Origin of the sequence: Phytohabitans rumicis (genome assembly GCF_011764445.1) — a bacterium.
GTDB classification, from domain to species: Bacteria; Actinomycetota; Actinomycetes; order Mycobacteriales; family Micromonosporaceae; genus Phytohabitans; species Phytohabitans rumicis.
Genome location: NZ_BLPG01000001.1, coordinates 2,234,164 through 2,290,642, shown reverse-complemented (window position 1 = coordinate 2,290,642; position 56,479 = coordinate 2,234,164). Strand labels below are relative to the sequence as shown.

At 72.4% G+C, this 56,479-nt stretch carries 55 protein-coding genes and 4 pseudogenes (2 of these 59 running past the window's edge); 36 read left to right on the top strand and 23 right to left on the bottom strand.

The genetic code is table 11. The features are described from left to right. The 4 genes in view from Prum_RS09820 to Prum_RS09805 are tightly spaced (at most 10 nt apart) and all read left to right on the top strand, a layout consistent with a single transcriptional unit that may run on beyond the window. Positions 1-648: the 3' portion of a BUD32 family EKC/KEOPS complex subunit gene (locus Prum_RS09820; protein WP_173075788.1), read on the top strand. 423 nt of this gene lie to the left of the window's left edge; the window shows 648 of its 1,071 coding nt (coding positions 424-1,071); its start codon lies off the left edge, out of view; it ends in the stop codon at positions 646-648. A gap of 10 nt (positions 649-658) precedes the next feature. Then, positions 659-1,714 carry a hypothetical protein gene (locus Prum_RS09815; RefSeq protein WP_173075786.1) on the top strand — a complete coding sequence of 352 codons (1,056 nt, stop codon included), beginning with the start codon at positions 659-661 and terminating at the stop codon, positions 1,712-1,714. Further along, positions 1,711-2,502 carry a vWA domain-containing protein gene (locus tag Prum_RS09810; RefSeq protein WP_173075784.1) on the top strand — a complete coding sequence of 264 codons (792 nt, stop codon included), beginning with the start codon at positions 1,711-1,713 and terminating at the stop codon, positions 2,500-2,502. Before Prum_RS09815 ends, Prum_RS09810 begins: the two co-directional genes overlap by 4 nt. After that, positions 2,489-3,259 (top strand): protein phosphatase 2C domain-containing protein, encoded by a 771-nt coding sequence (locus tag Prum_RS09805; RefSeq protein ID WP_173075782.1) that lies wholly within the window; start codon positions 2,489-2,491, stop codon positions 3,257-3,259. Before Prum_RS09810 ends, Prum_RS09805 begins: the two co-directional genes overlap by 14 nt. A gap of 291 nt (positions 3,260-3,550) precedes the next feature. On the opposite strand, the gene Prum_RS09800 is transcribed toward Prum_RS09805, so the two are convergent. Further along, a complete protein-coding gene (locus Prum_RS09800; RefSeq protein WP_173073570.1) occupies positions 3,551-4,144 on the bottom strand; it encodes a transposase in 594 nt (197 codons plus the stop codon). Beyond that, complete coding sequence (locus tag Prum_RS09795) at positions 4,111-4,614, bottom strand: winged helix-turn-helix domain-containing protein (RefSeq protein ID WP_173073568.1); 504 nt, start codon at positions 4,612-4,614, stop codon at positions 4,111-4,113. Before Prum_RS09795 ends, Prum_RS09800 begins: the two co-directional genes overlap by 34 nt. A 133-nt stretch (positions 4,615-4,747) precedes the next feature. On the opposite strand from Prum_RS09795, the gene Prum_RS09790 reads away from it, so the two are divergent. The 3 genes from Prum_RS09790 (at position 4,748) to Prum_RS09780 (ending at position 7,952) form a co-directional block, all read left to right on the top strand. Further along, positions 4,748-5,182: an RpiB/LacA/LacB family sugar-phosphate isomerase gene (locus tag Prum_RS09790; RefSeq protein WP_173075780.1), complete on the top strand. Its 435-nt coding sequence runs from the start codon at positions 4,748-4,750 to the stop codon at positions 5,180-5,182. A 44-nt stretch (positions 5,183-5,226) separates the two neighbouring features. Then, positions 5,227-7,044 carry a pectate lyase-like domain-containing protein gene (locus tag Prum_RS09785; RefSeq protein WP_173075778.1) on the top strand — a complete coding sequence of 606 codons (1,818 nt, stop codon included), beginning with the start codon at positions 5,227-5,229 and terminating at the stop codon, positions 7,042-7,044. Positions 7,045-7,121: 77 nt separating this feature from the next. Then, entirely contained in the window at positions 7,122-7,952 is an 831-nt protein-coding gene (locus Prum_RS09780) for an alpha/beta fold hydrolase (RefSeq protein WP_173075776.1), read from the top strand. A 479-nt stretch (positions 7,953-8,431) separates the two neighbouring features. On the opposite strand, the gene Prum_RS09775 is transcribed toward Prum_RS09780, so the two are convergent. Beyond that, positions 8,432-8,914, bottom strand: coding sequence for a MarR family transcriptional regulator (locus Prum_RS09775; RefSeq protein WP_246277781.1), 483 nt, complete (start codon positions 8,912-8,914; stop codon positions 8,432-8,434). Positions 8,915-8,980: 66 nt separating this feature from the next. Here Prum_RS09775 and icmF point away from each other — a divergent pair, with 66 nt between their 5' ends. Further along, the gene (gene icmF / locus Prum_RS09770) at positions 8,981-12,160 is read left to right on the top strand and encodes a fused isobutyryl-CoA mutase/GTPase IcmF (protein ID WP_173075772.1); all 3,180 of its coding nucleotides are present in this window, start codon (positions 8,981-8,983) and stop codon (positions 12,158-12,160) included. A 60-nt stretch (positions 12,161-12,220) separates the two neighbouring features. On the opposite strand, the gene Prum_RS09765 is transcribed toward icmF, so the two are convergent. Continuing rightward, a complete protein-coding gene (locus Prum_RS09765; protein ID WP_173075770.1) occupies positions 12,221-13,453 on the bottom strand; it encodes an SGNH/GDSL hydrolase family protein in 1,233 nt (410 codons plus the stop codon). A 42-nt stretch (positions 13,454-13,495) separates the two neighbouring features. Next, positions 13,496-14,455 carry a helix-turn-helix transcriptional regulator gene (locus tag Prum_RS09760; protein WP_173075768.1) on the bottom strand — a complete coding sequence of 320 codons (960 nt, stop codon included), beginning with the start codon at positions 14,453-14,455 and terminating at the stop codon, positions 13,496-13,498. Positions 14,456-14,568: 113 nt separating this feature from the next. Here Prum_RS09760 and Prum_RS53695 point away from each other — a divergent pair, with 113 nt between their 5' ends. The 4 genes from Prum_RS53695 to Prum_RS09740 all read left to right on the top strand — a co-directional run bounded on the left by Prum_RS53695 (position 14,569) and on the right by Prum_RS09740 (position 19,382). Continuing rightward, positions 14,569-15,660, top strand: a complete 1,092-nt coding sequence (locus Prum_RS53695) for a S8 family serine peptidase (RefSeq protein ID WP_173075766.1) — start codon at positions 14,569-14,571, stop codon at positions 15,658-15,660. Then, entirely contained in the window at positions 15,551-17,980 is a 2,430-nt protein-coding gene (locus Prum_RS09750) for a S8 family serine peptidase (protein ID WP_173075764.1), read from the top strand. Before Prum_RS53695 ends, Prum_RS09750 begins: the two co-directional genes overlap by 110 nt. A 95-nt stretch (positions 17,981-18,075) precedes the next feature. Next, positions 18,076-18,453, top strand: a complete 378-nt coding sequence (locus Prum_RS09745) for a molybdopterin-binding protein (RefSeq protein WP_173075762.1) — start codon at positions 18,076-18,078, stop codon at positions 18,451-18,453. Continuing rightward, positions 18,450-19,382: a DUF2332 domain-containing protein gene (locus Prum_RS09740; RefSeq protein ID WP_173075760.1), complete on the top strand. Its 933-nt coding sequence runs from the start codon at positions 18,450-18,452 to the stop codon at positions 19,380-19,382. Before Prum_RS09745 ends, Prum_RS09740 begins: the two co-directional genes overlap by 4 nt. 342 nt (positions 19,383-19,724) lie before the next feature. On the opposite strand, the gene Prum_RS09735 is transcribed toward Prum_RS09740, so the two are convergent. Continuing rightward, positions 19,725-20,414, bottom strand: a complete 690-nt coding sequence (locus Prum_RS09735; protein WP_173075758.1) for a hypothetical protein — start codon at positions 20,412-20,414, stop codon at positions 19,725-19,727. A gap of 380 nt (positions 20,415-20,794) precedes the next feature. On the opposite strand from Prum_RS09735, the gene Prum_RS09730 reads away from it, so the two are divergent. Together Prum_RS09730 and Prum_RS09725 are read left to right on the top strand one after the other, a co-directional pair. Continuing rightward, the gene (locus Prum_RS09730; protein ID WP_173075756.1) at positions 20,795-21,199 is read left to right on the top strand and encodes an RICIN domain-containing protein; all 405 of its coding nucleotides are present in this window, start codon (positions 20,795-20,797) and stop codon (positions 21,197-21,199) included. 71 nt (positions 21,200-21,270) lie between these two features. Beyond that, positions 21,271-21,654, top strand: coding sequence for an ATP-binding protein (locus Prum_RS09725; RefSeq protein ID WP_173075754.1), 384 nt, complete (start codon positions 21,271-21,273; stop codon positions 21,652-21,654). A gap of 1,520 nt (positions 21,655-23,174) precedes the next feature. On the opposite strand, the pseudogene Prum_RS09720 reads toward Prum_RS09725, so the two are convergent. After that, a pseudogene (locus Prum_RS09720) lies at positions 23,175-24,092 on the bottom strand (EamA family transporter); the annotation flags it as partial. Between the two features lie 70 nt (positions 24,093-24,162). On the opposite strand from Prum_RS09720, the gene Prum_RS09715 reads away from it, so the two are divergent. The 3 genes from Prum_RS09715 to Prum_RS09705 are packed head-to-tail and all read left to right on the top strand — an operon-like array spanning position 24,163 to position 25,720. Beyond that, the gene (locus Prum_RS09715) at positions 24,163-24,696 is read left to right on the top strand and encodes a CGNR zinc finger domain-containing protein (protein WP_173075750.1); all 534 of its coding nucleotides are present in this window, start codon (positions 24,163-24,165) and stop codon (positions 24,694-24,696) included. Between the two features lie 2 nt (positions 24,697-24,698). Further along, positions 24,699-25,049 carry a MerR family transcriptional regulator gene (locus Prum_RS09710; RefSeq protein WP_173075748.1) on the top strand — a complete coding sequence of 117 codons (351 nt, stop codon included), beginning with the start codon at positions 24,699-24,701 and terminating at the stop codon, positions 25,047-25,049. Continuing rightward, entirely contained in the window at positions 25,046-25,720 is a 675-nt protein-coding gene (locus Prum_RS09705) for a hotdog family protein (protein WP_173075746.1), read from the top strand. The genes Prum_RS09710 and Prum_RS09705 overlap by 4 nt, the downstream gene beginning before the upstream one ends. On the opposite strand, the gene Prum_RS09700 is transcribed toward Prum_RS09705, so the two are convergent. From Prum_RS09700 to Prum_RS09690, 3 genes are read right to left on the bottom strand one after another with little or no spacing between them, the layout of a single operon-like run. Continuing rightward, on the bottom strand, positions 25,698-26,159 hold the full coding sequence (locus Prum_RS09700; protein ID WP_218577172.1) for a pyridoxamine 5'-phosphate oxidase family protein: 462 nt from the start codon (positions 26,157-26,159) through the stop codon (positions 25,698-25,700). The genes Prum_RS09705 and Prum_RS09700 overlap by 23 nt on opposite strands. Positions 26,160-26,169: 10 nt before the next feature. After that, the gene (locus tag Prum_RS09695; protein WP_173075742.1) at positions 26,170-27,426 is read right to left on the bottom strand and encodes an RNA polymerase sigma factor; all 1,257 of its coding nucleotides are present in this window, start codon (positions 27,424-27,426) and stop codon (positions 26,170-26,172) included. Between the two features lie 2 nt (positions 27,427-27,428). After that, a complete protein-coding gene (locus tag Prum_RS09690; RefSeq protein ID WP_173075740.1) occupies positions 27,429-27,854 on the bottom strand; it encodes a YciI family protein in 426 nt (141 codons plus the stop codon). Between the two features lie 91 nt (positions 27,855-27,945). Here Prum_RS09690 and Prum_RS09685 point away from each other — a divergent pair, with 91 nt between their 5' ends. Together Prum_RS09685 and Prum_RS09680 are read left to right on the top strand one after the other, a co-directional pair. Then, positions 27,946-29,535 (top strand): LuxR C-terminal-related transcriptional regulator, encoded by a 1,590-nt coding sequence (locus Prum_RS09685; RefSeq protein WP_173075738.1) that lies wholly within the window; start codon positions 27,946-27,948, stop codon positions 29,533-29,535. A 70-nt stretch (positions 29,536-29,605) separates the two neighbouring features. Beyond that, the gene (locus Prum_RS09680) at positions 29,606-30,817 is read left to right on the top strand and encodes an NAD(P)/FAD-dependent oxidoreductase (RefSeq protein WP_173075737.1); all 1,212 of its coding nucleotides are present in this window, start codon (positions 29,606-29,608) and stop codon (positions 30,815-30,817) included. Here Prum_RS09680 and Prum_RS09675 read toward each other — a convergent pair. From Prum_RS09675 to Prum_RS09640, 9 genes and pseudogenes are all read right to left on the bottom strand, one after another. Further along, on the bottom strand, positions 30,784-31,752 hold the full coding sequence (locus tag Prum_RS09675; RefSeq protein WP_173075735.1) for an NAD(P)-dependent alcohol dehydrogenase: 969 nt from the start codon (positions 31,750-31,752) through the stop codon (positions 30,784-30,786). The genes Prum_RS09680 and Prum_RS09675 overlap by 34 nt on opposite strands. After that, positions 31,749-32,009 (bottom strand): hypothetical protein, encoded by a 261-nt coding sequence (locus Prum_RS09670; RefSeq protein WP_173075733.1) that lies wholly within the window; start codon positions 32,007-32,009, stop codon positions 31,749-31,751. The genes Prum_RS09675 and Prum_RS09670 overlap by 4 nt, the downstream gene beginning before the upstream one ends. Next, positions 32,006-32,310, bottom strand: a pseudogene (locus Prum_RS09665) (ArsR/SmtB family transcription factor). The gene Prum_RS09670 and the pseudogene Prum_RS09665 overlap by 4 nt, the downstream one beginning before the upstream one ends. A gap of 347 nt (positions 32,311-32,657) precedes the next feature. Continuing rightward, positions 32,658-33,110: a protein-tyrosine phosphatase family protein gene (locus Prum_RS09660; RefSeq protein ID WP_246277780.1), complete on the bottom strand. Its 453-nt coding sequence runs from the start codon at positions 33,108-33,110 to the stop codon at positions 32,658-32,660. A 257-nt stretch (positions 33,111-33,367) separates the two neighbouring features. Then, positions 33,368-34,168 (bottom strand): hydroxyacid dehydrogenase, encoded by an 801-nt coding sequence (locus tag Prum_RS09655; RefSeq protein ID WP_218577171.1) that lies wholly within the window; start codon positions 34,166-34,168, stop codon positions 33,368-33,370. Beyond that, on the bottom strand, positions 34,114-34,335 hold the full coding sequence (locus Prum_RS49390) for a hypothetical protein (protein WP_218577170.1): 222 nt from the start codon (positions 34,333-34,335) through the stop codon (positions 34,114-34,116). The genes Prum_RS09655 and Prum_RS49390 overlap by 55 nt, the downstream gene beginning before the upstream one ends. A 3-nt stretch (positions 34,336-34,338) precedes the next feature. Then, on the bottom strand, positions 34,339-35,886 hold the full coding sequence (locus Prum_RS09650; protein WP_173075731.1) for an ABC transporter substrate-binding protein: 1,548 nt from the start codon (positions 35,884-35,886) through the stop codon (positions 34,339-34,341). 62 nt (positions 35,887-35,948) lie between these two features. Beyond that, positions 35,949-36,815, bottom strand: coding sequence for a carbohydrate ABC transporter permease (locus Prum_RS09645; protein WP_173075729.1), 867 nt, complete (start codon positions 36,813-36,815; stop codon positions 35,949-35,951). Then, a complete protein-coding gene (locus tag Prum_RS09640) occupies positions 36,812-37,798 on the bottom strand; it encodes an ABC transporter permease subunit (protein ID WP_173075727.1) in 987 nt (328 codons plus the stop codon). Before Prum_RS09640 ends, Prum_RS09645 begins: the two co-directional genes overlap by 4 nt. A 150-nt stretch (positions 37,799-37,948) precedes the next feature. Between Prum_RS09640 and Prum_RS09635 the strand changes: the two genes are divergently transcribed. From Prum_RS09635 to Prum_RS09625, 3 genes are all read left to right on the top strand, one after another. Further along, on the top strand, positions 37,949-38,995 hold the full coding sequence (locus Prum_RS09635) for a LacI family DNA-binding transcriptional regulator (RefSeq protein ID WP_218577169.1): 1,047 nt from the start codon (positions 37,949-37,951) through the stop codon (positions 38,993-38,995). A gap of 283 nt (positions 38,996-39,278) precedes the next feature. Next, on the top strand, positions 39,279-40,811 hold the full coding sequence (locus Prum_RS09630; RefSeq protein WP_173075723.1) for a glycoside hydrolase family 36 protein: 1,533 nt from the start codon (positions 39,279-39,281) through the stop codon (positions 40,809-40,811). Further along, on the top strand, positions 40,808-41,050 hold the full coding sequence (locus tag Prum_RS09625; protein ID WP_173075722.1) for a hypothetical protein: 243 nt from the start codon (positions 40,808-40,810) through the stop codon (positions 41,048-41,050). The genes Prum_RS09630 and Prum_RS09625 overlap by 4 nt, the downstream gene beginning before the upstream one ends. Positions 41,051-41,625: 575 nt before the next feature. Here Prum_RS09625 and Prum_RS09620 read toward each other — a convergent pair. Further along, entirely contained in the window at positions 41,626-43,002 is a 1,377-nt protein-coding gene (locus Prum_RS09620) for a S8/S53 family peptidase (RefSeq protein WP_173075720.1), read from the bottom strand. Between the two features lie 123 nt (positions 43,003-43,125). On the opposite strand from Prum_RS09620, the gene Prum_RS09615 reads away from it, so the two are divergent. The 4 genes from Prum_RS09615 to Prum_RS09600 all read left to right on the top strand — a co-directional run bounded on the left by Prum_RS09615 (position 43,126) and on the right by Prum_RS09600 (position 46,872). After that, positions 43,126-45,210, top strand: a complete 2,085-nt coding sequence (locus Prum_RS09615) for an ATP-binding protein (protein ID WP_173075718.1) — start codon at positions 43,126-43,128, stop codon at positions 45,208-45,210. Continuing rightward, a complete protein-coding gene (locus Prum_RS09610) occupies positions 45,207-45,749 on the top strand; it encodes a CHAT domain-containing protein (RefSeq protein ID WP_173075716.1) in 543 nt (180 codons plus the stop codon). The genes Prum_RS09615 and Prum_RS09610 overlap by 4 nt, the downstream gene beginning before the upstream one ends. A 69-nt stretch (positions 45,750-45,818) precedes the next feature. Next, on the top strand, positions 45,819-46,442 hold the full coding sequence (locus Prum_RS09605; RefSeq protein ID WP_173075714.1) for an RNA polymerase sigma factor: 624 nt from the start codon (positions 45,819-45,821) through the stop codon (positions 46,440-46,442). Then, the gene (locus Prum_RS09600) at positions 46,417-46,872 is read left to right on the top strand and encodes a hypothetical protein (protein WP_173075713.1); all 456 of its coding nucleotides are present in this window, start codon (positions 46,417-46,419) and stop codon (positions 46,870-46,872) included. The genes Prum_RS09605 and Prum_RS09600 overlap by 26 nt, the downstream gene beginning before the upstream one ends. Here Prum_RS09600 and Prum_RS09595 read toward each other — a convergent pair. Beyond that, on the bottom strand, positions 46,849-48,015 hold the full coding sequence (locus Prum_RS09595) for a sensor histidine kinase (protein ID WP_173083594.1): 1,167 nt from the start codon (positions 48,013-48,015) through the stop codon (positions 46,849-46,851). The two genes, Prum_RS09600 and Prum_RS09595, sit on opposite strands and share 24 nt — an antisense overlap. Before the next feature lie 11 nt (positions 48,016-48,026). After that, entirely contained in the window at positions 48,027-48,683 is a 657-nt protein-coding gene (locus Prum_RS09590; RefSeq protein WP_173075711.1) for a response regulator transcription factor, read from the bottom strand. 88 nt (positions 48,684-48,771) lie between these two features. Here Prum_RS09590 and Prum_RS09585 point away from each other — a divergent pair, with 88 nt between their 5' ends. From Prum_RS09585 to Prum_RS49375, 9 genes and pseudogenes are all read left to right on the top strand, one after another. Beyond that, positions 48,772-49,338, top strand: coding sequence for a hypothetical protein (locus tag Prum_RS09585; RefSeq protein WP_173075709.1), 567 nt, complete (start codon positions 48,772-48,774; stop codon positions 49,336-49,338). 119 nt (positions 49,339-49,457) lie between these two features. After that, complete coding sequence (locus Prum_RS51230) at positions 49,458-50,105, top strand: peptidoglycan-binding domain-containing protein (RefSeq protein WP_246277779.1); 648 nt, start codon at positions 49,458-49,460, stop codon at positions 50,103-50,105. Beyond that, on the top strand, positions 50,102-50,224 hold the full coding sequence (locus tag Prum_RS53690; RefSeq protein WP_281368876.1) for a hypothetical protein: 123 nt from the start codon (positions 50,102-50,104) through the stop codon (positions 50,222-50,224). Before Prum_RS51230 ends, Prum_RS53690 begins: the two co-directional genes overlap by 4 nt. Next, complete coding sequence (locus tag Prum_RS51225; RefSeq protein WP_246277778.1) at positions 50,221-50,478, top strand: efflux RND transporter periplasmic adaptor subunit; 258 nt, start codon at positions 50,221-50,223, stop codon at positions 50,476-50,478. Before Prum_RS53690 ends, Prum_RS51225 begins: the two co-directional genes overlap by 4 nt. Then, positions 50,475-51,136: pseudogene (locus Prum_RS09575) on the top strand (ABC transporter ATP-binding protein). Before Prum_RS51225 ends, Prum_RS09575 begins: the two are co-directional and overlap by 4 nt. Further along, positions 51,133-52,323 carry an ABC transporter permease gene (locus Prum_RS09570; protein ID WP_246277777.1) on the top strand — a complete coding sequence of 397 codons (1,191 nt, stop codon included), beginning with the start codon at positions 51,133-51,135 and terminating at the stop codon, positions 52,321-52,323. The pseudogene Prum_RS09575 and the gene Prum_RS09570 overlap by 4 nt, the downstream one beginning before the upstream one ends. Positions 52,324-52,395: 72 nt before the next feature. After that, positions 52,396-53,442: an alpha/beta hydrolase family protein gene (locus Prum_RS49385; RefSeq protein ID WP_218577168.1), complete on the top strand. Its 1,047-nt coding sequence runs from the start codon at positions 52,396-52,398 to the stop codon at positions 53,440-53,442. Beyond that, on the top strand, positions 53,430-54,470 hold the full coding sequence (locus Prum_RS49380; protein ID WP_218577167.1) for a hypothetical protein: 1,041 nt from the start codon (positions 53,430-53,432) through the stop codon (positions 54,468-54,470). The genes Prum_RS49385 and Prum_RS49380 overlap by 13 nt, the downstream gene beginning before the upstream one ends. Beyond that, positions 54,425-55,093, top strand: coding sequence for a hypothetical protein (locus tag Prum_RS49375; RefSeq protein ID WP_218577166.1), 669 nt, complete (start codon positions 54,425-54,427; stop codon positions 55,091-55,093). Before Prum_RS49380 ends, Prum_RS49375 begins: the two co-directional genes overlap by 46 nt. On the opposite strand, the pseudogene Prum_RS09560 reads toward Prum_RS49375, so the two are convergent. Then, positions 55,090-56,108 (bottom strand): annotated as a pseudogene (locus Prum_RS09560) (ROK family protein). The gene Prum_RS49375 and the pseudogene Prum_RS09560 sit on opposite strands and share 4 nt — an antisense overlap. A 143-nt stretch (positions 56,109-56,251) precedes the next feature. Between Prum_RS09560 and Prum_RS09555 the strand changes: the two are divergent. Next, on the top strand, positions 56,252-56,479 hold the beginning of the coding sequence (locus tag Prum_RS09555; RefSeq protein ID WP_173075707.1) for an alpha/beta hydrolase. 753 nt of this gene lie beyond the right edge of the window; the window shows 228 of its 981 coding nt (coding positions 1-228); it begins with the start codon at positions 56,252-56,254; its stop codon lies off the right edge, out of view.

Below are 56,479 nucleotides of genomic sequence, written 5' to 3'. Positions count from 1 at the left end.
AGCGGGTGGCAGGCGCTGACCGCCGAGCTGAGCGCGCGGCGGCTCGCGCACGGCGACCTCCAGCAGGACAACATCTGGATCGACCGCGACGACCGGCTGCGGCTGGTCGACCTCGACGGGGTGTGGGCGCCGCCGCTGTCCGACCTGCCCCCGGACGAGTACGGCCACGAGAACTTCCAGCACCCGCAGCGGGTGTCCAGCGACTGCTGGGGCGAGGACGTGGACCGGTTCTCCGCGCTCGTCGTGCTGGTCTGCATCCGGGCCCTGATCCACGACCCGGCGCTGTGGGACGAGTACCACGCCGACGAGAACCTCCTGTTCCGCGCCGACGACCTGGCCCGGAGCATGGCGACCCCGCTGTGGTTCCGGCTCGCCTCCAACCGGGACGCGCAGGTCCGCGACCTGACGGCCGAGCTGCACCAGCTCTGCCAGGCGGCGTTCGCGACGGTGAGCCCGAAGTCGGTGCGCACCGTGCCGACCGTGCGGACCGTGCCGGCGGCGCGACCGCAAGCGGCGCCACCGGCGCCACCGGCGCCACCGGCCACGGCCGCGGCCGCGCCACGGCGGCGGCGCCGATCCGTCCTGGCGTTCGCGGTGCTGGCCGCGCTGATCGGACTGGTCGTACTCCTGCTCGTCGCGACAGCCTGAGGGGAAGACCGTGCGAAGCTTCCGGCCGCCGTACCTCCTCGCGCCGACCGCCGCGCTGTTCCTGATCCTGGGCGTGATCGCGTCGGTGGCCTGGCCGGACGCCCCGCCGACGGTGATGGTGGCCGAGCAGGCGCGGGACGGTGCGGCGCTGGACCAGGAGGCGCTGGACCGTACTCAACAGGACGCCGCGGCGCTCGGCGCGGAGGCCGTGCTGGTCGTCGTGCCCGCGGACCGCCCGCCGGGCGCCCGCATCCAGCTCCGGGTCACCAAGGACGATCGGTTGGCCGCGCTCGCCACGCGGTTCCGCGTCGACGTCGAGACGCTGGTGCGCGACAACCCCGGCGCCTTCGACAAGGACGGGGCGCCGACGAAGCCGGGCAAGACGATCTCGGTACGGATCGACGACCCGTACCGCCTCCCCGACGGGCAAGCCCTGCTCAGCTCGCGGGCCGTGACGGGCGCGCCGCCCGATGACGGGCCGCCCTTGTCGGTGGTCTTCACCGCCTCGGGCGCCGGGCCGGTGGTCGACGCGCTGGGCGGGCTCGCCGTGGTGGTCGACGGGACGGGGGCGGTCCTGGCCCGGCCCGAGGACGGCGGGGTGGCCCGCTCGCTGCGGATCCTCGTCCTGGTGACCTGGGTGCCGATGGTCGTGCTGCTCGTCGCGCTCGCCGTCCGGCGCTGGCGACGCCCGCCGCCGGAGCCCGTGCGAGCGGAGCGAGCGCCAGCCAGCTCGGTCTTCGGGCCGGCGTCGTCTGGACTGAGGAGCGAAGCGACGAGGGAAGATGGCGCCTCGCAGGCCCGAGGGCCCGTGCGAGCGGAGCGAGCGCCAGCAAGCACAGCCTTCGACTTCAGCCCGTGGGCGGTCGCCGGGCCGCTCACCGAGCCGGCGGAGCAGTGCCCCCAGTGCGGTGCCTTCGATCCCGTGGGCCGGCAGGGCGCCTACCGCTGCACGGTCTGCGGCGACAGCTGGGTGGCTCAGGGCCGCGACTGGCCGAAGGTGCTGCTGGGCGGCGCCGGCACGTTCACGGACGAGGTCCGTCGTCAGCAGGAGGGGATCAGCCAATGAGTGTGGACCGCAAGAAGCCCGGGTGCTTCGTATTCCTTCTCGACCAGTCCGCGTCGATGCAGGAGCCGATGGCCGGCGCCGCGACCATGACCAAGGCGCACGCGCTGGCCGGCAGCATCAACGAGCTGCTGGAGTCGATCGTGATGCGCAGCGTGAAGGCGCGCAACGAACCGCCCCGGCACTACTTCGACGTCGGCCTGATCGGATACGGCACCGGTGCCCGGACGCTCTTCTCCGGCGCGCTCGCCGGCCGCATGCTCGCCTCCGTCGCGGAGATCGCGACCAACAAGCTCCGCGTCGACCGCGACGGCGGCCGGCCGCGGCCGATCTGGTTCGAGCCGGTCGCCGACGGGCTCACCCACATGTGCGCGGCGCTCGACCTCGCCGCGAACATCGTCGAGGGGTGGGTGGCCAGCCACCCGGATTCGGATCCGCCGGTCGTCATCAACATCACCGACGGGTACGCCACGGACGGCGACCCGGAGCTGGCGGCCCGCCGACTCGTGTCGCTCGGCACCGGCCAGGGCGCCACCCGGCTGTTCAACATCGCCCTCGGCGCCCACCTGGCCACCGCCGTGACGTTCCCGGCGGACGACCGGGCGGTGACCGACGAGCGCGCGAAGGCGCTGTTCCGCATGTCGTCGCCGCTGCCGCCGCTGATGCGGGAGTACGCCGTCGAGCTCGGGGTGGACGTGCACAAGGACGCCCGCGGGCTGGTCCTCAACGCCGACATGAAGGCCGTGGTGCAGGCCATCGACATCGGGACCCGCGTCGATGTCCGGGCGTGACGGCGCCGCGCCGAGGTTCGTCGTCCACGCGTACTCCTTTCCCAAGGACGAGGCGCACCCGCAGGACTGGGAGGACGCCGCCGGCTACCTGGTCACCGGCGCCGAGGGCTGGTTCGCGGTCGCCGACGGCGCCGGCAGCGGGTACCGGGTCAAGGAGTGGGCGCGGCACCTCGTCGACGGCTTCCTGGACGCGCGGCCGCGTACGCCGCGGACGACCCAGGACGTACTCCTGCGGCAGCGGGACCGCTGGCCGCACGCCGCGCCGGCGCGCGAGCAGTCCGATGTGGACTGGTGGGAGGCGATGGCGGCGGAGCGGCTGGAGAGCGCGGCGGCGTTCGCCGGCGTCTGGGCGCGGGCCCCGGAGGACACGGACGGCAACTTCCACGTGTACGCCATCGGCGACTGCTGCGTGCTGCACGTCCGCGGCGCCACCCTCCAGGTGTCGTTTCCCGTCTCCGCGGGGCAGGCGTTCAGCCAGAGCCCGACGCTGTTGTACTCGCGGCCGGAGAAGTCGCCCGACCCGGCCGGCTGGATCCAGTTCTGCACCGGCCAGCTCCGGCGCGGGGACATGCTCGTCCTGGCCAGCGACAGGCTGAGCCAGTGCCTGCTGGAGCAGTCCGCGATGACCGGCGCGCCGGTCTGGCAGGCGATCCGGGCGGTCGACCGCCGGTCGTTCCAGGACCTGGTCCGCGGCCTTCGCGACCACGGGAGCCTCGGGGTGGACGACATCACGCTCGTTCGCGTCTGCGTTATCTAGAGACGTCTCGCGGTGAGGGTGAGGAAAATCAAGAGATGTTGAGCTGCCGCGACGCCCGTCGTGGTCCGGGCCGTTGCTCCCGCGGCCGCACCCTCCGCGTCCCACAACCCATCCCGGTCCGGCGCGCCGCGCGCCGGGGCTGTCGATTGTGGACCGCGCAGGGCGAGGCCGCGGGAGCAACGGCCCGGACCGCGACGGACATCGCGGTAGCCCAAGATTGTCTCTTGGTAGTTGGATCTAGACGAGAAACGGTTCGGAGCTAACCATTTCTCGTCTAGAGAGCTTTCGGGGTCAGGGTGGGGATAGTCCGGTAGCGGTGAGGTAGCCGTCGATGATGCCTGCGCGGTATTGCATGCGTTTGAGGCGGTTCTTCACGGCTGCGGTTAGTGCGGTGGCGGTGGTGGCGGGAAGGTTGGCCAGGCTGCGTTTCATCGTGGACCAGACCTTCTCGACCGGGTTGAGTTCAGGGGCGTAGCCGGGCAGCAGGTAGACCCTCAGCCAGGGCCGGTCGGCGATCAGTGCGCGCATCCGTGTGGACTTGTGTCCTGATAGCCGGTCCCAAACCAACACGATCGGCGCGGCGAGTTGTCGGTGGGCGGCGTCCAGCAGGTCGGCGAAGTCGGGTTCGCGGAAGCCCTTCGGGTCGCCTTTGCGGCCGCGGTAGGTGCGGGTGCGGTAGATCAGTCGGCTGGGGTGGCCGGGCCGGTAGCAGACCAGCCCGGCTATCGATACCCGGACGTTGCCTTTGGCGGTGACCTTGACGACCGGGGTGTGGCCGCGTGGGGCCCAGGTGGTCGCCTTGGCGGGGTGAAGAGTTTGGCCGGCTTCGTCGGCGAAACAGATCCAGGCGTTCAGCCTGCCCGCGAGTCTTTTACCGCTGGCCACTGATATCGGCGCCAGCGGGCGATGGCTTGCTCGTCCCGCTCGATCGCTCGCCGGGTCGGCAGTTGTGGGCTGAACCCGAGCCGCCGCATCGCTTCCCAGGTCGTGGTCACGCTGACCCGGACCTTGAACATCAACCCGATCAACGCCGCGACCCGGGCCAAAGTCCAGCGCTGGTCCTCGCGGTAACCAGCCGCGGCCGGACCTAGTTCCAGCCGCGCCTTGAGCTTGGCCAACTGCGCGTCGGACAGTGTCGGGTCCGGGCCCGGCGCACCTTTGGACGCCAACGCCTGCACGCCACCGCCCTGCCAGACCCGCCGCCACTGGTACGCCGACTTCTGCGACACCTCTAACCGTTTGGCGACCTCGACCGGCGCCACCCCTTGGGCGAACAGGTCCGCGGCCTGCCGGCGGACCTGCTCGCGCCGCACTCGCGCGGACTGGTTGACGCCGCCGCCATCGCCGTACCTCATACCCCCAAGCCAAGCGGACAAACCAGCAGAAAGCGATCACCCGCAAGAAGCATTGTGGACAGACAACAAACCCTAACCCCGAAAGCTCTCTAGATCCATGGGACGGGCCGCCTACCGGCCGTATGCTGGCCGCGTGCGGATCGCGTTCGGGGCCGACGACGACAACGAGGTCACCAGGGCGGTGGTCGGATACCTGTCCGAGCTCGGCGAGGTCGTCCGGGTGGGCGCCGCCGAGCCGTGGCCCGAGATCGGCGCCGGGGTGGGCCGGGCGGTGGTGGAGGGCCGCGCGGACTACGGCGTGGTGATGTGCTGGACCGGCACCGGCACCGCCATCGCGGCCAACAAGGTGCCCGGGGTACGCGCGGCGCTGGCCTGGGAGCCGTGGATCGCGACCGGCGCGCGGCTGTGGAACGACGCCAACGTGCTCGCGCTCAGTCTGAAGCGGCTCGCCCCCGACGTCGCCGTCGAGGTGGCCCGCGCGTTCTTCGCCACGCCCCAGCCCGACCCGGACGAGGCCGGCAACATCGCGCGCCTGTCCACGCTGGAGCCCGGCCCCGACCCGGCGTAGTGTGAGAGCGCTCTCACAGACCCTCCGCCGAGAGGACGAACCGCATGTTGACCCGCCTCACCGGTCTCGCCGTGGCGACCCTGCTCGCCGCGACCGGCACCGCCGCCATGGCCGGCCCGCCGCCCGCCGGCCCGCCCACCCTCGGCCCGAACGTCACCGTCTTCGACCCCGGCATGCCCGTCAGCCAGATCCAGGCGACCCTCGATGCGACGCACACCGCGCAGGTCGACAACGAGATGGGCACCAACCGGTACGCCTTCCTCTTCAAGCCCGGCACGTACGGCACCGCGGAGCAGCCGCTGCAGATCAAGGTCGGTTACTACACCGAGATCGCCGGCCTGGGCGCCGCGCCGACCGACGTGGTCATCCACGGCAAGGTCGAGGTCTACAACCGCTGCCTCGCCGACGGCGGTACGAGCAACTGCCTCGCGCTCGTCAACTTCTGGCGCACGTTGTCCAACCTCTCTCTCACCATCGACCCGGCCGGCCAGGACGCGTGCCGGTCGTCGGCGAACTTCTGGGCCGTGTCCCAGGCGGTGTCGATGCGCCGGCTCGACATCAGCGGCGCCAACCTGTCGCTGATGGACTACTGCACCGCCGGCCCGCAGTACGCCAGCGGCGGCTTCATCGCCGACTCCCGGCTGCCGTTCGTCATCAACGGCTCGCAGCAGCAGTGGCTCACCCGCAACAGCGAGGTCGCCGGGTGGTCCAACGGCGTGTGGAACCAGGTCTTCGCGGGCGTCACCGGCGCGCCGGACGACGCCGCGTTCCCGAACCCGCCGTACACGACGCTGCCCACCACGCCGCTCAGCCGGGAGAAGCCGTACCTGTTCGTGGACGCCAAGGGCCGGTACCAGGTCCGGGTGCCGTCCGCCCAGCGAAACACCAGCGGCGTGACGTGGGCGGCCGGCATGACGCCGGGGCGTACCGTCCCGCTCGCCGACTTCTACGTCGCGCGGCCCGGCGACTCCGTACGCACGATCAACCGCCAGCTCGCGCTGGGCAAGCACCTGCTGCTCACCCCCGGCGTGTACGACGTGGCGAGCAGCATCGAGGTCCGGCGCCCCAACACCGTGGTCCTCGGCATCGGGCACGCCACCCTCACCGCGGTCGGCGGCTCCACCCCGCTGGACGTCGCCGACGTACCCGGGGTGGTCGTCGCCGGCGTCACGATCGACGCCGGACTGCACGAGTCGCCGGTGCTGCTGCGGGTCGGCCGCAAGCACGGCGCGGGCTTCAGCCTGCCGGGCAACCCGACCACACTGTCCGATGTGTACTTCCGGGTCGGCGGCCCGCACGTCGGCAAGGCGAACATCGCGCTGGAGGTGAACAGCGACAACGTGCTCATCGACCACACCTGGGTGTGGCGCGGCGACCACGGCGTCGAGGGCTTCACCGACACCGAACGCTGGAACACCAACACCGGCCGGTACGGCGCCGTCATCAACGGCGACAACGTGACCGCGACCGGCCTGTTCGTCGAGCACTTCCAGCGGTACAACACGGTCTGGAACGGCGAGAACGGCACGACCATCCTGTACCAGAACGAGCTGCCGTACGACCCGCCGACGCAGGCGGACTGGATGAACGGTGACGTCGAGGGCTACGCCGGATACAAGGTCGGCGACCGGGTGAAGCGCCACACGCTGTACGGCGCCGGCGTGTACGTTTTCAACCAGAACAACCCGTCGATCCACACGGAGAACGGGTTCGAGGTGCCACGGCGGCCGGGGGTGACGCTGCACCACATCATGACCGTCAACCTCAGCGCCGGCACGATCGACCACGTCGTCAACGGCGTGGGCGACCCGGCCGACACCACCCGGATCGGTGTGCCCGTCTACGTAAGTCAGTACCCGTAGGAGCGATGAGTTTCGGGCGGCCGGTCCGTCTTAGTCGGCGTACCTCACTTAACGAACGCACGAGGGAGACCAACACCATGACGGGCACCGACTGGACCACCGACGCCCAGGGCACCGGGCAGTACGCCGAGGTCAACGGCCTCAACATGTACTACGAGACGTACGGGTCGGGGCGGCCGCTGATCCTGCTGCACGGCGGGCTCGGGTCGAACGAGATGTTCGGCCCGGTCATCCCCGCGCTGACCGAGGGGCGCCAGGTCATCGCGCCCGACCTGCAGGGCCACGGCCGCACCGCCGACATCGACCGGCCGATCGACATCCGCCTCATGGCCGACGACATCGCGGCGCTCATCGACCACCTCGGGCTCGAGAAGCCCGATGTCGTCGGCTACTCGCTGGGCGGCGGCACGGCCCTGATGACGGCGGCCAAGTACCCGGAGAAGGTCGGCCGGCTCGTCGCGGCCTCCATCTACCTCCGGCCGGACGCCGTCGACCCGGCGCTGCGGGCCATGCAGGGCCAGGTGAACGCGGCGGCCGCCGAGTTCATGAAGGACACCCCGATGTACCAGCTCTACCAGCGGGTCGCCCCGCGCCCGGAGGACTTCGGGCGGCTGCTGGACAAGCTCGGCGCGGTGATGGCCGAGGACTACGACTACACCGAGGACGTCCGCGGCCTCCAGGTGCCGACGCTGATCATCGGCGCCGACGCCGACCAGGCGCCACCCAGCCACTACGCCGAGATCTTCAAGCTGCTCGACGGCGGCCTGCGGGACGGCGGCTGGATGAACGAGGGCCGCCCCAAGGGCGGGCACGCCCTGGCGATCCTGCCCGGCGTGACCCACTACAACATCTTCAGCTCCCCCCTCCTAGCCGCCACAATCCTCACCTTCCTCACCCAAGAGAGCTAACCCGGCGCGGCCCCCTTCGCCGTCCGTGCCGCGCCTTCGCCGTCCGTGCCGCGCCTTCGCCGTCCGTGCCGCGCCTTCGGCGTCGATCAAGGGCAAATGGTCGTGCTTTGATCTCCGATCCACGACCGTTTGCCCTTGATCGACGTGGAAATCCTTGATCGACGGGCCGCGGAGGGTTCGCGGCGCTCGCGCGGGGAGCTCAGCGAGCTGGCCAGGGCTGCCTCGCGCCGCGACGGGGCAAGATCTAGAGATGGAGATATGAGCTGCCGCGATGTCCGTCGTGGTCCGTGCCGTTGCTCCCGCGGCCGCACCCTCCGCGGTTGACGACCCCGGACCCGGCGGGCTTGTCTCGTGGAGCCGGCAGCGCGGGTCGGGGATTTCGGCTCGCTCTGCGAGCCGCCGACCTGCGCGGTGCCCGCGGGAGCATACGGCCCGCAAGTGACACGGACCGGGGTAAATCTGCCTGAGAAGCGGGAGGCTTAGAAGTCGCCGGCCTCGTGGCGCATCTCGGTCAGGATCGCGACCAGGCCGGTGACCGCCTCGCGGGAGATCCCGGGGGCGCCGAAGACGCTGTCGTTGAGGTCCTTGGTCGCCGCGACCGCCAGCTCCCGGCCGGCGTCGAGCAGTTCCACCAGGGTGGCGCGGCGGTCGGTGGGGTGCTGCGTACGCCGGACGAGGCCGGCCGCTTCGAGCCGGTCGACGGCGTTGGTGACGCTGGTCGGGTGCACCTGGAGGCGCTCGCCGATCTTGGCCATGGGCAGTACGCCGGTGCGGCTGAAGTGCAGCAGCATCAGCACCTCGTACCGGGCGAACGTGACGCCGTGGCGCTTCAGCACCGACTCGACGCGGGCCAGGGCGATCTGGTGCGCGCGCATCAGGGAGGTCACCGCCGCCATCCCGTCCGCGGCGTCCTCCCAGCCGTGCGCCGCCCACTGCCGGCGTGCCTCCGCGATGGGGTCCATGGGGCTCATCCTAGAAAGGTCACAGTACGTGGACCTCCGATAGTTGGATGTCCTAGTATTTAGCTTATGCATCCCGTGCGCTTTGTCACCGCGGCCAGCCTCTTCGACGGCCACGACGCGGCGATCACGATCATGCGACGACTGCTGCAGAGCCAGGGCGCCGAGGTCGTGCACCTCGGGCACGACCGCAGCGTGGAGGAGGTCGTGACCGCGGCCCTCCAGGAGGATGTGCAGGGCGTGGCCGTCTCGTCCTACCAGGGCGGGCACGTGGAGTACTTCAGCTACCTGGTCGAGCGGCTGGCCGAGCGCGGCGCCGGCCACGTCAAGGTCTTCGGCGGCGGGGGCGGCACGATTGTGCCCGACGAGATCGCGCTGCTCGCCGAGCGCGGGGTGCGCATCTTCAGCCCGCAGGACGGCCAGCGCCTCGGCCTGCCCGGCATGATCGCCGAGGTCATCCAGGACTGCGACGCCGACCTGTCGGCCCAAGGGCCCGACGTCGAGGCGCTGCTCGCCGGCGACGAGGCCGCGCTCGCCCGCGCGATCACCGTGCTGGAGGCCGGTGCCGACCCGGCCCTTGCCGCCGCCGTGCGCCAGGCCGCGGACCGGCGCGGCGTTCCGGTCCTTGGCATCACGGGTACGGGTGGGTCCGGCAAGTCCTCGCTGACCGACGAGCTGGTACGTCGTCTGCGCCGGGACAGTGAGGACAAGCTCCGGGTGGCCGTGCTGGCGGTCGATCCGACCCGGCGCCGCGGTGGCGCGCTGCTCGGCGACCGCATCCGGATGAACAGCATCGCCCCCGGGGTGGTCTTCTTCCGGTCCGTCGCCACGCGTACGCCCGGTGCCCAACTGCCCGCGCACCTGGGCGACATCGTCGCCGCGTTCAAGGCGGCCGGATACGACCTGGTCGTGGTCGAGACGCCGGGCATCGGGCAGGGCGACGCGGCCATCGTGCCCGCCGTCGACGTCTCGCTGTACGTGATGACGCCCGACTTCGGCGCGCCCAGCCAGCTCGAAAAGATCGACATGCTCGACCTGGCCGACGCGGTCGCCATCAACAAGTTCGAGCGGCGGGGCGCGGAGGACGCGCTGCGCGACGTGGCCCGCCAGATCGTGCGCAACCGCGGCCAGTTCGGCACACCGTGGCAGGAGATGCCGGTGTTCGGCACCAGCGCCGCCCGCTTCGACGACAACGGCGTCTCCGCGCTGTACCACCACCTCAAGGGGCTGCTGCGCGAGCACGGGCTGGCGGACTTCGCGGGCGTGCTGCCGCCGGTCGCGGGGCGTACGTCGACCGGGCTGCGGTCGGTGCTCCCGGCGGGGCGGGAGCGCTACCTGGCCGAGATCGCCCAGACCGTCCGCGACTACCACGCCACCACCGCCGAGCAGGTCGAGCTGGTCCGCCGCCGCCAGCACCTGACCACCGCCCGCGACCTGCTGTCCACAGAGGACGCCGCGCCGGTGCGGGCTCTGCTGACGCAGACCGAGCAGGGACTGCGCGGCGACGTGCACGAGCTGCTGGAGCAGTGGCCGGCCGTGCGCGCCCGGTACGACGGCGACGAGCAGGTCTACACCGTGCGGGGCAAGGACATCCGCACGCCGCTGGCGCGGACCACGCTGTCCGGCACCCGGCAGCCCCGCGTCGCCCTGCCACGGTACGGCGACGACGGCGAGCTGCTGCGCTTCCTGCGCGCCGAGCACCTGCCCGGCTCGTTCCCGTTCACCGCCGGGGTGTTTCCGTTCAAGCGGACCGAGGAGGCGCCGGCGCGGATGTTCGCGGGGGAGGGCGACGCGTTCCGCACCAACCGACGCTTCCATCTGCTGTCCGCGGGCCAGCCGGCGACCCGGCTGTCCACCGCGTTCGACTCGGTCACGCTGTACGGCCGCGACCCCGAGCGCCGCCCCGACGTGTACGGCAAGGTGGGCACCTCGGGCGTCTCCATCGCCACCGTCGACGACATGCGCGAGCTGTACGCCGGGTTCGACCTGTGCGCGCCGACCACGTCGGTGTCCATGACGATCAACGGGCCGGCGCCGGCGATCCTGGCCATGTTCTTCAACGCGGTGATCGACCAGCAGGTGGGCGACGCGACGGACGAGACCGAGCGGCGGGCGATCGCGGCGCGGGCACTGTCCACTGTGCGCGGTACGGTGCAGGCCGACATCCTCAAGGAGGACCAGGGCCAGAACACGTGCATCTTCTCGACCGAGTTCGCGCTGCGGTGCATGGCCGACATGCAGGAGTGGTTCATCCAGCGGCAGGTGCGCAACTTCTACTCGGTGAGCATCAGCGGCTACCACATCGCCGAGGCCGGGGCCAACCCGATCAGCCAGCTCGCGTTCACCCTCGCCAACGGCTTCACGTACGTCGAGGCGTACCTGGCCCGGGGCATGGCCATCGACGACTTCGCGCCGAACCTGTCGTTCTTCTTCTCCAACGGCATGGACACCGAGTACACCGTCATCGGCCGGGTGGCCCGGCGGATCTGGGCGGTCGCCATGCGCGACAAGTACGGCGCGGGGGAGCGGGCCCAGAAGCTCAAGTACCACGTGCAGACCTCCGGCCGGTCGCTGCACGCGCAGGAGATGGACTTCAACGACATCCGGACCACGCTGCAGGCGCTGTGTGCCATCTACGACAGCGCGAACAGCCTGCACACCAACGCGTACGACGAGGCGGTGACCACGCCGACCGCGCAGTCGGTGCGCCGGGCCCTCGCCATCCAGATGATCATCGACGCGGAGTGGGGCCTGGCCGGCACCGAGAACGCCTTGCAGGGCTCGTTCATCGTCGAGCAGCTCACCGACCTGGTCGAGGAGGCGGTGCTCGCCGAGTTCGAGCGGATCGCCGACCGGGGCGGCGTGCTCGGCGCGATGGAGACCGGCTACCAGCGCGGCCGGATCCAGGACGAGTCCATGCTGTACGAGCAGCGCAAGCACGACGGCTCGCTGCCCATCATCGGGGTCAACACGTTCCTCGCTCCACCGTCCGATGAGGACGCCCCGCCGCCGCGGCTCGAACTGGCCCGCGCCACCGAGGGCGAGAAGGAGTCGCAGCTGGCCCGGCTCGCCGACTTTCACACCCGGAACGCCAGCGAGGCGCCGGCCGCGCTGGCCCGGCTCAAGGCCGCGGCGACCTCCGGCGGCAACGTGTTCGAGGCCCTGATGGACGCCGTCCGGTACTGCTCGCTCGGCCAGATCAGCGACGCATTTTTCGAAGTCGGCGGCCAGTACCGCCGCAACGTCTAGGGTGCAAGGAAGGGCACCTTGTTATCGCTTTTTGCATAACAAGGTGCCCTTCCTTGCAGTTCAGCGGCGCAGCAGCGCGGGGAGGTTGACGGCGTTCGCCATCGCCTCGCAGCCGGCGTCGTTGGGGTGCAGGTGGTCGCCGCTGTCGTACGCCGGGGCGAGCGCCTCCGGGTTGTCCGGCGCGGCGACGGCGCGCGCGAAGTCGACGACCCCGTCGAACTCGCCGCTCGTGCGCACCCACGCGTTCACCGCGCGCCAGGTGGCCAGCCGCTCCGGCGTCTCGATGAACGAGCCGCCGAACGGTGTGATGGTGCCCCCGAAGATGGGCAGCCCCTGGGCGTGCGCCTGCGCGATGATCTGCTGGAACCCCGCGATGATCTCGTCGGCGCCGGCGCTGTACCCGATGTCGTTCACGCCCTCCATCAGGATGACCGCGCGGACCCCGGTCTGCGTGAACACGTCCCGCTCCAGCCGGGCGAGCGCGGGCACGCCCCAGTACGGCTCGCCGTCGCGCGGTGCGAGCACCCGGTTGCCGCCGAGCCCGGCGTTGACGACCGAGCGGGTGACGCCCGGCTTGGCGTTCAGCCGGCGGGCGAGGAAGTCCGGCCACCGGCGGTTTGCGTTGCCGGTCGTGGCGGAGGTGTCGGTGATGGAGTCGCCGAGCGCGACGACCGACCCCTCGACGCGGGCCTGCGCGCGCACGTCCACGCCGTCGATCAGCATCCAGCACGGGTTGGACCCGTAGCCGTCGCCGGTGGCGGACAGGGACTTGTCGCCGGTGGCCAGGAAGTTGCCCTGCGCGGTGAACGGATGGTTGGTCAGCGGGCCGGTCGCCTCCGGCACGTACACGCTCACCAGCAGCGTCGACAGCGCGGCGACGGTGAGGTTGACCGGGTCGCTGAGCGCCCGCCCGCCGGCCACCAGCGTCACGTCCGGCCGACCGCCGAACGTCAGGCGCCGCACCGTCCCCGGCACCGCCGCCGCGTCGGCGCCCTGCACGGCCACGGATGCGCCGCCGATGCGGACCGCCCGCGTACCAAATGTGTTGGTGACGCGGACGCGGACGCCGCTGCCGCCCGCGGACAGGAAGACCACGTTGCGCACGGTCTGGTCGGCCAGGCCCTGCCCGGCCGGGCAGGTGGGCATCCACGGGATCTCGCTGCCGGCGACCGGGCTCGCGGCCCAACTCGCCACCCAGTGCCCGCCGGCCGGGCCGGCCGACGCGCTCGTCGCCGCCATCACCGTGGCGAGCGCGATCGTCGCGGCCGCCGCGACGCCCCTCAGTCGCCTCATCGGACCTCCCCATCCATAGAGAAATATGGATGAGGTTACACGTCAGATCCAGCCGCGGTGGGCAGCTGCCGCGCCGGCCTGGAAGCGGGTCTGGGCGTGCACCTGCTCCATCACCGCGGTGATCCGGCGCCGCGCGGTGCGCAGGCTCACCCCCAGCTGGCGGGCGATGGCCTGGTCGCTCAGGCCCGCGCCGAGCATGGTCAGGACCCGGGCCTCCTGCGAGCTGAGGCCGTCCGTGGCCCGCGCCGGCACCGCGCCGATCGGCGTCGCCCGTTCCCAGTACGCCTCGAACAGCGCGATCAAGGCGTCCAGCAGGGCCGAGGGGTGCACGACCGCGATCGCCTCGCTGACATGGCTGCCGGAGAGCGGGATGATGGCGAGCCGGCGGTCGTAGATGTACAGCTTCAGCGGGAGCGTGGGCAGGGTCCGGGCCTTCTCGCCGAGCCGGACCAGCTCGGTGACGCTGGCGAGCCGCCCGGGCAGTTGGAGCGCCGGGCGCTCGTAGATGATGCGCATCTCGACGCCGCGTTCGAGCAGCGGCCGCTCCGCCGCCACCTCGTCGTACCCGGCCGGCGGCGTGGCGTACGGCGGCTTGTCGAAGGACAGGACCGACTTCTCCGGGTTGTGCTGCAGGCCGACGCTGAACCGGCGCACCTCGTCCAGGCCGGACACCACCTCGACCGGGTGGGTGGCGTGGTTGCGGAGGTCGCGCAGCCGAAACGCGTCGACGAACTCGGCCGCCGCGCCGCGCACCTCGTCCAACTCGGCCCGGCGCTGGTTGACCAGCATGCCGATCGCGGCCTCCGGCGACACCGGGGCGAAGCGCCGCCCTTCCGGTCGGCGCACCAGGCCCAGCCCTTCGAGGCGGGCCAGCGCCCGGCTCACCTTGCGCGCCGGCTCCCGCAGCGCCGCCGCGAGGTCGGCCGCGGACGAGTCCGGCAGGCCCAGCAGCGCGCGGTACACCCGCTCCTCGAAGGCATCGACGCCTACCGCCTCGAGCACGGACCCTCCCCTGTCCAGATTGGGCACCCGCCCTTTCCGGCCACCCCGGAGTCTAGACGGAGATGACCTTGAAGCCTTTCACTCGACTTCGTGACCCCCTCACCTCGGCGTTCTTGGTTCGTCACATCGGTTCTGGTAATTGCGATGGCCGTCGTACCCGGGCAACCGGCGTCGGCGGCGCCCGCGGCGCCGCCGCGGACCGATTCCAGCGGCCTCGGCGGCGGCACGACCGCCACCGTCACGCTGATCACCGGCGACACCGTCCGGTACGCCGTCGACCGTTCCGGCCGGGCGAGCGCGACCGTCACCCCGGCACCGGGCGCGACGCCGTCACCTTCCGCGGGTACGCCGAGGACGACGGCTACTACCTGCTGCCCAGCGACGCCGAGCGCTCCGTGGCGACCGGGCTGCTGGACAAGCGCCTCTTCGACGTCGCGTACCTGGCCGACAACGGGTACGGCAACGACAAGACCGCCGACCTGCCGGTCATCGTGCAGTACCAGCAGGAGTCCTCGGCCCAGTCGCTGGCCCGCAGCGCCCGGGCCCTGCCCAGCGCGCGCTCCTCGACGGCACTGCCGAGCGTGAACGGTGCCGCCGTGCGGGTCAGCAAGGACACGGCGGAGGACTTCTGGGGCGGCGTCCAGGGTGGAACCGGGCTCCGCAAGGTCTGGCTGGACGGCAAGGTGACGGCGTCCGACGACGTCAGCGCCGCGCAGATCGGCGCCCCGGCCGCGTGGGCGGCGGGGCTGGACGGCACCGGCGTCACCGTCGGCATCATCGACACCGGCATCGACGCCACCCACCCGGACCTGAGCGGCAAGGTGGCCGTCGCGCGGAACTTCGTCGAGGCCGGCCAGCCCGGCGGCGACGCGCCGGAGGACGTGACCGACCGGCACGGGCACGGCACCCACGTGGCCTCCATCATCGCCGGCAGCGGCGCCGCGTCCGCCGGCAAGTACAAGGGCGTTACGCCGAACGCCAAGCTGAGCATCGCCAAGGCCCTGGACGACTCGGGCAACGGCACCGACTCGGCCGTCATCGCCGCGATGCAGTGGCAGGCCACGCAGGTCAAGGTGGTCAGCATGAGCCTCGGCGGTGCACCGTCCGACGGCACCGACCCGGTCAGCCAGGCCGTCAACGACCTCACCGCCCAGTACGGCACCCTCTTCGTCATCGCCGCCGGCAACGCCGGCCCCGACCCCTGACGGTGTCCCAGCCGGGGCGGCGACCGCCGCGCTCACCGTCGGCGCGGTGGACTCCGCCGACAAGCTCGCCGACTTCTCCAGCCGCGGGCCGCGGGTGGGCGACTACGCCATCAAGCCGGAGATCACCGCGCCGGGCGTGCGGACCATCGCGGCCCGGGCCGCCGGCACCTCGATGGGCGCCCCGGTGAACGACAGCTACACCGCGGCCTCCGGCACCTCGATGGCCACCCCGCACGTCGCCGCCGCTGCTGCCGTGCTCGTCCAGCAGCATCCAGAGTGGACGTCCGGTCAGCTCAAGAACGCGCTCATCGGCAGTGCGAAGAACACCGGCGGCCCGGCGTACCACGAGGGCGCCGGCCGGGTCGACATCGCCCGCGCGATCCGCCAGCAGGTCTATGTGGACACCGCCTCAGTGTCCGGGTCGTTCACCTACCCGCCCACCGGCGAGACGCTGACGAAGACCATCACGTACCGGAACGCCGGCCCGGCCGACGTCGAGCTGTCGCTGACCGCGACGATGTCCGGTCCGGACGGACGCCCGGCGCCCGCCGGGGTCGTGGCCGTTGACCAATCCGGGGTACGCGTGCCAGCGGGCGGGACGGCCAGCGTGCGGTTGACCCTCGACCCGACCAACGCCGGCAGGGGTCTCCACTATGGACGTCTGGTCGCCGCCAGCGCCGCCGGCGACCAGATCATCGTGCCGATCGGCTTCCAGGCACAGGTGAAGCAGGCCACGCTCACGATCCGGCTCGTCGGAGGGGCCGAACGGTACCTCTTCCCGGGTGCGTTCTCGCCGATCAGCACGCTGCGGGTCAACGACACCGTGCCGGAACTGGCCATGGAGCCGATGAACACCAGCACGTACAACTGGCGTCCGGTGGACGGCGCGGCCAACACGTACGAGTCCAAGATCCGGCTGGCCGAGGGCGGCGTGTACCAGTTCGAGGGGCAGGTCTCCTGGCGCGACCTGACCACCGGACGGAACCACACGGTGTTCCTCACCCGGCCCGAAGTGTCGCTGACCGGCGACATGACCATCACGCTCGACATGGACGACGCGGTGCCGATCCGCTTCGAGACGCCCAAGCCGTCCACCGCCGTCAACGTCAACCTCACCTGGCAGCGCGTGGTCGCCAGCGGCCAGCACTACTACGGGTTCTTCCTCGGCAGCTTCTGGACGGTCGCGGTCGGACACGTGTGGGTGTTCCCCAGCCCGGCCGTCACCGTCGGGGCGTTCGCGCTCGGCGCCAACGAGATCCAGACCGCACCCCAGGCCACGGTCACCGTCAACGGGCGCGGCCGGGTGACGATCCGCCCCCTCTACACGATGGAGAACAGCGGGTACCGGCCGAAGTTCGCCACCGACCGGCGACTGCGGATCGTGACCGAGGCCGACCTGAAGGCCGGCCGGGACGCCGCGGGCGCGCTCGTCTTCGTACGCGGCTCGACCGACATCAACTCCACAGTGGAACTCGCGGTGAAGGCGAAGGCGGCCGGCGTGCTCGCCGACGCGCAGATCTCGAGCCTGTTGAACCTGAGCGACCGGGTCGGCATCCCGATCCCGTTGCTGTACCTCGACCTCAAGGAGAGCGCGCGGGTCGCGGCCGTCCTCGCCGGCGCCACCCGCCCCACCGTCGACATCGAGGCACAGATCACCACGCCGTACGAGTACAAGATGGTCCACTTCGAGCGGGGCCGGATCCCGGCTTCCATGACGTTCCGCCCGCGCGAGCGCGACCTGACCCGGCTGGAGACGACGTACCACGCGCAGACCCCGGCGCCGACCGGCCCGTGGGGCCCGGCCGACGACGGCAACGAGGTGAGCTTCGCGTTCCTGCCCGGCCAGCTCTACAGCATCCAGGTAGGACACAGCTTCCCCGCGCACGGCCGGCGGACCGAGTACTACAGCACCACCGGCTCGGACGTGTTGTGGTGGCGGCAGTTCCTGTTCAGCGCCGGGTCCAGCGTGCGCGTCGAGCATGCCTACCGCGGCTTCGCCAAGCCCACCACCGGCCGGGAAGAGTGGAACGAGCCGAACCTGCCCGTGAACGCGCAGGTCGGCCCGCAGACCCCGGACGGCGCGGCGGTGTTCTTCCCGTGCGACGGCTGCCGCCAGGGCGACATCCTGCGGGTCCGCACGCTCGCCCCGCTCGGCGTCGGCCAGTACGCCGGGCGCGGCGACCCGAGCCACACCGTCCAGGAGGACGGCCCCACCGAAGAGGTCCACCTGTACTCCGGCGGCACCGAGCTACCCCTCAGCAGGATGCCGCCGGCCTTACCTACTACCAGCTGCCGGCCGGCGCGGCCACGTACCGCCTGACCGACAGCTACACCACCGGGTGGGCGCAGCAGAGCTTCGCCAGGACGGTCAACACCACCTGGACGTTCCGCTCCGCCGCCCCGACCACCGACGGCGTGGCCCAGCCGTACTGGTGCATCGACGAGCTGCTGTACGGCGACACCACCCCGTGCGCCTGGCAACCGCTCATCTTCCTCAACTACCAGTTGGGGCTCGCACCCGGCGACACCGCGCCCGCGGCCCGGCCGTACACCTTCACGGTCACCGCGCAGAGCGGCGCGCCCGGCACGGCGGCGAAGCTCGCCGGCCTGCGGGCCTGGACGTCCACCGACGGCGGCAAGCACTGGGTGCCGGCCCTGGTACGCGCGGACGGCGGCACCTACCGTGTGTCGGTGTGGAACCCGGCGTCCGGCAAGGTGAGCCTGAAGGTGGAGGCGTGGGACCGGGCCGGCAACATGGTCCAGCAAACCCTCCCCGAGGCGTACGCCTTGTGACGGGTGCGGCGTACGTCGAGTTCGCCGTGCGGGAGGCCCGGGGCGTGTCACCGGCGTACGAGCGGCTCGCGCTCGCGGTCTCCCGCGACGACGAGGTGCTCGCGCTGGTCGGCACGCTCCCGCCGGACAAGCGGCAGCCCAACCTCCTCTTCGGCGTGGTACGACTGCTCGGCGGGCCGGTCGACGACCCGGTGGCGTTCCACGACCACACCGTGGCGAACTGGCCGGCGATAGCGGCGCAGATGCGCGTGCGGGCCACCCAGACGAACGAGGCCGGCCGGTGCGCCGCGCTGCTACCGCTGCTCGCCGCGCTCCCGCAGCCGCTGGCATTGCTGGAGGTCGGGGCCTCCGCCGGGCTCTGCCTCTACCCCGACCGGTACGCCTACCGCTATGGCGACCATATGGTCGGCACCGGCGAGCCGCTCCTGGACTGCCTCTCGGTCGGGCGGGTGCCGCCGGACGGCGTACCAGATGTGGTGTGGCGGGCCGGACTGGACCTGAACCCGCTCGACGTGGCCGACCCCGCGGACGTCGCGTGGTTGGACGCGCTGATCTGGCCGGAGCACGCACACCGGCGGGCGCGGCTGCGGGCGGCGGCGGCCATCGCGGCGGCCGACCCGCCGCTGCTGGTCCGCGGCGACCTGGTGGACGACCTGCCGGCGCTGGCCGCGCGGGCCCCCGCCGGCGCGACGCTGGTGGTGTTCCACACGTCGGTGCTGTACCAGGTGCCGGCGCCACGGCGGAAGGCGTTCGCCGAGGTGGTGGCCGGTCTGCCGGGGCACTGGATCGCGAACGAGAACGCGGAGGTGCTGCCCTACGCCGCCCTGCCCGAGTCACCGGACGAGGGCCTGTACAACGTGCTGGCCCTGGACGGCACTCCGCTCGCCTGGACCAGGTCCCACGGCCAGCAACTCACCTGGTTCCCCTAACCCCGCCCCCTCCGCCCCCTCCGCCGCCCTCCGCCGCCCTCCTCCGTGCCGCCTCCGTGCGCCCTCCGCGCCGCCTCCTTGCCGTCGATCAAGGGCATATGGTCGTGCTTTGATCTCCAAACCACGACCCTTTGCCCTTGATCGACGCAGAATTCCTTGATCGACGCGGGGGTGCGGCGGCCGTCTGCGGCCCCTGCTCCGTCCGCGGCTCCTGCACCGTCTGCGGCCGCCGCCCTCTCGCCGCCGTCGCTCGCCGTTCGTGGCCGCTGCCGCCGCCGCGAACCGGTTCGTGCGGCGGCCGCGCGGCCGCCGCACGGGCGGCCGTCACCGGGCGGTCGTCGATCAAGGACTTTCGCGTCGATCAAGGGCATATGGCCGTGCTTTGATCTCCGATCCACGACCGTTTGCCCTTGATCGACGCGGGAAGCCTTGATCGGCGAGGCCGCGCGGGGCCGCGAGGGCGCGGGGCCGCGAGGGCGCGACGCGGCGAGGGCTGGCGCCCGCGCGGAGGCGCCCGTCCTGCGGGCGGGAGGCGGCGGGCGGCGGGGTCAGGCAAGGATGGCGCCCCGAGCCGGCCAGCGCTGGCGTTGCGGGCCGGGAGCGGGCAGCATATCGACGGTGTCCGCAGCCGAACGTCTCGCCGCCGCCGTCCGGACCGCCGATGCCCGGGCTGGGGCCGGTGACCTGCCGGGAGCCCGCGACCTGCTGGCCGGCGCGCACGACGAGGCGGGCGTGGCGCTCGGGCCGGACCACGTCGCCGTCCTGACCGCGGCGCGCCGCCTCGCCGCCGTGCACCGGTCGCTCGGCGAGTTGGGCGACGCGCGGCGGGTGCTGGAGGAGGCGCAGGCCGCGGGGGCTCGCACCCACGGCGACGGGCATCCGCTGGTGCTGTCCCTGACGTACGACCTGGCTGGGCTCGTCGACGAGATGGGCAACGCGTACGAGGCGCGGCGCAACTACGACCTGCTCGCCCGGCTCGGCCCGGGGGCGCTGGGCGCCGACCACGAGTACGTCGCGGCGGCCGGCCGTCACCTCAACCGGGAGGAGCCGCCGACCCTGGTCGTACCGCCCCGGCCGTCCCTGCTGGCCCCGGCGGACGAGCGCGAGGCCGGCACGGGCATGGGTCGGCGGGCGCGGCTGCTTGCCGGCATTGGGCTCGCGGTGTTGGTCGCGCTGGCAACGACCGCGGTGGCTGCGTTGTCATCGCGTGACAGCGGCGAGGGCGCCGCGGCACCGGCACCGCCCGCGACCGCCGCGGCTGCCCCCACACCGGGTACGACGGCACCGCCCGGCGCCGCGTCGACTCCGGTCCCCGGCCGGGAGGCCGCGAAGCCACCGCCCGCCACCACCGCCGCACCCAAGCCGACCGTCCTCAGTGGCCGGTACGTCATCCGCCTTGCCCACACCGGGATGTGCGTGGGGAGGGGCCGGAGCTGTTCAAGGACACCGGACGTACGGTGCTCGGCCAGCATCCGTGCGCCGGCGTCTCGCCGCCGACGATCCTGGAGCCGGTTGGCGGGGCGTACCGCATCAAGCTGGACCATCCGGTGGACGGCTTGGGGTGCGCCACAGTGGACTACGGCGGCACCGAAGACGGCCTGCTGCTCGCCGGGGCGGGCTGCGAGGCGGGCCGCGCCGACCAGCGGTTCACATTGGAGCCGGCGACCACGCCCGCGGCTGGCTATCGGCTGCGCTCGGTGCCCGGCCGCAGCTTCTGCATCGGCGTCTACCAGGCCAGCCGGCAGGACGGCGTACAGCTCATCCAGACCACCTGCGACGGCGGGCCGGACCAGGTCTTCACACTGCGGCGCTCATAGCGACCCATCCGCGCGGGTCGCAGACCCGAATGCCCCACGTCGGCAGGCCACGATGCGTCTGGGGAGGCGGCGTGTCAGCACTGTGGTGGGAGGCGCCCCGACACGCTCCGGCGCTGGTCGGGCGGGCCGAGCAGATCCGGCAGCTGGACGGGGCGCTGGCCGCCCTGGGCGAAGGCCGTTCGGTCGTGGTCGAGGCGTGCGGCGAACCGGGCCTCGGCAAGACCCGGCTGCTGGTGGAGCTCGGGCGCCGGGCGTCCGCGGCCGGACTGCGGGTCCGCGGGGCCGCGGGACGCGGTTCGACCGGGAGGTCCCCGCTCAGCGTGTACGCCGAGGCGCTGGAGCTGCCGCCGCACGGTGCTTCCGGGGTACGAAGGGTGCTGGGCGAGGACGGGGAGCGGGCCTGGTGCTGCTGCTGGACGACCCGCACTGGGCCGACCAGGCATCGCTGGACCTGACCGAGCACCTCGTGCGCAAGCCGCCCGGGGCGCCGACGCTCATCGCCGTGGCGTACCGGCCGGGCAACGCGCCGAGGCGGCTCGTCGACGCGGTCGCCGGCGGCGTACGCGTGGATCTGCCGGCTCTGACCCCGGCGGGCCTGGAAGCGTTGCTGGGCGCGGAATCCCGGCGTCGCCGCACCGCCCTAGCCAGCCACCTTCGCCCCCACACGCCCTCCTCATCCCCTCCACCCGCGCCCTCCCCGCCCTCCCGCCCCCGCCCCCTCCCGCCCCCTCCCGCGCCGCCCCGCCCCTCTCCCGCGACCCCGCCCCTGTCCCGCGACCCTGCCTCTCTCCCGCGTCGATCAAGGGCAAACGGCCGTGCTTTGATCTCTGATCCACGACCGTTTGCCCTTGATCGACGCGAAAGTCCTTGATCGACGCGCGCCGGGGCGGCGCCCCGCCCGGTGCCCCCACGCAGGCTCGGATGTCGCCGAGCCTCCCGGGCGAGCTAATGCCCCAGCCGGTCGACCCACGCGGGCCGTGCCGCGCCCCAAGGAGGGCCGAGCCCACGCGGGGTGAGTGCCGGGGCCGGCTCGACGGAAGGGACCGCCCCACAGGGCGCCCCGCTTGGGGGATTCGGCCTGAATAGGGTGCCCCTGCTCATGCCATGGCGGGTATAGGGGAGCCCTCCTCACGCGGCGGTGCCCAACAGGGGCGCCCTCAAGGCCGGGTAGTTAAGGATTCCTGGGCGCTGTCAGGCCGCGCGGCTGATCGCTTGCCGAGCGCAGGAGCCGGGTCACCGTCCGGGTGATCGGGAACGGCGCGGTCACCTGGCAGCGCACAACAGGGGCGCCCTCCATGGCCGCAACATCAGGGGGCCGGTGCGGACGTCAAGGCTGCGACGACGAGGCGGGGTAGATCTAGACGAGTTACGGCTGAGATCGAGCCCTAACTCGTCTGGATCTACTGCCAGCTTCGACTTGGCTGGGGGTGGGCCGGGCCTGCACCCGGATGTATCCGATATAACCGGCCGCTGGATCTGGGTCCGCCGACCGGGTCGGTGGTGTGTTCGGCGGCGGGGTCGACGTATGCCGTGACTGTGGCGAGCAGTTGCCCCTGGGAGGGCAATTTCTCGACACAGTCGCCAAAGTCAAGGGCGATGACCGCGTCACATCAGCGCTCGACATGGACCTGATTCCCTTAACTACCCGGCCCTGGGGGCGCCCCCGCACGGCCGGCCCTCCGAGCGGGCCCGTGATCCGCGCAAAGTCCAGGGACCTGCCTCCACGCCACGACGCCGCCGCCGGGACCGGCCACCAGGACGGCCCAAGCCCGCCGATCAAGGATTTCCACGCCGATCAAGGGCATATGGCCGTGGATTGGAGATCAAAGCACGACCCTTTGCCCTTGATCGACGGGGAGAGCGGGGAGCGCGGGGAGCGCGGGCGCGGCGGGCGGCGCGGGCGCGGCGGGGAGCGCGGGGGACGCCGCGGGTGGCGCGGGTGCGGGGGACGTGGCGGGGAGTGCGGGGGACGCCGGGGAGAGGGGCGGAGTTCGTCTAGGCGGACTAGGGCTACGCCGGCCACGATCAGGGCGCCGCCGCCTAGTTGTACGGCGGTGGGCAGCTCGTCCAGGACCAGCCAGGCGATCAGAACGGCGAACATCACCTCGGTCAGCCCCACGAACGACGCCAACCGTGCGCCCAGCGCCCGTGCCGCCGCGATGCCGGCCACGTACGAGATGACGGCGGCCACCAGGGACAGTCCGACGATGGGGACCAGCCAACTCGTCCGGTGGCCGGCGAAGTCTACCGAGCCGAAGGTGGCGTGCAGCGGCATGGCGCCGGTCAGGCCGAGGGCCACCAGGGCGACCGCGCCGACGGCCATTCCGCCGCTGGCCAGGGCGACGGGGGGCAGTTCGGCGTCGCCGCGGGCGGACAGCACGAAGTAGGCGGCCAGGCCGACTCCGGCGCCCAGGCCCCACAGCACGCCGACCGGGTCGATGCGCGCGCCGCTGGTCAGGTCGAGGACGAGCACCAGGCCGAGGATGGCGGCGACGGAGCCGGCGATGGTGAGGCGGCGGGGGCGCTGGCCGTGTGCGAGCCACATCCAGACGACCACAAGGATGATGCCGAGGTATTCGAGCAGGAGCGCGACGCCGACCGGCAGATACTGGACCGCGTTGAAGAAGCAGGCTTGCGCGGTCGCGACCGCCAGCAGGCCGAACACCCCGATCATGCGGAGGTTGCGGCGCAGCACATGCCATTTTCCACGCAGCGACAGCGCGGCGGGCACCGCCAGCACGAGGGCGGCGACGCCGACCCGGGTGGCGACGGCGGCCTCGGCCGACCATCCGGCCTCGATCAGCGACCGGGCGAACGTGCCCGAGGTGGCGAAGGTGACCGCCGACAGCAGCGCCAGTCCCAACCCGAACCCGGCGGAGCGTTGCGCGTCCATGAGGCCCCCTGTAATAAGTAAAGAACCGCTATGCTGATGACACTACGGGGGTGGGTTGACAGGAGTCAAGATGGTTTTTGCCCATGACACGGAAGTGGGCCTGGCGGCCGCCGCCGCCCTCGTCAACGCCGAGTTGCCGGACACGGTCGCGCTCGACGCGTTCATCCGCGAGCAGGGCTGGACCGGCCGCCACGAGGGGAGCGCGGCCGAGCTGCGGTCCGTGCACGAGCTGCGGCCGCGGCTGCGCCGGATCTGGTCCGAGGACGAGGACACCGTCGTGGAGATCGTCAACGGCCTGCTCCGCGAGGCGAACGCGCTGCCGCAGCTCATCACGCATGACGGTGAGCCGTACCACCTGCACGCCACGCCGCACGACGCGCCGCTGGCCACCCGGATGGCGGTCGAGGCCGCGATGGCCTTCGTCGATCTGGTGCGCACCGGCGAGCTCGGCCGGCTCCGGATCTGCGAGTACCCGGACTGCGGCAACGTTGTCGTCGACCTGTCCAAGAACCGGTCCAAGCGCTTCTGCGACGCCGGCTGCGGCAACCGCGCCGCGGTCATGGCGTACCGGGCGCGCAAGGCCGCCGTGCAGGCACACTCGTAGGCATGTTGATCGGCGAGCTGGCCGAGCGGGCCGGCACCAGCACCCGGGCGCTGCGGTACTACGAGGCGCACGGGCTGGTCCAGCCGCGCCGCTCCGCCAACGGCTACCGCGTCTACGACGACGCCGAGCTGCGCGTGGTGCACGAGATCCGGGCCCGGCTCGCGGCCGGCTTCGTGCTCGACGACATCCGCCCGTTCGTGGCGTGCCTGCGGGCCGGCAACGCGTCCGGCGAGGTCTGCCCGGACTCGGTGGCCGTGCTGCGCCGTAAGCTCGCCCAGGTGGACGACTGCATCGACCGGCTGAGCGCGCTGCGAGGGCAGCTGGAGGTCCAGCTCAGGAGGCAGCAGCCATGATCGTGCACGCCCGCTTCAACGGGCCGCCCGGCTCCGGCAACGGCGGCTACAGCGCCGGCCTCTTCGCCACCGAAGCCAGCAAAGCCACCGAAGACGGCGGCACAGAGGTCACCCTCCGCAGGCCGCCACCCCTCGACACCCCACTGTCCGTGGTCGACGGCCAGGTCCGCGCGCCCGACGGCGCCGTCGTGGCCGAGCTTGCGCCGGCCGGCACGATCGACGTCGCGGTCCTACCCATCGAGTACGCCCAGGCGGTCGACGCGTCGCGACGGTACCCGGGTTTCACCGCTCACCCGTTCCCGACCTGCTACGTCTGCGGACCCGAGCGCCTCGACGGCCTGCGGATCTTCGCCGGCCGGATCGAGGACGGCACGACCGCCGCGCCGTGGACCGTGCCCGCCGACGTCTCGCCGGCCACCGTGTCGGCCGCCCTGGACTGCCCCGGCGGCTGGTCCGTCATCGAGTCGGGCCGGCCGTACGTGCTCGGCCGCATCGCCGTACACCTGAACCGGATGCCCGTACCCGGTGATGAGTGCGTGGTGCGCGGAGCCCTGGCCGGGGTGGAGGGCCGCAAGGCCCTCGTGCATTCGACGCTGTACGGTCCGGACGGCGCCGAGCTGGCGCGGGCGCGGGCCACCTGGGTGGCGATCAGTCAAACGTCCACCGGGTAGGCGAGCCGGTGAAGTCGGCCTGGACCAGCCCCATCGCCCAGGCCGGCCGAAACCGGTACGTCGCGTTGGCCAGGAAGAACTCGACGGTCAGCGCCTCGCCGTACTTGGCGTTGACGCGCTCGGCGAGCAGCGCGTTGGCGGCCCGGTCCGGCACCCGGGTGGCGGCGCCCTCCATGATCACGGGCTCGCCGGTGTCGCTGGTGGTCACCGTGGCGCGCGGGTCGCGGTCGAGGTTGCGCGCCTTGCGGGAGTGGCCGCCGCAGCTGAACCAGAACGCCTCGCCGTCCCACACGCCCCACACGGGTGTGACGTGCGGCCGGCCGTCCGGGTGCAGCGTTGCCACCCAGTAGTCGCGCGTGCGCGCCAGCCGCTCCTCGGCCCACGCCCACGGCAGCAGGCCGCTGCCGGCGTCCGGCCCGGCGATCCCGTAGTCCGGCATGTGTGGCCGGCTAGGGTGCGGTCGCATCGTTTCCGGCCAGGCGGGCGGCGCGGCCGTGCAGGTAGCGCTGCTGCGGGAAGCTGGTCGCGCGCCGGGCCGCCGCCTCGTACCCGGCGCGGGCCGCCGCGTGGTCGCCGGACATCTCCAGCAGGTGCGCGCGGACCGCGTACATGCGGTGGTCGCCGGCGATCCGGTCGTCGGCGGCCAGCTTGTCGAGTAGGTCGAGGCCGGCGCGCGGGCCCTGGGCCATGGCGACCGCGACGGCGTGGTTCAGCCGTACGACCGGGTTGTCGGAGAGCCGCAACAGCACCTCGTACAGCGCCATGATCTGCGGCCAGTCGGTCGCCTCGGCGGTCGGCGCCTCGTCGTGCAGCGCCGCGATCGCCGCCTGGAGCTGGTACGGCCCGGTGTCGCCCCGGGGCAGGGCGGCGCTGATGAGGGCGACGCCTTCGGCGATGGCGCCGGCGTCCCAGCGGGCACGGTCCTGCTCGGCCATCGGGATGAGCGCCCCGTCCGGCCCGGTACGCGCCGGCCGCCGGGCGTCGGTGAGCAGCATGAGCGCCAGGAGCCCGGCCACCTCGCCGTCCTCGGGCAGCAGCCGGTGCACCAGGCGGGCCAGCCGGATCGCCTCGGCCGACAGGTCGCCGCGGTGCAACTGGGGGCCGGACGTGGCGGCGTACCCCTCATTGAAGATCAAATAGAGCACGTGCAGGACGGCGGCGAGCCGCTCGGCGCGTTCCGGCTCCGGTGGCAAGCCGAACGGGACGCCGCTGTCCTTGACGCGCTGCTTGGCCCGGGTGATGCGCCGGGTCATCGTCGCCTCCGGCACCAGGAAGGCGCGGGCGACCTCGGCGGTGCTCAGCCCGCCGACCGCGCGGAGGGTGAGCGCGATCTGGGCGGCCGGGGTCAGCGCGGGGTGGCAGCACATGAAGAGCAGGATCAGCGAGTCGTCGGACGCCGACGGCGGCCGGTCGGCCGGCGGGGCCAGCCACTGGTCGGGCAGCACCCACTGGGCGACGGTGTTCTCCCGGCGCTGGCGGGCCTGCTCGCTGCGCAGCAGGTCGGTCAGGCGGCGCGCGGCGACGGTGATCAACCAGCCGCGCGGGTTGTCCGGGACGCCCTCTTCCGGCCACTGGAGGGCGGCCGCGAGGAGGGCCTCCTGGGTCGCGTCCTCGGCGGTGTCGAAGTGGCCGTACCGGCGGACCACCGCGCCAAGGACCTGCGGCGCCAGGCGGCGGAGCAGGTCCTCGACCTCGTCAGCGGCCACGGTCAGCCCTCGACGTCGCCCGGTCCGTCGTCGACCGGGCGCACGTCGACGTACCAGGCGCTGGTGTCGGTGCCGGCCGGAGCGGGGCACTTGGTGGCCTCGGCGGCGAGCTCGGTGGCGCGGTCGAAGCTTTCGCACTCGACGATGTTGTAGCCGGCCAGCACCTCCAGGGTCTCCGCGTACGGCCCGTCGGTCACCACGGGCACCCCGTCCTTGAGGCCGTGGATCCGCCGGGTGTGCACCGGCGCGGCGAGGCCGTGCGCCTCGACGAACTCGCCGGACTCGACCATCGCCTGGTTCCACTTGCCCATGTACTCGTACATGGCCGCCACGTCCGCCGCGGACCAGGCCGGCGAGTCGGGGCCGCTCTTGCCCGCCATGGCGTCGTAGTCCCGCTGCGACGCGTACAACATGATCATGTATTTCATGACCGTCTCCTCTCGGGTTCACTAGAGACGTCGGCGCCGCCGTCCGGTAACGGACACGGTAGTGGACCCAATTCGCGGTACGTTGCCGCTGATGGGGGATTATTTCGAGCGGCGCGACTGGGGGCGGGCGTACGAGGACCTCGCCCGCCTCGGGACGCCGGGCGCCGCCGACCTGGAACGCCTGGCCATCGCCGCCTACCTCACCGGGCACGACGAGGAGAGCGACGACGCCTGGCTCCGTGCCCACCAGGAGTTTCTCCGGCTCGACGACGGGGCGCGGGCCGCCCGCTGCGCGTTCTGGCTGGCCTTCGGCCTGATGCTGCGGGGCGAGGACGTCCGCGCCGGCGGCTGGCTGGCCCGGGCCCAGCGGCTGCTCGACGAGGGCGGCGAAGGGGAGTGCGCGGAACGCGGGTACCTGCTGGTGCCGGTGGCCCTCGGCGCGCTGGACGCCGACCCGCCGGCCGCGTACGCGTCGTTCGCCCGGGCCCGCGAGATCGGCGCGCGCTTCGGCGAGCCCGACCTGGTCGCCATCGGCACGCTCGGCTGCGGCGAGGCGATGGTCCGGGCCGGGAAGACCGCCGAGGGCGTGGCGCTGCTCGACGAGGCCATGGTCGCGGTCACCGCGGGCGAGGTCTCGCCGCGGATCGCCGGCATCGTGTACTGCGCGGTGCTGCTGGAGTGCCATGCCGTCTTCGACCTGCGCCGGGCCCGGGAGTGGACCGTCGCGCTGACCCGGTGGTGCGACACCCAGCGCGACCTGGTGCCGTTTCGCGGCCAGTGCCTCGTGCACCGCGCCCAGCTCATGCAGCTGCAGGGCGAGTGGCCGGACGCGCTCGACGAGGCCCGGCACGCCTGCGAACGCCTCGCCGACCGGCCGGCGGCGGCGATGGCGTACTACCAGCTCGCCGAGGTGCACCGGCTGCGCGGCGAGTTCCCGGTCGCCGAGGAGGCGTACCGGGAGGCGAGCCGCCGGGGCTACCGCGCGCAGCCGGGCCTCGCGCTGCTGCGGCTGGCCCAGGGCGAGGCCGCGGTGGCCGCCGCCGCGATGCGGACCGTCATGGACCAGGCGGGCGACCGGATCACCCGCTCGTACCTGCTGAGCGCGCACGTCGAGGTCATGCTGGCGGCGGACGACGTACCCGCGGCCCGGGCGGCGGCCACCGAGCTGGCCGAGCTGGCGGACGACCTGGACACGCCGTACGTCCGGGCGGTTTCCGCCCACGCGGCCGGAGCGGTCTGCCTCGCGGCCGGCGACGCGAAGGCGGCGGTGGCGACCCTGCGCCGGGCCTGGACCCTGTGGCGGGAGCTGGACGCCCCGTACGACGCCGCGCGGGCCCGGGTGCTCATCGGGCTGGCCTGCCGGGCGCTCGGCGACCACGACGGGGCGACCCTGGAGCTGGACGCGGCGGCCTGGGCGTTTCGCAAGCTCGGTGCCGCGCCGGACCTGAGTGGGGTGGAGCGCCTGGCGGTGCGTGCCACGCCGCCGGGCGGCCCGCTGACCCCCCGCGAGGTCGAGGTGCTGCGCCTGGTGGCCGCCGGCAAGAGCAACCGGGTGATCGCCGCCGACCTCTTCCTCAGCGAGAAGACCGTGGCGCGCCACGTCAGCAACATCCTCGGCAAGCTGGGGCTGCCGTCGCGGTCGGCCGCCACCGGGTACGCCTACGAGCACGGTCTTACATAGAATTGTGTAGGTCTTGACCTGCATGTTTCTCCCGAAGCGGCGCACCCCACCCGGCTCCTAGCGTGGGCACATGGCTTACGACGTAATCGTGGTGGGCGCCCGCTGTGCCGGCTCGCCGACCGCCATGCTGCTGGCCCGCCAGGGCTACCGGGTGCTCGTCGTCGACAGGTCGACGTTTCCGAGCGACACCGTCTCCACCCACCTGATCCACCCGCCGGGCGTGGCCGCCCTGCGCCGGTGGGGGCTGCTGGACCGGCTGGTGGCCACCGGCTGCCCGCCGATCGACACGTACGTGCTCGACTTCGGGCCGTTCGCCCTGGTGGGTGCGCCGGGGACCGAGGAGTCGCCGGTGGCGTACGCCCCGCGCCGCACGGTGCTGGACAAGCTGCTGGTGGACGCCGCCGCCGAGGCCGGAGCCGAGGTGCGCGAGGGGTTCGTGGTCGACGAGCTGCTGACGGACGGCGACCGGGTCACCGGCATCCGCGGGCACGCGCTCGGCGGCGGCGAGCCGGTCACCGAGCACGCCCGGGTGGTCGTCGGCGCGGACGGGCTGCGCTCGGTGGTCGCCGGATCCGTGCGGCTCGACCAGTACCACGAGAAGCCGAAACTGCTCTGCGGCTACTACACGTACTGGAGCGGGCTGCCGATGGACGGCCGGTTCGAGACGTACGTCCGGCCCGACCGCGGCCTCGCGGCGTGGCCGACCAACGACGACCTCACCCTGGTCGTGGCCGGCTGGCCGTACGCCGAGTTCGAGGCGAACAAGACGGATATCGAGGGCAACTACCTCAAGGCGATCGCGACCGCGCCGGAGTTCGCCGCGCGGGTCGACGCGGCCACCCGGGCGGAGCGCTTCGCCGGCATGGCCGTGCCGAACTTCTTCCGCAAGCCGTACGGCCCGGGGTGGGCGCTGGTCGGGGACGCCGGGTACAACAAGGACTTCATCACCGCGATGGGTATCCAGGACGCCTTCCGGGACGCGGAGCTGTGCGTCACCGCGCTCGACGACAGCTTCTCCGGCCGTCGCCCGTACGACGTCGCGATGAGCGGCTACCAGGCCGCCCGCGACGGGCAGGTGCTGCCGATGTACGAGTTCACCTGCGAACTGGCCACGCTCGAACCGCCGCCGCCCGACCTCGTCCAGCTGCTGAGCGCCATCAACGGCAACCAGCCGGCGATGGACGAGTTCGCACGCATGAACGCGGGAGTCCTCTCGCCGGCCGACTTCTTCGCGCCGGAGCACATCGATCAGATGATGACCACGAACTTGCCGCGGGCCTGACCCGCGCGCAGGGCGCGGACCGCCTCGGGGACGTCGGCCAGCGGGTACGTGCGGTCGACGGCGGGGGTGACCTTGCCGGCCTCGATGAGCGCGCGGAGGTCGTCGAGATCGATGGCGCGCTCCGTCGAGATCACGTTGCGCAGCCGCTGGCCCACGAAGGGGGACAGCAGCGGCCCGCCCAGGTTGCGACCCATGCCGCCGAACACGTTTCCGCCCGCCTCGCCGCCCACGATGACCAGCGTGCCGCGCGGGGTCAGAGCCTTGCGAAGCTGCGACAGCGGCCGGTTGCCGGCGATGTCGAGGATCACGTCGTACTGCCCCTTCACCTCGGCTCGGGTGTAATCGATGACCTCGGACGCCCCGATGGAGCGGACGAGGTCCACTTTGGTCGGTCCACACAGGCCGGTGACTTCCCCGCCGTACGCCTTGGCGAGCTGCACCGCGTACGTACCCACGCCGCCGCCGGCGCCGATCACCAGGACCCGCTGCCCGGCCTTGACCGCGGCGGCGTCGCGCACCGCGTGCAGGGCCGTGGCCCCCGACACGGGCACGGCGGCGGCCTGCTCGAACGTGAGGTTCGCCGGCTTGGCGGCGAGCCGGTCCACTGTGGTGCACGTGTATTCGGCGAAGGAGCCGTTGGCGCTCACGCCGTACACCTCGTCACCGGGCTTCACACGGGTCACGTCGCGGCCGACCGATTCCACCACGCCGGCCAGGTCGCGGCCCGCGGCGGGCGCCTTGGGGCCACGGAACCCGAAGCCCATGATGCGCATCAGGTACGGCTGGCCCGTCGTCATGTGCCAGACGCCGTGGTCGACTCCGGCCGCGCGTACCTTGACGAGCACGCCGTCGTCGCCGACCGTGGGCCGGTCGATGTCGCGCAGCTTCAGGACCTCACCTGGCTCGCCGTACCGGTCTTGGGTGATCGCCTTCATTCGACAGTCCTTAGTAGTTGCTCGATGGCGGTCGTGCGGGAACGCAGTTCGGCGACGTCGGCGGCGGCGCGCTGCTGGGCGTCGAGGGTGCCCTCGGCCAGCTGCTCGTACCGCCGGATGAGCTGGCGCATGTCCTCTTCGCGCTTGGTGTCGAGCTTGATCTTGCGAAACTCGAGGAACGTCGCGACCACGAGGCCGATCAGGAACATGGCGGCGACCAAAACGCCGCAGTAGAAAACCGCTTGGGGCCAGGTCATGAGCGCTCCTTGGAGAGGGTCTTCGCGGCCTCGGCCAGCGCGGCCGCCGTCAGGTGCACGTCAAAGTCGGTTACCTCGAAGTACTTCATGGCCTTGCCGTCCTCGGACAGCTCCAGGCTGCCCACGATCAGGCCGGCGGCCTCCAGTTTTTGCAGGTGCATGTGCAGGAGGGGCGGCTGATGCCGATCTCGCGGGCCAGGTGGCTCACGTAGTCACGGCCGCCGGCCAGGCGCGCCATGATGCGCAGGCGGATCGGGTTGGCCAGTGCCGCCAGCACCTCGACCAGCTCGTCCCCACCCATCACACCACCCCGACACGTGTAAGAACTTTCTTACACATGAAAGCGTAAGCGATCCCCGCCATCGATAGCAAGAGTGGCGTGGCGATCGTGAGTAGGGCGCCCCAAGACCGGGACGTTAGGGGAACCCGGTGCGGGTCTTGACGACTGTGGCGAGTAGTTGCCGTCCACGGGGCAACTACTCGCCACAGTCGTGGATGGCCTGGGGTCTCGCGGTCGGGTATGCCGGATACGTCCGAGCGGCCGGTCCGTAGATCTACTTGTTTCGCGTCAATCGTGGCGGCTTTCCTTAACTACCCGGCCTTGAGGGCGCCCCTGTTGGCGGTGCGCGCGTGAGTGGGGCCCCCTATTCACGCGTAACGGGTGACGTAGCGGCGCTGCCAGGGGGTCTCGACGGCGTGGCGGTCGTAGAGCTGCCGGACGTACGCGACTGCCTCGTCGGGCGGGACGCCGTCGATGACCGCGAGACACGCTAGGGCCGTACCGGTCCGGCCCCGGCCACCGCCGCACGCGATCTCCACACGCTCGTCCGTGGCCCGCTCCCACGCCTCACGCAGGATCTCGCGGGCCCACACCCGGTCGCTGGGCAGCCAGAAGTCGGGCCACCGCAGCCACCGGCTGGTCCAGTCCACGGCCGGGGGTGGCTTGCCGAGCAGGTAGACGCCGAAGGTGGGCGCCGGTCCCGGCGGGAGCGGCCGGCGCAGCCCGCGCCCGCGTACCCGCCGGCCGGATGGCAGCCTGAGTACGCCGGTGGTGTCCTGGTCCCACGGTTGGGCCCGGCGGCCCGCCACGTCTCGATCCACACGGACACTCTGCCCCGCCACCCGACCCGGCGCCCACGGGTACCCGTCGGCCGCGCCCACGCGCGACGCGCGCCCGCGGCGCGGTCGCGCCGCGCCGATCAAGGACTTCTGCGTCGATCAAGGGCAAACGGTCGTGGAATAGAGATCGAACCACGGCCATATGCCCTTGATCGACGAGGAAAGCCTTGATCGGCGCGCCGCGACCGCGGCGCGACCGCAGCGCGCGAGGCGAGGCGGGGGAGAGGCGAGGCGGAGGGTTACGCGATGTAGGACAGCTCGCTGGCGGTTACCGGGTGGGCGAAGGGCTTGCCGGACACGAACCTGGCGATTTCGTCCACCGTGCACGTGGCGAGGCGGTGGAGCTCGTTGCCCAGAGCGCCGGCCAGGTGGGGAGTCAGGACCACGTTGGGCAGGCGGTAGAGGATCGAGTCCGGCGGCGGCACCTCGGGGTCCGTGACGTCGATGACCGCGTCGATGCGGCCGGTCGACAGTTCGGCCTCCAGCGCCGCCTGGTCCACCAGCGCGCCGCGGGCCGTGTTGATCAGGGTGGCGCCGTCGCGCAGGCTGGCGAGCCCGGCCCGGTCGATCATGTGTCGGGTGCTCGGCAGCGAGGGCGCGTGCAGGGTGACGATGTCGTTACCGCGCAGCAGGTCAGGCAGGCCGACCAGGCGTACGCCCAGCTGCCGCGCGTCGGCCGCGTCGACGTACGGGTCGTAGAGGCTGACGTCGAAGTCGAACGGGCGCAGCAGCTCGATGACCCGGCGACCGATGCGCGACGCGCCCACCACGCCGACCGTGCGCCGGTACGAGCCGATCTGCGGGTGCTCGACCAGCAGGTCGACGCGGGCGCGCCGGGCCCGGTACTCGCGTTCGACCGCCCGGGCCCCCTTCGCGGCCAGGATGATCGACGCGAGCGTGTACTCGGCGACCGGCAGCGCGTTGGCCGCCGCGGCCGTCGAGACGACCAGGCCGCGTTCCCAGCACTCGGCCGTGACGTGCGACTTCACCGACCCGCCGGTGTGCACGATCGCGGCCAGCTTGGGCGCCGCGTCGAGCACCGCCGCGGTGATGGGCGGGCACCCCAACCGGTGATGAGCAGCTCCACCTCGGGCAGGGACGAGGTGAAGTCCACCAGACGTACCAGGCCATGCAGCCGGTCCCACAGGTCGGCGTCGAACAGCCGCGGCGGCAGTTCCGGCTGCATGGCGAGCGCTGCGCTGATCAACGGTTAGCCCTTGAGGTACTCATTCGCCTGCTTCTCCATTTCGGTCTGGAGCTTGGCGAGGCCCGCCTTCTCCACGGCCTTCTTGAGGCTGTCCAAGCCCTTGTCGACGTCGACGGCGCCGATGAACAGCGGGTTCCCGTACTGCGTCATCGCCGCGGTGACCTGGGCGTTCTCCCGCTTGACCGGCTCCGGGTCGGGCACGAAGCTGGCGAACGGGTCGACGGTGAAGTTGTCGTAGTTCTGCGCCCAGGTGAAGATCTCGTCCTCGGTCTGGCTGATCGTGCTCAGCTTCCGTTCCAGCTTGGCCCGCCAGCTCAGCGCGTACCCGGGGAAGGTGCTGTACGAGGTGATCGCCTCGTACTTGTCGTCGCCGGCCGGCTTCCAGTCGGTGCCCTCGATGCCGTACTGGATGAGGTCGTGGTTGGCCTTGATGGACACCCAGTCTTCGAGCTGCATGGCCTGCTCGTTGCTCTGGCCCTTGACGTTGAGCACGACGAAGTTGTCGGCCTGGAACGTCTGGTTGGGCTTGGCGGTCAGGCCGCCGCGCAGCGGCATGATGTTGGCGAGCGTGGCCCCGGGTACGGCCTTGGCCAGCGGCGCCGCGGACTGCGAGGAGAGCCCGTCGGTCATCGCCCACCGGGTGGCGTACCGGCCGGCCTCGAACTGCGACCGGAGCGTGTTGGAGTCGACGTTGAGCGCGTCGTGGTTGATGAGCCCGTCCTGGTAGTAGCGGCGCACCGCGCGCAGGGCGTCCAGGATGCCGGGCGCCTCCCAGAACGGCACCGGCCGCGCCGAGCCGGTCGCCTTCGCGTCCGCGGCCATGAAGAACGGGATCGAGTTGCCGGTGAACGCCTGGCCGCTCTGGTTCGGGTTCTCCCAGCTGTACTCGTTGAGCCAGCCGATCGGGGTGTTCGCGATCAGCAGGTCGGGCATGTTGGAGCTGACCGCCAGCGGGGTGACGCCCTTCTCCTTCTGCTTCACGGCGTACAGGAAGCGCTCCAGCGTCTGGAAGTCGGTGATCGCGCTGAAGCCGAGCTTCTCGGCGAGGTCCTGCCGCATGCAGAAGTGGTGCAGCCGGGCCGCGGAGTTGACCTGCGGGATGCCGTACAGCTTGCCGGACCATTTGTTCAGCTCGATGAGCTTGGGGTCCAGGTTGTCGCTGAGGTTCTTGTACTTGCCGCTGGCCAGCAGGGCGTCGACCGGTACGAGGGACTTGCTCGCCACGAGTTGGGTCATGTTGAGCCAGCGGGCCTGTAGCGCGGTGTCGAAGCTTTCCCCGGCGGTGAACTTCAGCAGCGCCTGGTTGCCGTAGTTGGCCCACGCGATGAACTGCGGGTCGATGGTGAAGCCCAGGTCGGCCTTCAGCCGCTTGTTGACCTCGGCGAGGACGGTGTCCCAGCTCTCCTTCGGCGCGTCGCCGGGCAGGAGCAGCTTGAGCGTACGGCCGCCGGAGCCGTCGGACGAGTCGTCGCCGCAGCCGGCGGCGCCGAGGAGGGCGGCGATGGACAGGCCGCCACCGGCGGCGAGGAGTCTGCGTCGGGAAATGGACACGGTCGTCTCCTATGAATCGGGGGTGAAGGAGGTTCAGCCTTTGAATCGGGGTTGAAGGAGGTTCAGCCCTTGGTGGCGCCCAAGGTGATGCCCTTGACGAAGTAGCGCTGGGCGAAGGGGTACGCGAGCAGGATCGGGCCGATGGTGACGGCCGTCAGGGCCAGCCGGAGCTGGTAGACCGGTGCCGACTCTCCGGTGTTGGGGAGTGTCTGGGCGAACGTGACGTTCGAGATCAGGTTCTGCAGCACCAGGGGGAGGGGGTACCTGTGGACGTCGGAGATGAACAGGAGGGCGGTGAACCACTCGTTCCAGTAGTGGACGGCGTAGAAGAGGCCGATGACGGCGAGGATGGGCTTGGACAGCGGCAGCGCGATCCGGAAGAAGATCCGCATCTCGCCGGCGCCGTCGATCCGGGCCGATTCGAGGATCGCCTCCGGGAGCTGCCGGAACGCGCTGACCTGGATGAAGACCAGGAACGGCGCGACCAGCAGCGGCAGGATGACGGCGAAGTAGCTGTTCTGCAGGTGCAGGTATTGGGTGACGAGCAGGTACAGCGGCACCAGGCCGCCGCTGAAGAGCATCGGGATGTAGGCGAGGACCGCGAGCGGCCGGCTGATCAGCGGCAGCCGGCGGGCGATCACCCAGGCGATCCCCGAGGTGAACGCCAGCGACAGCGCCGTGCCGACCAGGGTGATGAAGACGCTGGCGAAGTACGCGTCCAGCACCGCCGGCCCGGTAAAGATCATCTTGTACGCGGCGGTGGAGAACGGCTGCGGCAGGAAGCTGTACCCGGTGCTGGCCAGCTTGGACTCGTCGGTGAACGAGCCAGAAATGATCATCCAGAACGGGATGACGCACAGCACCATGAAGAAGCTGACTCCGATGATGCTGACGACGGTGAACGGCTCCAGCCGGCGTCGGGTCTTCACAGGATGCTGCTCTCCTTCGCGTACCGGCGCTGGATGAGCACCGCGGTCACCACGAGCACGAAGCCCACGACGGACTGGAAGAGGCCCACGGCGGCGGTGGTCCCGAAGTCGCCGAGCTCGCGCAGCGCGCGGAAGACGTACGTGTCGATGACGTCCGTGGTGGGGAAGAGCGTGCCGTTGTCGCCGACGATCGCGTAGATCGTGCCGAAATCCCCGTAGAAGATCCGGCCGACGCCGAGGACCAGCAGCACCGCGGCGGTCGGGCGCAGCAGGGGTACGGTGATCCGCCACGCCATCTGGGCCCGGCTCGCACCGTCGATCATGCCGGCCTCGTACACCTCGTCCGGGATGGCGGTGATGGCGGCCAGGAAGATGACGCTCATGTAGCCGCCCATCTGCCAGACCTTGACGATGGTGAGGATCCACGGCCACGGGCCGGGTTCGGTGTACCAGCTGACCGTGGGCAGCCCGAGCCCGCCGAGCGCGTCGTTCACCGCGCCGCCGGAGCCGCCCACGCCGGCGAGCAGCACCTGCAGGATGATGCTGATGACGATGGGCGAGACGAAGTACGGGAAGAAGATGGTGGACTGCGCCACCCGCTTGAAGAAGCGGCCCCGGATCTCGTTCAGCATCAGGGCGAGGGTGATGCCGGCGGCCAGCGTGGCGGCGAGGAACAGGGTGTTGAGCAGCAGGGTGTTGAGCAGGATCCGGGACGCCTCGCCGGAGCTGAAGAAGTAGCGGAAGTTGTCCAGGCCGTTCCACGGGCTGCCGAACACACCGTCGGCGATGTTGAACTCCTTGAACGCCACCACGAGGCCGGCCATGGGCAGGTACGCGAAGACGACGAAGAACGCGACCGCGGGCAGCGCGAGCAGGCCGGTCCAGAGTGCGGTACGGATCCTGGATCCACGATCCCGCTTGGCGGGCGGGGCCAGGGGCGGCGTCGCCGTCCGGCCGCGTTCCCTCGTTTGTAGCGTGCTCATCGCCAGAGTCCCGTCGTAGAAAACGTTCTCTTTGTGTCGAGCAAGTTAACCCCGGGGTCCGAGCATGTCAAGAGTCGCTGCTGGTCGGCGGCTTGGGTTCGTTCTATGCTGTTGCCCTCCACCGTAGAGAACGATTTCGGAGGCGCCGTGGTGAGCGAGAACAGCCGGGCGACCGTCAAGGACGTCGCCGCCCGTGCGGGGGTGTCCCCGGCGACGGTGTCCCGCGTGCTGGCGGGGGAATACCCGGTGACGGCCGCGACCCGGGCCCGGGTGCAGCGGGCCGTGCGCGAGCTGGACTACGTGGCGAACGCCCAGGCCCGCGCGCTCAAGGGCGCCGGCACCCGGATGGTCGCGTTCGTGATGGACGACGTCACCGGCCCGTCGTTCGCGTACGTGGCCAAGGGCGTGGAGCAGCAGGCGACGGCGATGGGCCGGCTCTGCCTGATCTGCGCGACCCATGGCGACCCGGCCCGCGAGCTGGAGGTGGTCGAGGCCATGCGGGAGCAGCGGGCCGACGCGGTGATCCTGGTCGGCGGCGGCTTCCTCGACGAGGAGTACCGCGCGCGGATGATCCATTTCGCGTACGCCCTGGACAAGGCCGGCTCGCGGTTGGTGCTGTGCGGCCGGCCGGCGCTCGGCGACGACGTGCCGACCACGGTGGTGGAGTACGACAACGAGGGCGGCGCGTACGCGATGACCAGCCACCTGCTCTCGCAGGGGCACCGGCGGATCGTGTACCTCGGCAACGTCCGGCTCAACCACACGACCAGCCGGGACCGGATCGCCGGCTACACCCGCGCCCACCGGGCGTACGGCCGGCCCGTCGACCCGGCCCTGATCGTGCCCGGCGAGTACACCGAGGCGGCCGGGTACGCGGGCACCCGGCGGCTGCTCGCGGACGGCGTCGACTGCACCGCCATCTTCGCGGCCACCGACATGGTCGCCGCCGGCGTGCTGCGCGCCCTGCGCGAGGCCGCCATCCGGGTGCCCGAGGAGATGTCCGTGGTCGGGTACGACGACATCCCGATGTCGATCCACCTGCGCCCGGCGCTGACCACCGTCCGGGTGCCCACGGAAGAACTGGGCCGCACCGCCGTACGCCTGGCTCTGCACCAGGCCGAGCCGCAGCACGTCATGCTCGGCACGCACATCGTCGTACGCGATTCGGTGTCGCCCGTCGTGGTCCGGGAGGCGTGATGGCCGGCATCAGTTGGGGGCACGAGCGGCTGCGCCTGGCGCTGTCGACCGACCCGGACGGGCCGGTGCGGCTGGCGTTGCCGCCGGGCGGCGAGCCCGGGCAGGCGCTGGTCGAGATCCTCGCCGGCGGCCACGGCCGGGGCGGGCGAGCCTGTGTACGGTCGAGACCGCGGTCGGGGCACGGCTGCGCTACGCCGGGCACGAGGCGGACGGGGACGGCCCATGGCACCGGCTCCGGGTCAGCCAGGTCGACGCCGCGACCGGCCTGCGGGTCGACTCCGTCTTGCGGTCCGCGCCGGGCGTCGCCGCCGTGCGGATCACCACCGAGATCGTGAACGAGGGTTCGGCGCCGGTCGAGCTGCGGGCGGTGACCTCCCTGGCCACCTCCATCGGCGTACCGGCCGACCGGCTGGACCTCTACGCGGGACAGTCGCAGTGGCTCGGCGAGAACCGCTGGACCGGGCGCCCGCTGCGGGATGCCGGCCTGGTCGACCTCGGCCTGGCGTTCCACGGTCAGGACCAGCGCGGGCGGCTCGTCCGGCACGGGCACTCGTCCTGGTCCACCGGCGGCGACCTGCCGGTCGGGATGCTCGTCGACCGGGACACCGGGCGCGGCTGGGGTTGGCAGATCGAGCACAACGGCCCGTGGACCTGGGAGATCGGCGAACGGCGGGACGGCCCGTACCTGGCTCTGCTGGGTCCCTGCGACGAGCCGCACCAGTGGGGCCTGACCCTGCGGCCGGGGGAGCGGTTCGAGACCGTGCCGGTGGCGCTGGTCCTCGCCGACGGCGGCCTGGACGGGGTGGCCGCGGAGCTCACCGCGTACCGCCGGGTCCTGCGTCGCAGCCGGGGTGACGCCGCGCCGGTGGTGTTCAACGACTTCATGAACACGCTCATGGGCGACCCGACCACCGAACGGCTGCTCCCGCTGATCGCCGCGGCAGCCGAGGTCGGCGCGGACGTCTTCTGCGTCGACGCCGGCTGGTACGACGACAGCACCCACTGGTGGGACGCGGTGGGCGAATGGCGCCCGTCCACGACCCGCTTCCCGGGCGGCCTCGGCGAGGTCATCGACGCGATCCGGAACGCCGGCATGGTGCCCGGCCTGTGGCTGGAACCCGAGGTCGTCGGCGTACGCAGCCCGCTGGCCGGCCAGCTGCCCGCGGCGGCGTTCCTGACCCGCGGCGGGGCGCCGGTCGTCGAACACGGCCGGCTGCACCTCGACCTGCGCCACCCGGCCGCCCGCGCCCACCTCGACGGCGTCGTCGACCGGCTCGTCGCGGACTTCGGCATCGGGTACGTCAAGCTCGACTACAACATCACCGCCGGACCCGGCACCGACGCGGGTACGCCGTACCCCGGTCACGGGCTGCTGGAGAGCGGCCGGGCGTACCTGTCCTGGTTGGACGGTGTGCTGGCGCGCCATCCCGACCTCCTGTTGGAGAACTGCGCATCCGGTGCCATGCGCCAGGACTACGCGCTCCTGTCCCGCCTGCACCTCCAGTCCACATCGGACCAACAGGAGTTTCTGCGGTACCCGCCGATCGCGGCCGCCGCGTTCCTGTCGATCCTGCCCGAGCAGGCCGGCAACTGGGCGTACCCGCAGCCGGAGATGTCGGACGAGGAGATCCGCTTCACCCTCACCACCGGCATGCTCGGTCGGCTCTACCTGTCCGGTCACCTCGACCGGATGACGGGGAGCAGCGCGCGCTCGTCGCCGAGGCGGTACGCGCCCATCGCGACCTGCTCCCGGCGATCCACTCGGCCACCCCGTTCTGGCCCACCGGCGTACCCGGCTGGACCGACCCGTGGGTGACCGCCGGCCTGCGTACCCCCGACCGCGACCTGCTCACGGTCTGGCGCCGGCCGGGCGCGGACGACGTACTGACCGTGGAGCTGCCGGAACGCCGCGGCCAGCAGCTGGACGTGGCCTGGGTAGGACCGGGCGGCGCCGCCGGCTGGTCCGCGACGTGGCACCCCACCTCCGCCCGCCTCACCCTCCGCTCCCCCGTTCCCACCCCCACCGCCCGAACCCTGGCCGCCCAGCGGCGTTGATCAGGGAGTAGCTCGGGTGTGTTGCGGCGTGTCAAGGGAGCAGGTCCCTGATCACCGTGATCTTGCGGGCGCCTCCCTACCCGCCCCCCGTCGTCGATCAAGGGCATCCTCGCCCGCCTCCCCTCGTCGATCAAGGGCATATGGTCGTGCTTTGATCTCCGATCCACGACCGTTTGCCCTTGATCGGCGCGAAAGTCCTTGATCGGCGCGGAGGGGCGGGCGAGGGTGCTTGGGCGTGGGGTGTGGGGCGTGGGCGGGGCTGACCTTCCCGGTAGGGGGGCCCTATTGGTGGCCCCGACGTGGGTGGGGCGCCCGCAAGGCCGGGAAGTTAAGCAAACCCGGGGATCTTTGACTTCGTGTCGGTCGGCGTCGCCCTGGCGACTGTGGCGAGGAATTGCCCGCTGCGGGGCAACTATTCGCCACGGTCACGGATGGCCCGGGAAGAGAAATGGCTGAGATCGAGCCCCATCTCGTCTAGACCTCCTCGCTTCACGTCGGCCGGTCCGACGTGAAGGAGCTCCCCGGCCTTAGGCCCCACTCAGGGCGGACCCCCGCCCACCCCACCCGCTCGCCGATCAAGGACTTCGGCGCCGATCAAGGGCAAACGGCCGTGGATTAGAGATCAAAGCACGACCGTTTGCCCTTGATCGACGGGGATAGGGGACGGGGATAGGGACGGGGGCTAGGGGACGGGGATAGGGACGGGGGCTAGGGTGGATGGCGGTGGTGGTGGCGGCGCCGGATAGGAGTTGGGCGGCGGCTTGGTGAGGGGTTACCTGGCCGGGGCGGGTGCGGGCGGCGATCTCGCCGGCCGCGGTCGCGACGGAGAACGACGTGCCGCTCCAGCGGGCGTACCCCTTGAAGGGCACGTGCTCCGTCACGTCGTCCTTGACGACGATGACGTCGCCATCCAGGTATTCGCTCTCCACGCCGACGCCGGGCGCCCACAGGCCGACCCACGGTGCGTTCGGGCTGAACGACGCCGGCTCGCCGGCCGCGTTGTCGGCGCCGACGGCCAGCACCTCCGGTTGGGCGGCGGGGAACGTGGGGCTCTTCGGGGACACGATCGCGCCCTCCTTGGTCTTGACGTCGCCGTGGTTGCCGGCCGCGGCCAGGATCAGGATGCCTGGGGTGAGCAGCTCGATGGCCTTGCGCAGGACCAGCGGCGCCTGCCCGTCGGCGGTGTAGCAGCCGCACGCGAGGACCAGGATGCTGACCCCGGAGCCGACGAGACCCGCCATCTTGGTGGCCAGGTCCCACGTCGTCGCCTTGGCCTCTTCGTCGGACAGTACCTTCCGGACGATGACCTGGGCGCCGGGTGCGCGGTCCAGGATCAGGCCGGTGATGAACGCCGAGTGCCCGACCGGTGCGGGCATGTCCACCGGCCGCTCCGGGTCGTACTTGTCGTGGTGGCCGGCGAGGTAGCCGCCGGCGAGCCGGGTGTTCGGGAAGATCGCCGTGTCCAGGAGGGCGACCTCCACGCCTTCGCCGGGCAGGCGGCCGTCCACCTTGGTGGGGATGCGCTTCGCGGGCGGGTCGACCGGCACCGGCGGCATCCGCGGGTCGAGGCCACCGCTGATGTACGGCAAGCCTTCCACGTCGGAGATATCGCGGTTCTTGCCGAACTCCGGGTACCAGCCCCCGTTCTCCTTGCCGATACCCAGGCGCAGCGCGCGCAGCAGGACGTCCACGTTGGACGGTGTGCGCACGGCGGGGTCCTTGGTCACGAGGTCGTACGCGGCCACCCAGTGGTCCTTCCAGGGTGCCGCGGCGTCCGGCGGGTCTGGTCTGAGGGGGTCGTCGAGGCCCATGAGCGTCAGCAGGGCGAGCCCCAGCCGCTCGTCGCTGTCGTTGGGGCGGGACTCACCGAGCTTGATGCCCAGGTTGCCGAGCGCCTCTGTCACCACCGACCTGTACGGCAGCGCCACGACGAGTTCGTTGTACTCGGCCATGATCATCCTTCCGGCGTTGAGCGTGGAGTTCACTAACTGCCGGAAGCGCGGGGTCGGTCGGCTGATACACCTGCGGTGAAAGTCTATTGCCGTGACGCCCCGTGTCCGGCCACCCTGAGTTCCGTGGTGGCTGCGACGACGAAGGCCGCACAGGAGGCGCTCCGGCTCGCCGAGGACGATCCCGATCGCGCGCTGGCGCTCGCCGCCGCCGTCGTACGGCAGGCGCGCGCGGAGGGTGATCCGGGCGCCGCCGCCGTCGCCGAGCGGGCGTGGGGGCTGGCCGCGTTCCACCGGGAAGATCTCGACACCGCCATGCGGCACCTGCGCCGGGCGATCACGCTGGGGCGGAGTGCGGGCTCGGCGACGCTGGCCGCCGAGGCGCGGATGACGCTCGCGTTCGCGTTGAACCAGCGCGGGCGGCCGCGGCAGGCGCTGCGGGAGATCGACGTGGCGATCGAGCACCTGGGGCGGGTCGAGGGGGCGCGGGCGCGGGCCCAGCGCGGGGCGATCCTGCACCAGCTCGGCCGGCTGGACGAGGCGCTGGCCTGCTACCGGGCGGCGTTGCCGGTCCTGCGCCGGGCCAACGATCTCCTGTGGATCCAGCGCGTGGTGCTGAACCGGGGCGTCCTGCACGGCCAGCGGTACGAGTTCGCCGCCGCCGAGTCGGACCTGTCCGAGGCCGCGCGCCTGTGCGAGCGGCTCGACCTCGGCCTGTCCCTGGGGTACGTCCACGCGAACCTCGGCTACGTCCACGGGCTGCGCGGCGACGTGCCGGTGGCGCTCGACTTCTTCCACCGGGCGCAGGAGCGGATCGGGGCCCTGCACGCCCAGCTCGGCCCGCTGCTGACCGACCGCAGCGAGCTGCTGCTGTCCGTCCGGCTGCTGCCGGAGGCGCGGGAGGCCGCGGAGCAGGCGGTCGCCGAGTTCGAACGCGAGGGGCGCCGGCTCGCGCTGCCCGAGGTGCGCCTGCTGCTGGCCCGGGTGGCGTTCCTCGAAGGCGACCACCCGGCGGCCGAGCGGCAGGCCCGGCTCGCGGTGCGCGAGTTCGACCGGCAGCAGCGCCGCGAGTGGGCGGCGCTGGCCCGGCTCATCGTGGTGCGGTCGGAGCTGGCGGGCGAGCGCCGGCCGCGGGTGAGCCTGCGGCGGGTCGAGGGGGTCGTCGACGCGGTGGCGCGGTCGCACTGGCCGGTCGCGGCGATCGACGGCCGGCTGCTCGTGGCGCGGCTGGCCCTGGAGCGGGGCCGGCTGCCGGAGGCGTCCGCCCAGCTGGAGCGGGCGAGCCGGCCGCGCGCCACCGGGCCGGCGCTGCTGCGGGCGCGCGCCTGGTACGCGACCGCGCTGGCCCGGCTCACCGCCGGCAACGCCCGGGGCGCGGCTCGGGCGCTGCGCGCCGGGATGGCGGTGCTCGACGAGCACGGGGCCGCCCTCGGCGCCACCGACCTGCGCGCGTACGCCGCCGGCCACCGCGCCGAGCTGTCCGAGTTGGGCCTGCGGGTGGCGTTCCAGGACGGGCGGCCGCGCGCCATCCTGGAGTGGGCGGAGCTCGGCCGGGCCAGCCATCTGCGGCAGCGCCCGGTCCGGCCGCCGGACGACGCGGCGCTCGCCGCCGACCTGGCCCAGCTGCGGGCCACCGTGATCGAGATCGACAAGGCGCGTCCGCGCCGGCCACCCGCGGGCCTGCTGCAGCGGCAGGTGGCGCTGGAGCGCCGGATCCGCGACCACAGCCGGTTCGGCCGGGGCGAGCCCGGCCCGGCCACCGCGCGGCACCTGGCCGTCCGGGAGCTGGGCGCCGACCTGGGCGACCGCGCCCTGCTGGAGTACGTCCGGTACGACGGCGACCTGTACGCCGTCACGGTGGTGGGCGGGCGGCTCCGGCTGCACCGCCTGGGCCCGGTCGCGCGGGTGCGGGACCTGGTCGACCGGATCCCGTTCGGCCTGCGGCGGCTGGCCCGCCGAAGCGGCACCGTGGCCGGCCGGTCGGGCGCGCTCGCGCTGGTCCGCCACGCCGCGCGGGGGCTGGACGACGCGCTGCTCGCCCCGCTCACCGAGGTGGGCGACCGGGCGATCGTCATCGTGCCGACCGCGCCGCTGCACGCCGTACCCTGGTCGATTTTGCCGTCGTGCGCCGGACGCCCGCTGTCCGTGACGCCGTCCGCGGCGCTCTGGCAGGTGGCGAGCCACCGCGCGGCGCGTACCCGGGGCGGGTGATCGTCGCCGCGGGCCCGCACCTGCCCGGCGCGGACCGGGAGGCGCGCGCGGTGGCCGCGATCCACGGCGCGTCCGCGCTCACCGGCCCGGCCGCGACGGTCGAGGCGGTGACCGCGGCGATGGACGGCGCGGACCTGGCGCACCTGGCCGCGCACGGGTCCGCCTACGCCCACAACCCGCTCTTCTCGTCGCTGCGGTTCGCGGACGGCCCGCTCATGGTGTACGACCTGGAACGGCTGGCCCGGGTGCCGCACACGGTGGTGCTCGCGGCCTGCGACAGCGGGCGTTCGGTGGTGTATCCCGGCGACGAGCTGCTGGGGCTGGCCGCCACGTTCCTCTCGCTGGGCGCCGCCGCGCTGGTGGCCTCGGTGCTGCCGGTGCTGGATGCGGAGACGGCGCCGTTCATGGCCGGGTTTCACGAGCGGCTGGCCGGCGGCGACCCGCCCGCGGCCGCGCTGGCGGCGGTCCAGCGCGTCGCCGGCGACGACGAGGCGATGGCGGTCGCCGCGGGCTTCGTCTGCCTGGGCCATTCCGGATAGGCGCGGGCTGTATCAGCGGGCCGGTCCGCGTGCTCCGTGCGGGTAGGAGCCAGCGGAAGGAGACCGTCCATGCGCGACGACTCCGCGGTCGTCCTCCTCGTCACCCGGGCCCGCGACGGCGACCGGGCCGCCTGGGACGAGGTGGTCGAACGGTACGCGCCCCTGGTGTTCGCCGTCTGCCGGCGGTACCGGCTGTCGATGGCGGACGCCGAGGACGTCAACCAGAGTGTGTGGCTGCGGCTGGTCGAGCACCTGTCCGCGCTGCGCGAGCCGGCGGCCCTGCCCGGCTGGATCGCCACGACCACCCAGCGCGAGTGCCTGCGGCTGCTGCGGTCCACGCGGCGCAGCGAGCCGGTCGACCCGCTGGTCGAAGGCCACGACGTGGCCGACGTCGCGGCGGTCGCGGTCGAGGAGGAGGTGCTCGCCCACGAGCGCAACGCCGCCGCGCGTGCCGCCTTCGGCGAGCTGCCGCCGCGCTGCCAGCTCCTGCTCTCGCTGCTCATGCGAGACCCGCCGGTGCCGTACGAGGAGATCGGCCGGCGGTTGCACATGCGGGTGGGCAGCATCGGACCGAGCCGGGCCCGCTGCCTGGACCGGATGCGCCGCTGCCCGGCCATCGTCGCCTTGCTCGACAGCCGGGTCGAGCGGGCCGGAGGAGGTGATCACCGTGGCGAGCCGACCGTGGAGCGATGAGGACCTTCTCGAGGTGTTGAAGGACGCCTTGGCCGCGGCGCGGGCCGTGCCGCGTGGGTTCGTCGAGGCGGGCAAGGCGGCGTACGCGTGGCGCACGATCGACGCCGAGCTCGCCCACCTCCTGTACGACTCGGCCAACCACGGGACCGCGCCGCTGCTGCGCGCCGAGGACGCGACGCTGCGCGCGCTGCGGTACGCCTCGGCGGGCCTGACGATCGAGCTGGAGCTGACGCCGGACGCCCTGCTCGGGCAGATCCTGCCGGCCCAGCCGGGGTCCGTCGGCGTCTTCGTGGCGGCCGAGGAGGTGGCCGCGGCGCACATCGACGAGTTGGGGTTCTTCGCCGTCCGGCCGGTGCCGCCGGGGCCGTTTCGGCTGCTGGTCCGCGCGGCCAGCGGCGCGTCCGGGCTAACCGGCTGGGTCACTCCCTAGCGCCGGGGGCGGTGGCGCTCCCGGCAGGGTCACGGTGACGACCAGGCCGCCACCTCCCCGGGGTACGGCGTCCACGTCGCCGCCGTGCGCGCGGGCCACCGCCCGGACGATCGACAGCCCGAGCCCCGCGCCGCCGCCGTTGGTGACCCGGTCCTCGCCCAGCCGGTGGAACGGCTCGAAGAGGCGCGGGATCTCGTACCGGGGGACGACCGGGCCGGTGTTGCTGACGACGAGCACCACCGAGCCGTCCGGGTGGGTGTCGCTCGTGACGCCCACCCAGCCGTCGTCCGGCACGTTGTAGCGGACCCCGTTCTCCACCAGGTTCTGCACCAGCCGTTCCAGCAGGACGGGGTTGCCCGCGGTGGGTGCCTCGCCGGGCTCGGTGAGGACCGTGACGCCGTTCTGCGGCACCTGGCCGGCCACGTGCTCGACGATGTCGGCGATGTCCACATAGGAGTGTTCGGTGAGCTCGCGCTCGGAGCGGGCCAGCAGGAGCAGCCCGTCGATCAGCCGTTCGTGGCGCGCGTTGATGCCGAGGAGGGTGTCGCCGAGCTGGCGTACCTCGACCGAGGCGGTTGGGCGTTGCACCGCGACCTCCAGCAGCGCCCGGTTGAGCGTGAGCGGCGTACGCAGCTCGTGCGAGGCGTTGGCGATGAACCGTCGCTGGCCGTCGAACGAGTGGTCGAGGCGTTCCAGCATCACGTCGAACGTGTCGGCCAGCTCCTTGATCTCGTCATGCGGGCCGTTCAGCGCGATCCGCTCGTGCAGCCCGCGGTCGGCGGCCGGGGCGTAGGCGATGCGCTGGGCGGTCTCGGTGACCCGTTGCAGCGGCTGCAGCACCCGCCCGGCGATCAGCCAGCCCAGCGCGATGGCGGCCGCGCCCACCACGGCGAGGGCGATGCCGCCCTGGGTGAAGAGCGCGTTGAGCGCCTCGCCGCGTACCTCCCCGACGATGGTCTGGTTGGCGGCCGCGCCGACGGGGGGTTCGAGGTCCGCCCGGGCGGAGCCGGAGACGGTGAACTCGCCGTGCGGCAGGCGCTGGGACACCAGCACGTATGTCACGCCGAGCAGGACCACGCCGGCGAGCAGGAACAGACCGCCGTAGACGATGGTCAGCCGGGCGCGCAGGGTCAGCCGGGAGATCTTCAAGCGCTTCACGGGATCCGGTACCCCACTCCTGGTTCGGTGAGCACGATGGGCGGGTTGCCGAGCTTGCGGCGCAGCTTGAGGATCGTCATCCGGACCGCGTGCGTGAACGGGTCGGCGTGCTCGTCCCACGCCTTCTCCAGCAGTTGCTCGGCGGAGACGGCGGCACCGTCGGCCCGCAGCAGCTCGGCCAGCACCGCGAACTCCTTGCGGGACAGCGGCACGTACCGGCCGTCCCGGAAGACCTCGCGGCGGTGCGGGTCGAGCCGGATCCCGGCGCGCTGCAGCACCGGCGGGGCGGCGGCCCGGGACCGCCGGCCCAGCGCGATGACCCGCGCACCCAGCTCCTTGAACGCGAACGGCTTGGGCAGGTAGTCGTCCGCGCCCAGGCTCAGCCCCTCGACCCGGTCGTCGACGTCCGCGGCGGCGGTCAGCATCAGCACGCGTACGGTCAGGTCCCGTTCGGCGATCTCCCGGCACACCTTGTCGCCGTGCACCACGGGCAGGTCGCGGTCGAGCACGACCACGTCGTAGTCGTTGACGCCGATCCGTTCCAGCGCGGCGCCGCCGTCGTACACCACGTCGACCGCGTGCGCGTTGCCGCGCAGCCACTCGCCCACGGCGTCGGCGAGCAGCGGTTCGTCCTCGACCACCAGGATCCGCATTCCCCTATGGTGACGCACCGTGACGTTTCCTCGGCGTCAACGTTTTCGCTGACGGCCGGGAAATGCCCCGCTGGCTCTACTGGCCCCCATGAAGAGACACGACATGCGGACACTCGCCCTCGGTTTGCTGCTCTGCCTCGCGGTGGCCGGCTGCGGCGGCGCGGACGGCGACGACGGGATCGCCACCGCCGGCGGCACGCCCAGCGCGTCCGCCAGCGCTGGCGGGGACAAGGGCACGGATCAGGAAAACATGCTCAAGTACGCCCAGTGCATGCGGGACAACGGGGTGCCGGACTTTCCCGACCCGAAGATGGAAGGCGGCGGCATCTCCTTCAGCCTCCCGCAGGGCGCCGACAAGGCCAAGGTCGACGCGGCGCAGGAGAAGTGCAAGAGCCACCTGCCCAACGGCGGCGAGGCGCCGAAGGCCGATCCCGAGCGCCTGGAGCAGATGCGCAAGCTCTCCGAGTGCATGCGGGCCAACGGGGTGCCGAACTTCCCGGACCCGTCGGAGGACGGCGGCATCGCCCTGGACATGAGCAAGCTCGGGCTGAGTGGGCCGGACGACCCGAAGCTGAAGGCGGCGGAGGAGAAGTGCAAGTCCTTCCAGCCCGAGGGCCCGGAGGGCGGCTCGAAGGACCAGAGGACCGACGGATGAGCGGGAGTCGCGAGGCTACGGCCTCGACCACGACGGCGGACGAGCGCCGAGCAGCGGAGCGACAGCCGGCAGGGCGGCGGCGAAGGCGTACGGGACGGGTGGTAGTTACGGCGGCGGCCGTGGCTGCCGCCGGGGCCGCGGCGGTGGCCGCGAACGGGTTCGGCCTGCCGGACGGCGACGGCGGGACGCCGGCGCACAGCGCGCTGCCGCCGGCCACCGCGCAGGTCACCCGGCAGACGCTGCTCGACACCCAGACCGAGACGGGCGATCTCGGGTACGGCGACACGACCAAGGTGGCCAGCCGGCTGAGCGGGACGCTGACCGGGCTGCCGGTGCCCGGGTCCACGGTCAAGCGCGGGCAGGCGATCTTCCGCATCGACAACGCCCCGGTCGTGCTGCTGTACGGCAAGCTGCCGGCGTACCGGGCGCTGTCCACCGGGGCGGAGGGCGGCGACGTCAAGCAGTTCGAGCAGAACCTGTCCGCGCTCGGGTACGACGGGTTCACGGTGGACGACGAGTACACCGCCTCGACCGCGTCGGCGGTGAAACAGTGGCAGGAGGACCTCGGCCTGACGGAGACCGGCACGGTGGAACTGGGCCGGGTGGTCTACGTGGCCGGCGCCGTGCGGGTCGACAGCTACGACGCCGAGCTCGGCGACGCCGCCCAGCCGGGTGAATCCGTGCTCTCGTATACCGGATCCAATCGCGTGGTCACCGTCGAACTGGACGTGGAGGACCAGCGGCTGGCCAAGAAGGGGCCGCGGTGACGGCCACGCTGCCGGACGGCAAGACGGCGCCCGGGAAGATCACGAAGGTGGAGACCGTGGTCCAGCCCGCCGAGGGCAGAACCCGGCGACGACGAAGATCGAGGTCACCGTCGCGGTGACCGACGCCAAGGCGCTGGCCGCCCTGGACGCGGCGACGGTGGACGTCGCGTTCACCGCGTCCGAGCGCAAGGACGTGCTGACCGTGCCGGTGGCCGCCCTGCTCGCCCTCGCCGAGGGCGGGTACGGCGTCCAGGTGGTGGACGGCGGGTCCGCCCGGATCGCCGCGGTGCAGACCGGACTGTTCGCCAGCGGCCGGGTCGAGGTCACCGGCGACGGGCTCACCGAGGGCGCGACGGTGGGGATGCCGTCGTGACGTCCGTTGTGGAATTGGATGAGGTGACGAAGGCGTACCCGGGTGGGGTGGCGGCCCTGCGGGGGTCAGCCTGTCGGTCGGGTACGGGGAGCTGGTGGCCATCGTCGGCCCGTCCGGCTCCGGCAAGTCCACGATGCTGCACCTGATCGGCACGCTGGACCGGCCCTCGACCGGCACGGTACGCATCGACGGCCACGATATCGCGGCGCTGTCCGACCGGCAGCTGTCGGCGCTGCGGGCGCGCCGGATCGGTTTCGTGTTCCAGCAGTTCCACCTCGCGAGTGGACAGTCCGCTGTGGACAACGTCGCCGACGGGCTGCTGTACGCCGGCGTACCCATGAAGGAGCGGCAGCGGCGCGCGGAGGCCGCGCTGGTCCGGGTCGGGCTCGCTGACCGGCTGGACCACCGTCCGCACGAGCTGTCCGGCGGCGAGAAGCAGCGGGTGGCGATCGCGCGGGCGGTCGCCGGGGAGCCTGCGCTGCTGCTCGCGGACGAGCCGACCGGAAACCTCGACTCGGCCTCCGGCAGCGGGGTGATGGCGCTGCTGCGGGAGCTGCACGCCGGCGGCACCACCGTGCTGGTCATCACGCACGACCGGGACATCGCGGCCAGCCTGCCGCGCGAGGTACGGATGCGAGACGGGCAGGTGGAGGCGTGAAGCCGGCACGGTTGCGGCCGCGGGACGTCGTGCGGGTTGGCAGCGCGGGGCTGCGCACCCGGCCGATGCGGGTGTTCCTGTCCGCGCTGGGCATCGCGATCGGCATCTCCGCGATGATCGCCGTGGTGGGTATCTCGTCGTCGAGCCGGGCCGAGCTGGACCGCCAGCTCGCCGCGCTGGGCACCAACCTGCTGACGGTGGCGCCCGGCAACACGATGATGGGCGACACCGCGACGCTGCCCACCGAGTCGGTCTCGATGATCTCGCGGATCGGGCCGGTCCAGCAGGTCGCCGCGGTCGGAAAGGTCTCCGGCGCGAACGTCTTCCGCAGCGACCGGATCCCGGTGGCGCAGACCGGCGGCATGTCCGTGCAGGCGGCCCACCTCGACCTGCTCGGCACGGTCGGCGCCACCCTGGCGAACGGCGCCTGGCTGAACGCCGCGACCGCGAAGTACCCGGCCGTCGTGCTCGGGTCCGCCGCGGCCCGGCGGCTGGGCATCGGGGCGGCGGGGCAGGACGTCCAGGTGTACGCCGGCAACCGGTGGTTCACCGTGGTCGGCATCCTCGACCCGGTGCCGCTGGCGCCGGAGCTGGACTCGGCGGCGCTGGTGGGCTGGCCGGCGGCGCAGTCCTATCTGGACTTCGACGGCTACCCGACCACCGTCTACACGCGCACCGCGGACACCGCCGTCGAGGCCGTACGCGGCGTGCTGGCGGCGACCGCCAACCCGGGGGCGCCGAACGAGGTGAAGGTGTCCCGCCCGTCCGACGCGCTGGCCGCCCGCCAGGCGACCAACCGGGCGTTCACCGGGCTGCTGCTCGGCCTGGGCGCGGTCGCGCTGCTGGTCGGCGGCGTCGGGGTGGCCAACACCATGGTGATCTCGGTGCTGGAACGCCGTCCGGAGATCGGGCTGCGCCGCTCGCTCGGCGCCACCCGGGGCCAGATCCGGCTGCAGTTCCTGGCCGAGTCGCTGCTGCTGTCGGCGCTCGGCGGTGTCGGCGGGGTCATCCTCGGCATCGCGGTCACCACCCTGTACTCGGCCACTCAGGCGTGGCCGGCCGTGGTGCCCGCCTGGGCGACCGGCGGCGGCGTGGCGTCGACCCTGCTCATCGGCGCGATCGCGGGCCTGTACCCGGCGATCCGGGCCGCCCGCCTGGCCCCCACGGAGGCATTGGCGACGCCGTAGTGCAACGTTTCCGGCTTGACGCGCGTCTCTACCGTAGGCGTCATCCACGGGGGAGAACGTTTCATGCGGGCAATGCGGGTGTTGGTGGCCGCCCTGGTGGCGGCGGGCTCCATGGTGGTTGTCGGTGGCTCGGCGCAGGCCGAGCCACCACGGCCGCCGACGGAGGGGAGCCCGCTGCCGCCAGGGTGGCAGATCGACGGGGCCGACCTCGTCTGGCAGGCGTCGAAACGGGTGCCGATGGGCGACGCGGCCGTCGAGTTCTACGCCGGGGACCGCCTGCTCGGGCGGCCCCGGGCGGCGCGGGACGGCCGCACGTTCCGGCTCGACCTGACGGCGCTCGACCAGGCGAATCTGTCCACGTTGGAGGCCCGCGCCGGCGGGCGCCGGCTGGACGCCCCGGCCGGGGCGCCGCGGTCGCGGTCCACGACGCCGGCCCCGCTGCCGGCCCAGGCCCCGCTGGCCGCGGTCGACCCCGGCAAGCCCGGCCCGTACAAGACGGTGATGGGGGAGTACACCCTGCCCGGGGTACGGCTGCCCGGCTTCCCCGCGCCGGTCGAGATGGTCGGCGTCGTGGTCGCCCCGAAGGGCGCGAGCGGCAAGCGCCCGCTGGCGCTCTTCCTGCACGGCCGGCACTCCACCTGCTACAAGGGTGAGGAGAGCAGCGGCGACTGGCCGTGCCCCCGCGGGTGGCGGTCGATCCCCAGCCACCGCGGTTACCTGACGGCGCAGCGGCTGCTCGCCTCGCAGGGCTACGTCACCGTGTCGATCTCCGCGAACGGCATCAACGGGCAGGACTACGCGGCCGCCGACGGTGGCGCGCAGGCCCGCTCCTCGCTGGTCCGGCAGCACCTCGCCCGCTGGGCGACCTGGGCGGGCGCGGGCCGGGCGGGCGCGCCGGGCGCCGTCCGCACGGCGCCGCGGGCCGACCTGTCCCGCGTGCTGCTGGTCGGCCACTCGCGCGGCGGCGAGGGCGTCAACCGCGCGGCGATGGACAGCCTCAGCCCACCGCCGGCCGCCCAGGACGGCTACCGGGGCCCGGTCCGCTGGCGGATCCGCGGCACCGTCCTCATCGGACCGACCATCTTCGGGCACAACCCCGCCCCGACGTGCCCTCGCTGACCGTCCTGCCGGGCTGCGACGGCGACGTCTTCGACCTGCAGGGTGAGGTCTATGTGGACGGCACCCGCGGGGTCAGCCGCGGCGCCGCCCTGCACGGCGCGGTCTACATGGTCGGCGCCAACCACAACTTCTACAACTCCGAGTGGACGCCGGGACAGGCGGCGGCGCCGGCGTGGGACGACTTCTGGAGCGAGGAGCCCGATCCGGTCTGCACGCCGAACTTCGCGCGCACCCGGCTGACGCCGACCCAGCAGCAGGCGGCCGGTGCGACGTACTACGCCGCGGCGGCGCGGCTCTTCGTGGGCGGCGACGACCGGGTCCGCCCGCTCATCGACGGCTCGAACGTCCGGCCGGCGTCGGCCGGCCCGGCCCGGGTGCTCAGCCACGCCGTCGGCGCCGCGCGCACCGCGCTGCTCGTGCCGGACGCGACGACCACCGTCACGGGTGCCGGCGCCCGCCTGTGCCCGCAGGTGGCCAGTGACCCGGCCGTCGCGTGCCTCGGCGAGGCCGAGGGCGGCGGGTCGCCGCACTTCGTGCCGTTCGGCTTCATCTCGCCGGATCCCGACCGGTACGCGGTGGCGCTGACCTGGTCGGCACCCGGTACGCCGGCGCGGATCCGGCCCGCCCGGCAGGTCTTCGTCGCCGGCGCCACGTCGGTGGCGCTGCGCATCGTCGTACCGCCGAACACCAAGGGCACCACGCTCGACGTGGCGGTGACCGACACGGCCGGCCGGCGATCCGTCCTGGGCCAGGTACGCCTCGACGGGCTGCCCGGCACGGGGTTCACCACCTCGTACTGGGGCAAGAGGTGCGCGTGCCGCTCCGGGCGGGCGTCGACGCGAGCCGGATCGCCGCGCTGGAACTCGTGCCGCGCAGCGCGTCCGGCAAGGCGTGGCTGGTGGACGCGTGGGGCTGGCGCCCCGGCACCCCGGACCCGCGGCCGGTGCCGTTGCCGCGCGTCGACTTCGGACCGGTGTCGACAGTGGACGAAGGCGACTCGGGCGTCCGCACGTACCGGGTGCCGGTGACCGTGTCCGGGTGGGGAGGCGGGCAGGTCCGGCTCTACCTGTACGACTCGACCGCGTTCGAGGTGACCAGCCGGGTGGTGACGCTGACGCCGGGCACGCGGACCATCGACATCCCGGTCGAGGTGCGCGGCAACACCCGGTTCAACTACGACGCGTACCACGTGGTGGCCGCGAAGGCGCTGCGGGGCGTCGCGGTCGGCGCGTACGAGGGTGGCTTGATCGTGCTCAACGACGACCCGATGCCCGCGATCAGCGTGGCGCCGGTGGCCGACCGGGTCACCGAGGGCGCCAGCCTGACCTGGCGGGTCACCCTGTCCGAGCCGGCCGACGCCGACATCTTCGGGTACTTCGCGGCGACGCCGCCGGCCAGCGGCCCCGAGCTGTCCTCGACGGACGTCGACCCGGAGTGGTTCGAGCAGCAGACGTTCGAGTCGCCACTGCCGTCCCGGCCGTTGTCCAGCGCCAATCTCTACGTCTTCGTCATCGTGCCGGCCGGCGAGCTGACCGCCGAGTTCTCGGTGCCCACCATCGCCGACGCGTTGGCCGAGCCGCCCGAATACCTCCGCCTACAGCCGGAGTCCGGCCCGGACCTGGTCGGCACGGTGACCGACCCGACCCCCTAGAGGAGGGCGAGGGCGGCGAGGGCGGCGCCGCGCGCGCCGGCCATGTCCAGGTCGGGTACGAGGGCGAACGTCGCCATCTTCGCCTGCTCCTCGCGGAGCGCGGTGTGCTCGCGTACCCGCTCCAGGAACCAGTCGCGGAACTCCGGCGTGGTCTCCACGACGCCGCCCCGACGAAGTACGCGTGCGGGTCGGTGAAGTTGGCCGCGATGGTGAAGAGCCGGCCGAGCGCCATGGCCTGCTGCTCGAAGATCTTCAGGGCGAGCGGGTCGCCGCGTTCGCCGTACGACCGGACGAGCTTGGCGGCCTCCTTGATCGTGTGGGGCGGGCCCAGGTCGTGCCCCTCGAACCGGGTCAGCCAGTAGGGCAGCAGGTTCTTCATGATGCCGGTCAGCGAGGCCACGCCCTCCACGTCGCCGGAGAACCCGCAGTTGCACTGCGGCGTCGGCTGCCCCTCGGCGAGCAGGCCGTCCATCGGGATGTGCACGTGCCCGAACTCGCCCCCGCCGCCGGTCGCGCCCTTGACGATCCGCCCGGACTCGATGACGCCGCCGCCGAGGCCGGTGCCCACGATCGCGGCCACCGAGGAGCGCAGCTCCGCGTCCGCCCCGAAATGGACAACGTGCGCATAAAGGGCGGCGGCGTTGCCGTCGTTGTTGTAGACCACCGGCAGCCCGACCCGGTCCTCCAGCGCGCCGCGGATGTCGAAGCCGTACCAGGAGGGCAGCCCGAAGTTCGTGCCGCCGCGTGACGAGAGCACCCCGTCCGCGCTGGCCGGGCCGGGCGTGTCGAGCCCGATCGAGCGGATCGCGGATCGCGGCGTACCGGTCAGCTCCAGGGCGTGGTCGATGGCCCGGACCAGCGCGTCCAGCGCCGCCGGGGGTCCGTCCAGCACGCGGCTGGGCACCTCGACCAGCCGGTCGACCAGGAAGTGACCGGCGCGGTTGATCAGCGTGACGTTGGTGGCCGTCCCGCCGACATCCAGGCCGACGACGACGGGTTCGGCAGAAGGGTCCACGCCCTTGATCGTACGGAAGCGGACCCCGGAAACCGCCAGGTGGCGGTCGAGGAAAGGAAAAGACCCGCCATGTGACGGTAGTTACACGATCTTCATCGGCGCAGGATCGAGGCCACGCTCCACGGTTACGGAAGGTGATCCTTATGCCGGTCCACCCCAACCTCGACGCCGAACTCGCCGCCATCGTGGCGGCGGGCGCCATGCCGCCGGTCGACTTCGCCGGCCTCACCGTCGCCGACATCCCCGAGCTGCGGGTGCAGATGGACGCGATGCTGGCCGCGATGGGCGAGCCGCCGGCCGACGACCGGGTGGTCACCGAGGATCGCCTGATCCCGGGACCGGACGGCGATCCGGACATCAAGGTACGGATC

What these genes read in the sequence shown, in the direction of transcription:
- Prum_RS09810 (WP_173075784.1), top strand. Translation starts at nt 1,711, where the DNA reads ATGAGTGTGGACCGCAAGAAGCCCGGGTGCTTCGTATTCCTTCTCGAC.
- Prum_RS09805 (WP_173075782.1), top strand. Translation starts at nt 2,489, where the DNA reads ATGTCCGGGCGTGACGGCGCCGCGCCGAGGTTCGTCGTCCACGCGTAC.
- Prum_RS09795 (WP_173073568.1), bottom strand. Translation starts at nt 4,614, where the DNA reads ATGAGGTACGGCGATGGCGGCGGCGTCAACCAGTCCGCGCGAGTGCGG.
- Prum_RS09785 (WP_173075778.1), top strand. Translation starts at nt 5,227, where the DNA reads ATGTTGACCCGCCTCACCGGTCTCGCCGTGGCGACCCTGCTCGCCGCG.
- Prum_RS09780 (WP_173075776.1), top strand. Translation starts at nt 7,122, where the DNA reads ATGACGGGCACCGACTGGACCACCGACGCCCAGGGCACCGGGCAGTAC.
- Prum_RS09775 (WP_246277781.1), bottom strand. Translation starts at nt 8,914, where the DNA reads ATGGACCCCATCGCGGAGGCACGCCGGCAGTGGGCGGCGCACGGCTGG.
- icmF (WP_173075772.1), top strand. Translation starts at nt 8,981, where the DNA reads ATGCATCCCGTGCGCTTTGTCACCGCGGCCAGCCTCTTCGACGGCCAC.
- Prum_RS09765 (WP_173075770.1), bottom strand. Translation starts at nt 13,453, where the DNA reads ATGAGGCGACTGAGGGGCGTCGCGGCGGCCGCGACGATCGCGCTCGCC.
- Prum_RS09715 (WP_173075750.1), top strand. Translation starts at nt 24,163, where the DNA reads ATGGTTTTTGCCCATGACACGGAAGTGGGCCTGGCGGCCGCCGCCGCC.
- Prum_RS09710 (WP_173075748.1), top strand. Translation starts at nt 24,699, where the DNA reads ATGTTGATCGGCGAGCTGGCCGAGCGGGCCGGCACCAGCACCCGGGCG.
- Prum_RS09705 (WP_173075746.1), top strand. Translation starts at nt 25,046, where the DNA reads ATGATCGTGCACGCCCGCTTCAACGGGCCGCCCGGCTCCGGCAACGGC.
- Prum_RS09700 (WP_218577172.1), bottom strand. Translation starts at nt 26,159, where the DNA reads ATGCCGGACTACGGGATCGCCGGGCCGGACGCCGGCAGCGGCCTGCTG.
- Prum_RS09690 (WP_173075740.1), bottom strand. Translation starts at nt 27,854, where the DNA reads ATGAAATACATGATCATGTTGTACGCGTCGCAGCGGGACTACGACGCC.
- Prum_RS09685 (WP_173075738.1), top strand. Translation starts at nt 27,946, where the DNA reads ATGGGGGATTATTTCGAGCGGCGCGACTGGGGGCGGGCGTACGAGGAC.
- Prum_RS09680 (WP_173075737.1), top strand. Translation starts at nt 29,606, where the DNA reads ATGGCTTACGACGTAATCGTGGTGGGCGCCCGCTGTGCCGGCTCGCCG.
- Prum_RS09675 (WP_173075735.1), bottom strand. Translation starts at nt 31,752, where the DNA reads ATGAAGGCGATCACCCAAGACCGGTACGGCGAGCCAGGTGAGGTCCTG.
- Prum_RS09670 (WP_173075733.1), bottom strand. Translation starts at nt 32,009, where the DNA reads ATGACCTGGCCCCAAGCGGTTTTCTACTGCGGCGTTTTGGTCGCCGCC.
- Prum_RS09640 (WP_173075727.1), bottom strand. Translation starts at nt 37,798, where the DNA reads ATGAGCACGCTACAAACGAGGGAACGCGGCCGGACGGCGACGCCGCCC.
- Prum_RS09620 (WP_173075720.1), bottom strand. Translation starts at nt 43,002, where the DNA reads ATGGCCGAGTACAACGAACTCGTCGTGGCGCTGCCGTACAGGTCGGTG.
- Prum_RS09605 (WP_173075714.1), top strand. Translation starts at nt 45,819, where the DNA reads ATGCGCGACGACTCCGCGGTCGTCCTCCTCGTCACCCGGGCCCGCGAC.
- Prum_RS09590 (WP_173075711.1), bottom strand. Translation starts at nt 48,683, where the DNA reads ATGCGGATCCTGGTGGTCGAGGACGAACCGCTGCTCGCCGACGCCGTG.
- Prum_RS09585 (WP_173075709.1), top strand. Translation starts at nt 48,772, where the DNA reads ATGAAGAGACACGACATGCGGACACTCGCCCTCGGTTTGCTGCTCTGC.
- Prum_RS49385 (WP_218577168.1), top strand. Translation starts at nt 52,396, where the DNA reads ATGCGGGTGTTGGTGGCCGCCCTGGTGGCGGCGGGCTCCATGGTGGTT.